This is a genomic window from Pelistega sp. MC2, from assembly GCF_900099475.1.
GTDB classification, from domain to species: Bacteria; Pseudomonadota; Gammaproteobacteria; order Burkholderiales; family Burkholderiaceae_B; genus Taylorella; species Taylorella indica.
In genome coordinates this window covers 961,748-1,008,080 of sequence record NZ_LT628275.1, presented here as the reverse complement: position 1 = coordinate 1,008,080, position 46,333 = coordinate 961,748, and the positions used below count along the sequence as shown (strand labels likewise).

The 46,333-nt window shown below is 38.8% G+C and carries 40 protein-coding genes and 1 pseudogene (1 of these 41 only partly in view); 20 read left to right on the top strand and 21 right to left on the bottom strand.

The window, feature by feature from the left end; all coding sequences use genetic code 11:
- Positions 1–721: 721 nt before the first annotated feature.
- Genes bioA through bioD form a run of 5 tightly spaced genes read left to right on the top strand, consistent with a single transcriptional unit; the run spans position 722 to position 5,270 of the window.
- Positions 722–2,017, top strand: coding sequence for an adenosylmethionine--8-amino-7-oxononanoate transaminase (gene bioA / locus BQ4443_RS10390; protein ID WP_023949106.1), 1,296 nt, complete (start codon positions 722–724; stop codon positions 2,015–2,017).
- Positions 2,014–3,168: an 8-amino-7-oxononanoate synthase gene (locus tag BQ4443_RS10385; RefSeq protein WP_071058922.1), complete on the top strand. Its 1,155-nt coding sequence runs from the start codon at positions 2,014–2,016 to the stop codon at positions 3,166–3,168. Before bioA ends, BQ4443_RS10385 begins: the two co-directional genes overlap by 4 nt.
- Entirely contained in the window at positions 3,165–3,824 is a 660-nt protein-coding gene (locus tag BQ4443_RS10380) for a pimeloyl-ACP methyl esterase BioG family protein (protein ID WP_023949104.1), read from the top strand. The genes BQ4443_RS10385 and BQ4443_RS10380 overlap by 4 nt, the downstream gene beginning before the upstream one ends.
- Entirely contained in the window at positions 3,817–4,569 is a 753-nt protein-coding gene (gene bioC, locus BQ4443_RS10375) for a malonyl-ACP O-methyltransferase BioC (RefSeq protein ID WP_071058920.1), read from the top strand. Before BQ4443_RS10380 ends, bioC begins: the two co-directional genes overlap by 8 nt.
- Complete coding sequence (gene bioD / locus BQ4443_RS10370; RefSeq protein ID WP_071058919.1) at positions 4,566–5,270, top strand: dethiobiotin synthase; 705 nt, start codon at positions 4,566–4,568, stop codon at positions 5,268–5,270. The genes bioC and bioD overlap by 4 nt, the downstream gene beginning before the upstream one ends.
- Here bioD and folE read toward each other — a convergent pair.
- Positions 5,200–5,892 carry a GTP cyclohydrolase I gene (folE, locus tag BQ4443_RS10365; RefSeq protein ID WP_023949100.1) on the bottom strand — a complete coding sequence of 231 codons (693 nt, stop codon included), beginning with the start codon at positions 5,890–5,892 and terminating at the stop codon, positions 5,200–5,202. The genes bioD and folE overlap by 71 nt on opposite strands.
- Before the next feature lie 148 nt (positions 5,893–6,040).
- Here folE and rng point away from each other — a divergent pair, with 148 nt between their 5' ends.
- Entirely contained in the window at positions 6,041–7,504 is a 1,464-nt protein-coding gene (rng, locus tag BQ4443_RS10360; RefSeq protein ID WP_071058917.1) for a ribonuclease G, read from the top strand.
- A 303-nt stretch (positions 7,505–7,807) separates the two neighbouring features.
- On the opposite strand, the gene BQ4443_RS10355 is transcribed toward rng, so the two are convergent.
- The gene (locus tag BQ4443_RS10355; protein ID WP_023949098.1) at positions 7,808–8,155 is read right to left on the bottom strand and encodes a hypothetical protein; all 348 of its coding nucleotides are present in this window, start codon (positions 8,153–8,155) and stop codon (positions 7,808–7,810) included.
- Positions 8,156–8,243: 88 nt separating this feature from the next.
- The gene (gene msbA / locus BQ4443_RS10350; protein WP_071058915.1) at positions 8,244–10,025 is read right to left on the bottom strand and encodes a lipid A export permease/ATP-binding protein MsbA; all 1,782 of its coding nucleotides are present in this window, start codon (positions 10,023–10,025) and stop codon (positions 8,244–8,246) included.
- A gap of 144 nt (positions 10,026–10,169) precedes the next feature.
- Between msbA and BQ4443_RS10345 the strand changes: the two genes are divergently transcribed.
- On the top strand, positions 10,170–11,126 hold the full coding sequence (locus BQ4443_RS10345) for a glycosyltransferase family 9 protein (RefSeq protein WP_023949094.1): 957 nt from the start codon (positions 10,170–10,172) through the stop codon (positions 11,124–11,126).
- Complete coding sequence (locus BQ4443_RS10340; protein ID WP_071058913.1) at positions 11,123–11,875, top strand: YdcF family protein; 753 nt, start codon at positions 11,123–11,125, stop codon at positions 11,873–11,875. The genes BQ4443_RS10345 and BQ4443_RS10340 overlap by 4 nt, the downstream gene beginning before the upstream one ends.
- Positions 11,876–11,880: 5 nt before the next feature.
- Here the strand turns inward: BQ4443_RS10340 and dnaE are convergent, their stop codons facing one another.
- Positions 11,881–15,375: a DNA polymerase III subunit alpha gene (gene dnaE / locus BQ4443_RS10335; protein ID WP_071058911.1), complete on the bottom strand. Its 3,495-nt coding sequence runs from the start codon at positions 15,373–15,375 to the stop codon at positions 11,881–11,883.
- A 153-nt stretch (positions 15,376–15,528) separates the two neighbouring features.
- The gene (gene hrpA, locus BQ4443_RS10330; RefSeq protein ID WP_071058910.1) at positions 15,529–19,368 is read right to left on the bottom strand and encodes an ATP-dependent RNA helicase HrpA; all 3,840 of its coding nucleotides are present in this window, start codon (positions 19,366–19,368) and stop codon (positions 15,529–15,531) included.
- 115 nt (positions 19,369–19,483) lie between these two features.
- Between hrpA and argA the strand changes: the two genes are divergently transcribed.
- Positions 19,484–20,845 (top strand): amino-acid N-acetyltransferase, encoded by a 1,362-nt coding sequence (gene argA, locus BQ4443_RS10325; RefSeq protein ID WP_023949088.1) that lies wholly within the window; start codon positions 19,484–19,486, stop codon positions 20,843–20,845.
- A 13-nt stretch (positions 20,846–20,858) separates the two neighbouring features.
- The gene (locus BQ4443_RS10320; protein WP_023949086.1) at positions 20,859–21,131 is read left to right on the top strand and encodes an oxidative damage protection protein; all 273 of its coding nucleotides are present in this window, start codon (positions 20,859–20,861) and stop codon (positions 21,129–21,131) included.
- Positions 21,132–21,275: 144 nt separating this feature from the next.
- Here the strand turns inward: BQ4443_RS10320 and phoU are convergent, their stop codons facing one another.
- The 11 genes from phoU to alr form a co-directional block, all read right to left on the bottom strand.
- The gene (phoU, locus tag BQ4443_RS10315) at positions 21,276–22,007 is read right to left on the bottom strand and encodes a phosphate signaling complex protein PhoU (protein ID WP_023949084.1); all 732 of its coding nucleotides are present in this window, start codon (positions 22,005–22,007) and stop codon (positions 21,276–21,278) included.
- A gap of 64 nt (positions 22,008–22,071) precedes the next feature.
- Positions 22,072–22,749 carry a ribose-5-phosphate isomerase RpiA gene (rpiA, locus tag BQ4443_RS10310; RefSeq protein WP_071058908.1) on the bottom strand — a complete coding sequence of 226 codons (678 nt, stop codon included), beginning with the start codon at positions 22,747–22,749 and terminating at the stop codon, positions 22,072–22,074.
- 146 nt (positions 22,750–22,895) lie between these two features.
- Complete coding sequence (locus tag BQ4443_RS10305) at positions 22,896–23,261, bottom strand: Spx/MgsR family RNA polymerase-binding regulatory protein (protein ID WP_023949079.1); 366 nt, start codon at positions 23,259–23,261, stop codon at positions 22,896–22,898.
- Positions 23,258–24,055, bottom strand: coding sequence for an ABC transporter permease subunit (locus BQ4443_RS10300; protein WP_023949077.1), 798 nt, complete (start codon positions 24,053–24,055; stop codon positions 23,258–23,260). Before BQ4443_RS10300 ends, BQ4443_RS10305 begins: the two co-directional genes overlap by 4 nt.
- Position 24,056: 1 nt before the next feature.
- Positions 24,057–24,968: an ABC transporter permease subunit gene (locus BQ4443_RS10295; protein WP_071058906.1), complete on the bottom strand. Its 912-nt coding sequence runs from the start codon at positions 24,966–24,968 to the stop codon at positions 24,057–24,059.
- Positions 24,965–26,089: an ABC transporter ATP-binding protein gene (locus BQ4443_RS10290; protein ID WP_023949076.1), complete on the bottom strand. Its 1,125-nt coding sequence runs from the start codon at positions 26,087–26,089 to the stop codon at positions 24,965–24,967. Before BQ4443_RS10290 ends, BQ4443_RS10295 begins: the two co-directional genes overlap by 4 nt.
- Positions 26,090–26,113: 24 nt before the next feature.
- Positions 26,114–27,220, bottom strand: coding sequence for a polyamine ABC transporter substrate-binding protein (locus BQ4443_RS10285; RefSeq protein WP_071058904.1), 1,107 nt, complete (start codon positions 27,218–27,220; stop codon positions 26,114–26,116).
- Positions 27,221–27,309: 89 nt separating this feature from the next.
- Positions 27,310–28,032, bottom strand: a complete 723-nt coding sequence (locus BQ4443_RS10280; RefSeq protein ID WP_071058902.1) for a 3-deoxy-D-manno-octulosonic acid kinase — start codon at positions 28,030–28,032, stop codon at positions 27,310–27,312.
- Positions 28,025–28,444: a group II truncated hemoglobin gene (locus BQ4443_RS10275; RefSeq protein ID WP_071058900.1), complete on the bottom strand. Its 420-nt coding sequence runs from the start codon at positions 28,442–28,444 to the stop codon at positions 28,025–28,027. The genes BQ4443_RS10280 and BQ4443_RS10275 overlap by 8 nt, the downstream gene beginning before the upstream one ends.
- Before the next feature lie 130 nt (positions 28,445–28,574).
- Positions 28,575–29,933, bottom strand: coding sequence for a DNA repair protein RadA (gene radA, locus BQ4443_RS10270; RefSeq protein WP_023949068.1), 1,359 nt, complete (start codon positions 29,931–29,933; stop codon positions 28,575–28,577).
- A 44-nt stretch (positions 29,934–29,977) separates the two neighbouring features.
- Positions 29,978–31,120 (bottom strand): alanine racemase, encoded by a 1,143-nt coding sequence (gene alr, locus BQ4443_RS10265; protein WP_071058898.1) that lies wholly within the window; start codon positions 31,118–31,120, stop codon positions 29,978–29,980.
- Positions 31,121–31,238: 118 nt separating this feature from the next.
- On the opposite strand from alr, the gene BQ4443_RS10260 reads away from it, so the two are divergent.
- Both BQ4443_RS10260 and BQ4443_RS10255 read left to right on the top strand, forming a co-directional pair.
- Complete coding sequence (locus BQ4443_RS10260; protein WP_071058896.1) at positions 31,239–31,931, top strand: cysteate racemase; 693 nt, start codon at positions 31,239–31,241, stop codon at positions 31,929–31,931.
- Between the two features lie 340 nt (positions 31,932–32,271).
- Entirely contained in the window at positions 32,272–32,691 is a 420-nt protein-coding gene (locus BQ4443_RS10255; RefSeq protein WP_071058894.1) for a DoxX family protein, read from the top strand.
- A gap of 435 nt (positions 32,692–33,126) precedes the next feature.
- Here BQ4443_RS10255 and BQ4443_RS10250 read toward each other — a convergent pair whose 3' ends face one another.
- Positions 33,127–34,413, bottom strand: coding sequence for a dicarboxylate/amino acid:cation symporter (locus BQ4443_RS10250; RefSeq protein ID WP_023949062.1), 1,287 nt, complete (start codon positions 34,411–34,413; stop codon positions 33,127–33,129).
- 256 nt (positions 34,414–34,669) lie between these two features.
- Here BQ4443_RS10250 and BQ4443_RS10245 point away from each other — a divergent pair, with 256 nt between their 5' ends.
- On the top strand, positions 34,670–35,548 hold the full coding sequence (locus tag BQ4443_RS10245) for a squalene/phytoene synthase family protein (protein ID WP_071058891.1): 879 nt from the start codon (positions 34,670–34,672) through the stop codon (positions 35,546–35,548).
- Between the two features lie 65 nt (positions 35,549–35,613).
- Here BQ4443_RS10245 and BQ4443_RS10240 read toward each other — a convergent pair whose 3' ends face one another.
- Positions 35,614–36,810, bottom strand: a complete 1,197-nt coding sequence (locus BQ4443_RS10240) for an NnrS family protein (RefSeq protein ID WP_023949058.1) — start codon at positions 36,808–36,810, stop codon at positions 35,614–35,616.
- 643 nt (positions 36,811–37,453) lie between these two features.
- Between BQ4443_RS10240 and BQ4443_RS12700 the strand changes: the two are divergent.
- Positions 37,454–37,912: pseudogene (locus BQ4443_RS12700) on the top strand (DUF2778 domain-containing protein).
- A 506-nt stretch (positions 37,913–38,418) separates the two neighbouring features.
- Here the strand turns inward: BQ4443_RS12700 and thrC are convergent.
- From thrC to alaC, 3 genes are read right to left on the bottom strand one after another with little or no spacing between them, the layout of a single operon-like run.
- A complete protein-coding gene (thrC, locus tag BQ4443_RS10230; protein WP_071058889.1) occupies positions 38,419–39,822 on the bottom strand; it encodes a threonine synthase in 1,404 nt (467 codons plus the stop codon).
- Entirely contained in the window at positions 39,819–41,132 is a 1,314-nt protein-coding gene (locus BQ4443_RS10225; protein ID WP_023949056.1) for a homoserine dehydrogenase, read from the bottom strand. Before BQ4443_RS10225 ends, thrC begins: the two co-directional genes overlap by 4 nt.
- A complete protein-coding gene (gene alaC / locus BQ4443_RS10220; RefSeq protein WP_071058887.1) occupies positions 41,129–42,316 on the bottom strand; it encodes an alanine transaminase in 1,188 nt (395 codons plus the stop codon). The genes BQ4443_RS10225 and alaC overlap by 4 nt, the downstream gene beginning before the upstream one ends.
- Positions 42,317–42,496: 180 nt before the next feature.
- On the opposite strand from alaC, the gene BQ4443_RS10215 reads away from it, so the two are divergent.
- From BQ4443_RS10215 to BQ4443_RS10190, 6 genes are all read left to right on the top strand, one after another.
- The gene (locus BQ4443_RS10215) at positions 42,497–42,931 is read left to right on the top strand and encodes an Mth938-like domain-containing protein (protein WP_071058886.1); all 435 of its coding nucleotides are present in this window, start codon (positions 42,497–42,499) and stop codon (positions 42,929–42,931) included.
- Between the two features lie 24 nt (positions 42,932–42,955).
- Positions 42,956–43,423, top strand: a complete 468-nt coding sequence (locus tag BQ4443_RS10210) for a peroxiredoxin (RefSeq protein ID WP_071058883.1) — start codon at positions 42,956–42,958, stop codon at positions 43,421–43,423.
- A gap of 32 nt (positions 43,424–43,455) precedes the next feature.
- Positions 43,456–45,135, top strand: coding sequence for a PhoH family protein (locus tag BQ4443_RS10205; RefSeq protein ID WP_023949054.1), 1,680 nt, complete (start codon positions 43,456–43,458; stop codon positions 45,133–45,135).
- Between the two features lie 89 nt (positions 45,136–45,224).
- Entirely contained in the window at positions 45,225–45,857 is a 633-nt protein-coding gene (gene gmk, locus BQ4443_RS10200) for a guanylate kinase (protein ID WP_071058881.1), read from the top strand.
- A 17-nt stretch (positions 45,858–45,874) separates the two neighbouring features.
- Entirely contained in the window at positions 45,875–46,081 is a 207-nt protein-coding gene (gene rpoZ / locus BQ4443_RS10195; protein WP_023949052.1) for a DNA-directed RNA polymerase subunit omega, read from the top strand.
- 15 nt (positions 46,082–46,096) lie between these two features.
- Positions 46,097–46,333, top strand: partial view of a RelA/SpoT family protein gene (locus BQ4443_RS10190; RefSeq protein ID WP_071058879.1) — the beginning only. It continues 2,031 nt past the right edge of the window; 237 of the gene's 2,268 nt are visible here — the first part of the coding sequence; it begins with the start codon at positions 46,097–46,099; its stop codon lies beyond the right edge, outside the window.

Genomic DNA, 46,333 nt, shown 5'->3' with positions numbered 1-46,333 from the left:
CAAAGAATGTAATTATGAACTACTTCACTACATCCTGTCAAGCACTTTTTAAAAATAATTTCTAATTTATTTTTAAACTGTTGTTAAATCCACTCACTATCGTCAACTTAACTCGCTTAACCTCCCCCGCCTCTTCAGCCAACCTTCAAGCAACTTATCGACTTGATTAATCGCTGCCTCAGCAGGAAAGAATGTAATTATGAAGAACTTCTAACTATCTGTCAAGCCTTTTAAAAACTTTTTATCTTAATAAAGCTAAAATTACTTCTCTTTAACATGCTTTACACCGCAATGAGTACATTAATGCTACCACCAAAACTCAACTCTTATTTATAGAAGCACATTATAAAAAATATAAAAACTTAACTTACAAATAAATCTTTAAGATGTTTGTTTATTTTGATATTTAATTTTTCCCAAAAAAACAACACTTACAAATTATGATAAGAACTGCTGTACAAAAACTACTTCGTTGAGGGACTTATAAAAATAGTTTGTATTATTTTAGCGTCTATAAGCTATTTATGTATGATTTAAACAACAATCCGCTCGTAACAAAACACCGATTTTTTTAAAGTTTATGTCGCAAACACAAACTTTTTCCTTTATTTTCCTCTAACTTCGTTTATTTTCACTATAAATCCCTATTATCCTATCTTCTTATTTAAATACTCATCTCATTTTCTTTTTCCTAGAATTCATTTATGCATTAGGAGGAAAAATGACAGAGCAAGAAATTCTCTCTATTGATAGAAATCATATTTGGCACCCATATGCCAGCATTGATAACGATATGCCGATATTCACTGTAGATCATGCGCACCAAGCCACAATTACATTAAAAAATGGGCATACACTAATAGATGGCATGTCTTCATGGTGGTCAGCTATTCATGGTTATAATCACCCCCGCTTAAATCAAGCTGCACATCAACAATTATCAAAAATGAGTCATGTGATGTTTGGTGGTCTCACTCATGAACCAGCAGCTCGCCTAGCAAAGCAGCTATTAACTTTACTCCATCCTGATCTAAATAAAATATTTTTTGCGGATAGCGGTTCAGTTGCAGTAGAAGTTGCCATGAAAATGGCAATGCAATATCAGCATGCGAAAGGTCTAACCAAAAAACAGAAGTTTGCCACTATTCGTTCTGGTTATCATGGAGACACGTGGCATGCAATGTCTGTCTGTGATCCAGATACGGGTATGCACAACCTTTTTACAAGGAACCTTCCACTACAATATTTCCTTCCTCAACCATCAACAGTTTTTGGAGCGTCATGGAAAGTAGAGGATATTCAGCCCTTAAAAAATCTTCTCGAACTGCATCACCAAGATATTGCTGCTTTAATTCTTGAACCTATTGTGCAAGGAGCGGGGGGTATGTACTTTTACTCTCCGGAATACTTACATCAGGCAAAAGCACTTTGCGACCAGTATCAAGTGTTAATTATTTTTGATGAGATTGCAACAGGTTTTGGGAGAACGGGTAAGCTTTTTGCCTATCAGCATGCAGCAGTCATTCCAGATATTATCTGCCTAGGTAAAGCATTAACAGGAGGCTATTTAACCCTATCAGCCACCATTACACAATCTCATATTGCTGAGACAATTTGTGCTGGTGATGCAAAGTGTTTTATGCATGGTCCAACCTTTATGGGGAATCCACTTGCATGTAGCATTGCCTACGAAAGCTTGCAATTACTTATCGAAAATGACTGGCAGAAGCAAGTCAATCATATTAATGAGCTTTTTCAAAAACTACTCTTACCTATATCATCTCGTCCCTATATCAAAGAGCTACGCATCCTCGGTGCAATTGCCGTTCTAGAGTTGCATACTCCTGTCAATATGAAAACCTTAACGCCACGCTTTGTAGAGCAAGGTGTCTGGATTCGGCCATTTGGAAAACTAGTTTATCTCATGCCTCCTTATATTATCAGTCCACAGGAGCTGACTCAACTCATTACCGGCATGATTAATGCACTAGACGATGAATATGGAGTAACTCCATGAATTTTCATCAACAAATCAAAAATTTGAAGAATCATCACCAGTTCCGTCAAATTCCTAATCTACTCCACCAAGGACGCTTCGTAGAAATTAATGGTCAATATTGTCTCAACCTATCTGGCAATGATTATTTAGGACTCAGCTATAAAAAAGAACTTCAGCAAGAGTTTCTAGAACAATACAGAGGTGATATACCCTTATTCTCTAGTACCTCTTCACGCTTACTGACTGGAAACTTTGTTCAGTATCAGCAATTAGAGATGTTAATGGCTGATCTATTTCAACAAGAAAGTTGTTTATTATTTAACAGTGGTTACCATGCCAATATTGGCATTCTACCTGCCATTACGGATAAAAATAGTCTAATCATTGCAGATAAACTTGTTCATGCTAGTCTCATTGATGGAATTCGTTTGGCAGGATGTGATTTTCTACGTTATCGGCATAATGATTACCAGCATTTAGCTACTCTTCTTACTGACAATGCCTCTCTTTATCAGCGTATCATTATCGTGACAGAAAGTATTTTCAGTATGGATGGTGATTTTACAGATCTCACAGCCCTCATTCAATTAAAAAAACAATATAACAATATTCTTCTGTATGTAGATGAAGCACATGCGTTTGGACTCTATGGAAAGAAAGGACTAGGTCTAGCGGAAGAGCTAAATTGTATTTCAGATATTGATTTTCTCGTCGGTACGTTTGGAAAAGCGGCAGCCTCAATAGGTGCCTATCTTATTTCATCACGCCTTATTCGTGATCTGCTCATTAATAAAATGCGTCCTCTTATTTTTTCTACTACTATCCCTCCCTTTAATATTGCATGGACGCACTTTATTATCCAGAAATTACCTCTTCTCTCCCAACAGCGCCAACATTTACAAACTATGAGCCATTTTTTACGGCAATCCCTCATTAAACGATTTAACGTCAACATGCCTAGTCAAAGCTGTATTGTTCCTTACATCACTCATGACAATCATATAGCACTTGAATTAGCTAAAAAACTACAGCAACATGGCTATTATTGCTTACCTATTCGTCCGCCTACAGTCCCTATAAATACAGCTCGCCTACGTTTTTCTTTGAATGCTGATATACAACAACATGAATTAGAGCAATTTTTAGATTGCTTACAGGAGCTCGTATGAAAACAGAATTTGTAAATCATCAAGGAGAACATCTTCTTGTTTATTTTGCAGGTTGGGGAACACCTCCTAGTATAGTCAAGCATTTAAAATTGCCTGATCATACAGATTTACTAATTTGTTACCAATACCATGATTTAATATGCAATTTTAATTTCACCGTCTATCAATCTATTCGCGTAGTAGCATGGTCAATGGGAGTCTGGGTCGCAGAAAGAGTGATGCATAACTACAAACTACTTTCTGCGACTGCTATCAATGGAACAGGAACACCCTGCCATGCTCAAACTGGCATTCCTCCTCATATTTTCCAACGCACATTAAATAAGCTATCTCCTCAAACACGTCATTATTTTGAACATCGTATGTGCTTGGACAAAACAACACTTTCAGATTATATCCAACGCCAAGACTATAGAGAATTTGAAGACATTCGCACAGAATTACATTTTCTCTCCAGCGCCATTACAAATGATACTCAAAAAGATTTGATCACTTGGCAAAACGCCATTATCAGTCGTAACGATAGCATTTTCCCCCCTGTAAATTTATATCGTTATTGGGAAAACCGCTGTAAAGTCATTGAATATCCCTATGCACATCTACTTTTCCACCATTTTACAGAATGGAAAAACTTTTGGGAGATGATGTATGATTGATAAAAATCTTGTTCGACTACGTTTTAGTCAAGCATGCTCTAGCTATGATCATAATGCATTCGCACAACAACGCATTAATCATACTCTTATAACACTACTCAAACAGTATGCTGGTGATCAATTTAATCAGGTCTTTGAAATTGGTTGTGGTACTGGACTTTTGACCCAGATGATGTACAAAAACCTCACAATCAATCATTGGATACTCAACGATCTATGTTCAATGCAAGCATATATCAAAACAAAGCTACCCTCTATAGATTTTACATTTATAGAGGGAGATATTGAGCATATTCCCTTTCCACCACACAATCAATTAATTGCTAGTGCCTCTACAGTACAGTGGTTAAACCAACCACAACATTTCCTAAAAAAATGTGCTCAACATTTACAAACCAATGGTTATCTACTCATAGGAACTTTTACACAAAATAATCTAAAAGAAATTAAAACACTCACCCATATTGGTCTAAACTATCCCGATATCAGCGATTGGCGTACTTGGTTAGAGGAAGATTTTCAGCTACTTCTCTGCCAGCATGAAGATTGGATATTACCCTTTGAATCTCCTCTACATATTTTGCAACACCTCAAATTTACTGGTGTCAGTGGTATACAAAAGAACCTATGGACTGGAACCAAACTCCGTCAATTTATAGCTGATTACCAATACCACTTCAGACTCAGTTCTGGTGAAGTCTCTCTAAGCTATAGCCCCCTCTTCTTACTCGCGAGAAAAAAATGAAACAAGTAATCTTTATATCTGGAATTGATACAGATGTTGGTAAAACCATTGCTACTGCTTGGTATGCAAAAAAATTAATGCTCCAAGGAAAAAAAGTCATCACACAGAAATTTGTACAAACAGGTTGTAAAACCTATTCTGATGACATTATGAAACATCGTCAACTCCAAGGTATCACCGTAACTGAGGAAGATTTGGCAGGGATTACCTGTCCTTATGTTTTTGAGTTTCCCTGTTCCCCTCATCTAGCAGCCAAACTCGAAAATAAAGAAATCAATGAAAATCTTATCACTCAAAGCACCCAGAGATTACTAGAGACCTATGATATCGTCCTATTAGAAGGAGCAGGAGGTCTTTATGTACCTTATAATGACCAAGATACCATTATTGACTATATACAAAAACAACAATATCCTCTAATTTTAGTCACCTCGGGTAAATTAGGGAGCATTAATCATACGCTATTAAGCTTACAAGCATGTGCCCAAAGGCAAATTCCCTTGCATAGTGTTATTTACAATCGTTTTCCCGAAGGTGACTCGATCATCAGCCAAGATACACTATCCTTTTTAAGAAATTATCTACAGACTTATTTTCCAGAGACACAATTTACTACCATGGAGAAAATGACTATTTCTGATCAATCAATGCCAAAAATTCTTTTCTCAAATCAGAATTACGTAAAAAAGAACCTCGCATAACACTATTAATCATTTTAGAATCTATATCTTTAACGCCACGCCATTGCATACAAAAGTGATCTGCTTTCATCACTACTGCCAATCCGTCAGGATTCATTTTCTCAATAAGTAGATCAGATAATTGAACAACCGCCTCTTCCTGAATTTGTGGGCGTTGCATAACCCAGTGCGCCAATCGTGCATATTTAGATAAACCTATCAGATTAGACTGTTCATTTGGCATAATGCCAATCCAACATTTCCCCATGATAGGGCAAAGATGATGTGAACACGCACTTCTCACTGTAATTGGCCCAACAATGATTAGCTCATTAAGTTTTTCGATATTAGGAAACTCTGTTAGTTCTGGCATTGGGACATAACGACCAGCAAATACCTCTTGAATATACATTTTGGCAACACGCTTAGCTGTTTCCTGAGTATTGTGATCATTTTCGGTATCAATAACTAAACTATTCAATACATCAACAAGCTTGGATTGCACTTCTGCCTGAAGCTGTTCAAGCTCACCCGGTTTAATAAATTCAGCAATATTATCATTAGCAAAAAAACGCTTGCCTGATTGTTGAACACGCTGACGAATGACGGTTGAAATATAGTTATTTTCGTTATTTTGTTCCACGTAACTATCCCTTTTATATCTCTTTATCTCAACGCTAACAAAAAGAAAGCCGTTGAATTAACTAAGTAATCGCCTATTTTACCCCAAACCCTTTTATAATAAACAATCTATTAAGTGAATTTACCGAATCTCTCGCCAACGATTAAAAATGAATGAACAAATACTCGTCAATATTACCCCCTTTGAAACACGTGTTGCACTAATGGAGCAAGGTACGCTACAAGAGCTGCACATCGAAAGGTCTAGCCAACGTGGCAAAGTGGGTAATGTCTATTTAGGTAAAGTTCTTCGTGTATTGCCTGGTATGCAGAGTGCTTTTATTGATATTGGTTTAGAAAAAGCGGCTTTTATCCATATTGCTGATTTACGTGAGAATCGCATTGCTCGAAACAATGGCTTGCCTCAGATGCAAATTGAAAAGATTTTGTTTGAGGGGCAAACCATTATGGTACAAGTGATTAAAGATGCTATTAATACTAAAGGGGCTCGTTTATCCAATCAAATTAGTATTGCTGGGCGTATTTTGGTCTATATGCCTTTTGATAATCATATTGGTGTTTCTCAAAAAATTGAATCGGAGATAGAAAGAGAACGGCTAAAAAATCAAGTGGCTAGCCTTATGTCACCTCATGAAAAAGGTGGCTATATTATTCGTACTCAAGCAGAATTAGCCAGTGAAGAAGAGATTAAACGTGATATGGAGTATTTAAATCTACGCTGGAAAAAACTACAGGAGTCCATTCAAAAACAAGCGGCGCCATCGTTGATTTATCAAGATTTAGATTTACTCGAACGTGTCATGCGTGATTTAGTCGTGCCTGATACGGTCTCAGTAGAAATTGATTCGCGTCATTCTTGCCAATATCTACGAGAGTGGGCAAGCATTTATACGCCAGAAATTACAGATAAGATTAAACACCATAGTGGCAGTAAACCACTTTTTGATACGGCAAATATCGAAGAAGAAATTAATATCGCCTTATCACGACGTGTTAATTTAAAGTCTGGTGGCTATTTGATGATAGACCAAACAGAGGCATTAACCAGTATTGATGTCAATACTGGTGCATTTGTCGGTTACCGAAATTTTAACGATACTATTTTTAAAACTAATTTAGAAGCATCGGTTGAGATTGCTAGACAGCTACGTCTACGTAATATTGGTGGGATTATTATCATTGACTTCATTGATATGGATAATCTTGCTCATCAGGAGGCTGTATTAGTTGAGCTACAAAAAGCACTCAACAAAGATCGTACACGAACCTCTGTCAGTGGCTTTTCTTCATTAGGTTTAGTGGAAATGACGCGTAAAAGAACTCGTGACTCTTTAACCGCCTTACTCACTGAACCATGCCATACTTGCGAGGGTAAGGGCTATATCCGTACCGCAAAAACAATAGCCTACACTATTATGCGTGAGATATTACGTGAGGCAAAACAGTTTAATCCTAAAGAGTTTAGATTAATTGTTTCACCAGAAGTGATAGATCTTTTTCTAGATGAAGAAAGTAATTACTTAGCCATGTTAGATGACTTCATTGGTAAGCCGATTAGCCTAGAAGTCGATAATTCGTTTACCCAAGAAATGTATGATATTGTGTTGCTGTAAGCTAGACTGTAAGAGACAATGGCTGAGTGGGCAAAATAGGAAAAAAGCCTTTACTCTATAAACCCATCTCTACAAATTAACTAGCGTTCTTTATTTAATAATCGATGAGAGCAGTACCTTTTTGCAGAAATAGCCGTTTATCAGATTCTTACCATAAAACACCACTCTTTAGGACTGGGATAACGTCAACAAATTGACAAGCAACTATTCCTGACTGATGTTTTGCGTAAAGAGGCTTAAAGGAATCGCCTCTAAAACAAAACACTAAATGAGATCACCAGAGCCAAAAACCAGCGATAATAACTAACTATGCCCTGCTTGCGTACGATTTTGCATAGCAATAATTTTTTCTTCTAATGCTTCTGATGTTTGTAAAGCAATCAACAAGCCTTCTCCACTATCCGTGCGATCCACTCTAAGCTTGATGCTTTGCCCTTCAAAAATATCAGGTGCGGCTTTTAACTCAACATATTTTTGCAATAACGCATCAATAGAAGATTGAGCCACATTTAAGTATTGCTCAATATTTTCAGGATCAGCCTCTTTAAAAGCGATTTCAATTGTTTTAGATAAATCCCATGTAAAAAACATTAAGGCATTTGGTCCAACAACTTCGGGATGTTCATAACCCCAATTTTCTGGTTTATTCATTCGTTATCCTTTTAAATCACAGATATACTATTACCTAATTGTTTAATAAAGTTAATAAGATATCCGTCTCTATCAGCGACAGTAACTATTATTCTGTTTTTTGTGCAATCGCATTAAGTGAGGCATATAGCCCCCCTGATTTCAGTAAAGACTCATGTGTCCCTTCTTCAATAATTTTACCGTCATCTAAGACTAAAATGCGATCAGCATTTTGAATAGTCGATAATCGGTGGGCAATCATAAAAGTCGTTCTGCCTTCCATCAATTGATTTAACGCCTCTTGCACTAACTTTTCAGATTCATTATCTAAAGCTGAGGTCGCTTCGTCTAAAATCAAGATAGGTGCATTTTTTAATAAGGCTCTGGCGATAGCGATACGTTGTCTTTGACCACCTGATAACCAAGCGCCATTCTCTCCAATCGGAGTTGCCAAGCCTTGAGGTAGTGATTCAACAAAAGACTTTAGGTTAGCCGCTTCAAGCACTTGCATAATTTGCTCATTAGTAACATTTTTATTGACACCATAAGCAATATTATCCGCTAAGCTTCCATCAAATAAGAATACATGCTGTCCTACTAAGGCAATATGCTGACGCAAGCTCCCTATGTCAAATTCATCTAATGGTGTCCCATCTAATAAAATCTGTCCGCCTGTTGGATCCACAAAGCGAGGCAACATATTCACTAACGTTGTTTTACCACTACCTGAACGCCCCACAAAAGCAACTGCCTGTCCTGCTTTTACAGTGAAATTTAAGCCTTTAATCGTATCATTCTCAACACCAGGAAATCTAAAGATCACATGATCAAATACAATTTCACTATCAGGTGTCACGATAGCAGTCTTATTATCTTTTGAGGTTTCCTTGGGCGTATCAATGAGTTTAAATACACTTTCTGTCGCCATCATCATACGTTGAGCTTTAGCAGCAATATTTGTTAAGCGTTTAACTGGATCAAAAATCTGCCCTAATGCTGTAATAAAGGCAATAAATCCGCCAACAGTCAATACACCCTTACTGCCTTGATAGAGTGCCATTGCAATCACAGCCGCTAGAGAAAACGAAATAATCCATTGTGTTAATGGCGACATTGCTGCCTCAGCTGTCGCAATCTTCATCGCATGCTGACGCAAAGAAGCATTGACATTATCAAACCGCACTTGCTCTGTTGCCATACCGTCATGCATTTTAATAACACGTTGCCCTTCAATGCCTTCTTTAATGATTTTAGTTAAGTCTGCATTAACATCAATATTCTGGCGATTGATTTTACGCAAGCGTTTTGCAAAAAAACGTCCTACAAATACGGCTGGGGGGAATACGATTAAAATAATCAAGGTCAGTTGCCAAGACAAAAACAGCAACATCCCAAATATACCGACAATAATCGTTACTTCTTTCGCAATAGTCGTTACTACCTCTGTCGCATTGGCGGTAACTTGGTTAGCATCTACGGTAAAACGGTTTAATAAGCGACCCGTATCTCCTTTTTGAAACTCCTGATCAGGCAAACCCATTAGACTATGGAACATATCCTTGCGCAAAGAATACAAGACTTTATTGGCTACCCATGCCATCAAGTAAGCACCACTAAAATTGGCTGCCCCTCTCACCATCATCAATAAAATTAAGGTAATAGGAATCATCCAAATAAAGCTTTTTTGTGCACCTAAAAATCCTTCGTCCAATAAAGGCTTCATCAGATAAGCCATCAATGGTTGTGTGCTTGATCCCAATAAGATACACAGAAAACCACCCAACCAATACACCCAGTATTGACCTACTCGTTGATATAACCGAATCCATAGGGTTCTATCTACTGACTGTGTACCGTCTTGTACTTCTTTTTTTCTGCTGAATAAATTCAAAACCTTTCTCTATCAATAAAATTTAAGATTTTTTTGTTATTTTAAAGAGTATATATAAATTTTCATGTAAAGTTGATGCAATTACGCTATATTCAATATCTTTCTTAGTATTTTTTTATCATTATTCATTAGTAGTTTTACATTATGGCTGTATCACCTATTGGTCGTATTTATATTCGTTTACCTAACTGGATAGGTGATGTCTGCATGAGCCTCCCTTCATTACATGCTGTCATTGCAACTGGATGTGAAGTCATTGTATGTGCAAAACCATGGGCGCAAGACTTATTAAAAGGCTTTACTAATATAGGCTTTATTCCTCTGACAGGCAAATGGTCCGAAGATAGAAAACGCATCAAGCAACATAGACAACAATACAACACTGACAAACAAAGTGTTGGGCTACTCTTACCCGACTCCTTAACAAGTGCACTGACCTTTAGGTTAGCTGGTTTAGCGTGTGCGGGTTACAAAGATGATGGCAGGCAACTCCTTCTCAAGTGGGCATTTGATAAGCCTAAAGAATCCTTACATGCTGTCGAGTCTTGGTATCGATTAACTTACTTAGCCTTGAGCGCTTGGGGGTTTTCACCAGAAAAACAGCCTAATCAAGCACTTAGTCTCCCTCTCACCATAGACCATTATCAGCAAGCACACGCGGTGGTAACAGAGGCGTTAGCTAATAAACCTTTTATTCTCATCGCCCCAACAGCAACGGGAAAACACCATGGACGAGAAAAAGTATGGCCGTTTTTTGATACACTAACAAAAAAACTTCAGTCTGAAGGCTTTACTGTTGCTATGTGCCCTCCTCCTAATGAAAAAGAGATGGCATTACAAAATGCACCTACCGCACAGCTATTACCACCGGTGAGCTTAGGGGCTTTTGTGGCATTACTTGAAAAAGCATCTGTTGTGATTTGCAATGACTCTGGCGTTTCTCATTTAGCCAGCATCAGCGCCAAACATCAAATTACCTTAATCGGTGTGACTGAAGCAGAAAGAACGGGCCCATGGTCGTCAAAAGCCATTATTTTGGGTAAAATGAACCACTGGCCTTCTGTTGAAGACGTTAATGAGTCTATTAAGAAAGTAGTATGAAAAGTTATATTATCTCTCTGATAATTCCGCTTAATCTATGTATTTTCCTCGTTGTTGTTGGTTTATTATTTGCCATACTGCAACGTAAAAAGCTTGCCTTTTTCACCATGAGTGCAGGGGTGATTTGGGTGCTTATCTGGTCTCTTCCTATTACGTCTTACAAAACAGGGGGCTATTTAGAAAGCTTATATCCCTATACCCCTCCCGTCTCATTACCCACGGCACAAGCTATTGTGGTATTTGGTGGAAACACAGCTAATAACCGCTCTAATTGGTTTGCCCCTTATTCCAAAGAATCTAGACACGCTCGTATTGATACCGCCGATGATTTATATTTTATGAATAAAGCACCTATTATCATTGTGTCTGGTGCTGCGTTAGACGGTTCAGTGAGCGAGGCAAAAGGCATGGCAATACAGCTCCAAAATAGAGGCATCCCTAAAACCGCGATTACCCTTGAAAGTCAAAGTACGACAACGCGTGAGAATGGTTTTTATGTGGATAAACTCCTGAAAGAAAAAGGGCTAGAGAAAATCTTATTAGTCACCTCTGCCCTGCATATGCCTCGCTCTATGGCAGTAATGAAAAAATTAGGATATGACCCTATTGCTGCTGCCAATCCCCCACAAATTACACTGACTGATGCTATTAATCCTTATATTCCTAATGCACGCGCCCTTGAAGCTAGTCGCTCTATTATCAAGGAATATATTGGTATCGTGACCTATTGGGTTCGAGGTTGGATATAAGTTTGTTAAAAATACTCTACCTCATAAGGAATTTGTTTATCCGTCAATTGTTTAAATAAATCTGGGGACATTCTCACACGCCAATCTTCACCTAGGCGCATTTCACAGCTAAATTTATCTTTAATCGACAAGCTCACCCTTACCCATACGCCCGGTACGCCATTTTCAGGCTCTGCACGGAAGGGGTTAAGGGTGAACCGTAGCACTTGTGGGCTATTCTTTTCACATAGCGTGAGCATTAAATGACGTGCTTTTAATTCTCGTGCAGATTGTAAATCGTGTAGCACTTCTGCGGTGATACGCAGCGTTCCATTAAAACGATTTACCTTGACTTTGGCTTGAGCAATTACTAGATGATCAGCTTGTAGCAAATGACGGCTTTGTTGATACACCTCTTCGGTACACATGACTTCAATCTGTGCTGTTCCATCATCTAGCATCAAGAAATAGAGACGTTTACCCGCATCAGCCCCATCACCTTTGGTGACAAAGCTACGCACCCCTACAAATACCCCCGCTATCCAAACCAAGTCTTTAGACTCACTTAAATTCTTGAGTGTGGTAGGGATAAAGCGTCTAATTTCATCACGCCAGACATCAAATAAATGGTGGCTAAAATAAAATCCTAAGGCTTGTTTTTCCTCCAATAAGGAGGTGTATAAGTCCCACGGTGCCACTTTAGCCATTTCGGCATCAACTAAACTACTGGAGTCATCTTCAAATAAAGAAAACTGGTCGGCATTGGATTGTACTTGGTCTGCCGCCTCTAAGGCTTGATTTAAGCTCGCCAATAATGCCGCTCTATTCGTATTCAAGCAGTCAAAAGCCCCTGCTCTAATCAATGCCTCTATAGAGCGTCTATTTACCGTATGGCGATCAATGCGGCTACAAAAATCGTATAAGTCTTTAAAGGCACCACCCTGCTCACGGACAGACACAATATTTTCAACAGCAGATTGCCCCGTCCCTTTAACCGCTCCTAGTCCATAGCGAATCGTTTTAGGCGGTAAGCCTTTTTTGCTACTCTCGTCCAAGACAGGCTCAAAGCGATACACCGATAGATTAATATCTGGCGGTAACACAGTAATTCCATTGTCCAAGGAATCTTTCCAGAATACCTGAACTTTGTCCGTATCATCCATATCAGAGGAAATAGTCGCCGCGATAAATTCGGCAGGATGGTAAGCCTTTAACCATGCGGTTTGATAAGCAATTAGCGCATAAGCTGCCGAGTGACTCTTATTAAAGCCATAGCCAGCAAACTTTTCCATCAAGTCAAATAAGCGTACAGCCAAAGCACCGTCATAGCCCTTTTCAACCGCCCCTTTTTCAAAAATCTCACGGTGCTTTGCCATCTCTTCTGGCTTTTTCTTACCCATCGCACGACGTAATAAGTCGGCACCACCTAATGAGTAACCACCAATGATTTGAGAAATCAGCATCACCTGTTCTTGGTAAACAATCACCCCATAGGTACTTGATAAGGTCTGGGTTAAATCAGGGTGAAAATAATCCACCTCTGCACGCCCATGCTTACGATTAACGAAGTCATCAACCATACCAGATTCCAATGGACCCGGACGGTAGAGAGCAAGCACTGCGATAATATCCTCAAAGGTACTAGGCAATAATTTGCGAAGCAATTCTTTCATACCACGTGACTCTAGCTGGAAAACAGCGGTGGTATTACCTGAGCATAATAATTCAAAGGCATTCTTATCATCGAGCGGTAGGCTCATTAAGTCAAATTCTTTTTGCGCCTCATTAAAGCGTCTCACATAACGGACAGCCCAATCCAGAATCGTTAAGTTCCGTAAGCCTAAGAAGTCAAACTTCACTAAACCCACATCCTCAATATCCCCTTTATCATATTGAGAAACTACTGACGTACTACCGGGTTGGCAATAGAGTGGGCAAAAATCAGTCAATTTACCGGGGGCAATTAATACCCCTCCAGCATGCATACCAATATTACGCGTTAGCCCCTCTAAGGGTTTGGCAAGATCTACAATGGTTTTGACCTTATCATCGCTGTTATAGAGCTGCTGAAATTCTGGTTCTTCGGCAAGTGTTCTCTCAAGTGACCATGGGTCAGCTGGACTAAAGGGGATAAGCTTGGATAAATTATCACATAAGCGATAAGGCATCTCTAAAACACGTCCCACGTCTCTAACAACCGCTTTTGCGCCTAGCGTACCGAAAGTGGCAATCTGACTTACAGCTCCTCGACCGTACTTATCCTTAACATAGTCAATCACTTTTTCACGATTATCTTGGCAAAAATCAATATCAAAGTCAGGCATAGAAACCCGCTCTGGGTTTAAGAATCGCTCAAACAGTAAATCGTAACGCAGCGGATCTAAGTCCGTAATCCCTAGTGCATAAGCCACGAGCGAGCCTGCCCCTGAACCACGTCCGGGCCCCACAGGTACACCATTATTTTTACCCCAGTTAATAAAGTCTTGAACGATTAAGAAATAACCCGGGAATCCCATAGAAATAATCGTTTTACACTCAAGATCCAAACGTGCTTTATAGGTAGAATATTGTTTTGCTCTCTCTTGCTCGTCAGGATAGAGATGCTTCATCCGTTTGGCTAGACCTTGCTCCGCTAAATACACCAAATATTCATCTAAAGGAATATTATCTGGTGTTGGGAATAAGGGTAATTGAGGTCGTCCTAATTCAATCTCAACATTGCAACGCTTGGCTATCTCAACGGTATTTATTAGGGCAGAGGGAATATCCGCAAATAAGGCCGTCATTTCCTCTGTACTCTTCATATACTGGCTAGGTTTAAAACGCTTAGGACGATTGGCATCCCCTAGTAATTCTCCCTCAGCAATACAAACTCGTGCCTCATGTTCTTCAAAATCATCTGCTTTCAAAAACTGAATGGGATGTGTGGCAACTACGGGGATTTGTAGCTGTTGGGCAAGTTTAATGGCTTCATGGATATAATTTTCTTCACCCTCAAAGCCTGCCCGTTGTAACTCAAGATAAAAAGCATTAGGAAATTTAGCTTGCCACTCCTTACACAAGGCTGTGGCTTGAGCAATATTACCCACCGCTATGGCATGTCCTATATCACCTTGTAAACCACCTGATAAGGCGATTAAGCCGTCCGTATTTTCTAACCACTCTTTGCGAATTTCTGCGTGGGTATACTGTGTGTTTTCCAGCCATGCTTGTGAAATTAATTCACATAAACGCAAGTAGCCTTGGTGATTTTTCGCAATTAATAAACATCTAAACGGCTTATTAGCATCGTCTGGATTGCTTAGCCATAAATCACACGCAATAATCGGCTTAATACCGGCTTTACGGGCTTGCTTATAAAATTTAATTTGTCCAAAAAAATTCGACAAATCAGATAAACCCAGTGCAGGCTGCTTGAATTGCTTGGCTGTTTTCACTAAATCGCCAACACCAATAATGCCATCCACGACAGAAAATTCTGAATGACTACGTAAATGAACAAAACTAGGAGTGGATGTCATAATATCAAGCCAATAAAAAACAATAACGCACAATAGCGTATTATACCAAGTTGTGCCTCATCAGCACCTTAAACCAAGTCAACACCTAAACACTAAGCGAATAAACATTAGAAAACTAAGTGACTAAAAGTCTAAGCGACTAAGCCATGAAAACTACACCGCCAACATCAACCATGCTTTTTGTAATCGCTTAACCGATACAGGCATAGGCGTTCTTAATTCTTGTGCAAATAAGGCAACTCGTAATTCTTGCAATAGCCACCTAAAATCCTCTAACCCCTTGTCTTCCCTTCCTTTTCGCTGAGCAATTGCTCGTTGATAATTACTTAACAATGGCAACATTTCACTCATTAGTCGTTCATCTCGACTAGGATCAGCGATTAATTTCTCAGTCCGTATATAATCCGCTTTTAAATACCGTGGAAACTGTTGGATATGTTGGAACTCATACTGAGTCAAAAAATTCTTCCGCATTAACTGCGCTTGATTAGCACTCATATCTTGATACGCATTTTTAAAGGCTTTAATGGCCACCATTTTTTTCTGTGTCTGCTGCCACTGCTCCAATATTTGCAAGGTAGTCCTAGCCACTTCATTGACTAACAAGCCTAACTTTTCTTTTGCAGCTACTTTTCGCTCTTCAAACATAGATTGATTAACAGGAAATGGTGGTTGTAACGCAATTTGTGCTAAGGCACAGTCAATTATTTGGGAAAGCAACTCTTCTTGAGTTCCTAGTGGTAAATAAAGCATCCCCATTTTGGTCAAGTTAGTAATATTTTTTTGCCAATACTTAATCTGATCCTTTAAGGCTATTTTCACTAAGCGCAATAAACCATTTCTGTGATGCGCTTGTGCTTCCTCAACTTCATCAAACACATCAATGGCACAGTGAGTACCCTTGTCAATCAAGGCAGGATAACCTATCACGGATTGATTTTTACGCTTAATTTCTAAGATCTCAGGTAGCTCGCCAAAATTCCATTCCACAATATTGTCAATGGTCAATAACTCAGCTACTTCTTTATCACGTTCAGCGACTTTTTGGAAAGACGCTTGTGTATGTGAGGCATGTTCTGCTTTTAATAGACTGAGATTACGACTTGCCGATAGCATTCGTCCATGTTCATCCACCACTTTAAAAATCATCTGCATATGCGGTGGCAAAGTCTCTTGTTTAAAGTCTTCTTCCTTGACACGTACCTGTTTCTGCTCCCATATATCGTCAATCAATGCTTGCAATAAAGGGATATTGGGCTTATCCAATTTACTCTCATGGCGTAAATAAAACTCTCTGGCATAATCAGGAATAGGAACACAATGACGACGTATTTTTTGCGGTAGTGACTTAATGAGCAACTGCACTTTTTCTTTTAACATTCCCGGCACTAACCATTGTGCCGCTACAGCATCAATTTGTCGTAAGGCATAAACAGGCACTGTCATTGTCACCCCATCTTTAGGGGATCCTGGTTCAAAATGGTAATTCAGTGGTAAATCCAAGCCATCCCACACAAATTTTTTAGGAAAAACTTGTGTGGTAATACCTGCTGCCTCATGCCGCATTAAATCGTCTTTGGATAAAACCAGAGCTTGTTGTTCTTGTGGCGAAAGTGTTTTATACCAAGCTTCTAAGCTCGCTGTTTGGTGTACCTCTGAAGCAATTAATTTATCATAAAAAGCAAAAATCAACTCATCATCAACTAAGATATCTGGTCGTCTCGCTCTATGCTCTAAGCGCTCAATTTCTTCAATTAAACGATTGTTTTTAAGAATAAAAGGGAGCTGGCTATTAATCTCACCAGTGACTAACGCTTCTCGGATAAATACTTCTCTAGCCGCCTTTGCATCAATTCTGCCGTAATGTACTTTACGTCCTTGATAAATCGGCACACCATATAATGACGCTCTCTCATTAATTTGCACCAAACCTTGTTGCTTATTCCAATGAGGATCTGACCATTGTTTTTTCAATAAATGCCCTGCCAATGATTCAATCCACTGAGGGTCAATTCTGGCAATAATTCTCGCAAATAAGCGTGAGGTTTCAACTAGTTCACCCGCCATTATCCATTTACCAGCTTTTTTATTCAGACTGGATCCTGGGTGAATCACAAAACGAATATCTCTCGCTCCTTGATACGTCTGATTATCTTGTTCACTTTTTAAACCAATATTCCCTAATAAACCGCTGAGTAATGCTTTATGAATTTGTTCATAGGTTGCCTCCGATTGATTAATCCGCCAGCCTTTTTCGGCAACCAGACTTAATAATTGCGTATGAATGTCATGCCACTCTCTTAATCTTATTGGCGACAAATATTCTTTACGTAATCCTTCAATTAATTTACGTTGTGAGGCTTTATGGGTCACTTTATCGTGATACCAATCCCAAAGTTTTAAATACGATATAAATTCCGATTTCTCATCTTTAAATTTGGCGTGTGCTTGTTCACTCTGCTGTTTCGCATCAAACGGTCTTTCTCTCGGATCTTGTACTGACAAAGCCGCCGTGATAATTAATACTTCTTTTAAACTTTGTTGCTCTCTCGCCGTTAAAATCATACGAGCAATCTTGGGGTCTAAGGGCAACTCTGCTAATAATTTACCTGTCGGTGTAATACGATTATGCTCATTAATCGCCCCTAGCTCATGCAAGATATGATAGCCATCAGCAATGGCTTTGCCTGTCGGTGCATCCACAAAGGGAAAGCGCTCAATATCATTAAGCCTTAACGCTTTCATTCTGAGTATCACGGAGGCTAACGATGAACGTAAAATCTCAGGGTCGCTAAAGGCTGGACGTAGTTTAAAATCATCCTCATCATATAAGCGAATACATACACCTGCACCAATACGACCGCAACGACCTGCTCGTTGATTGGCTGAAGCTTGGCTAATTTTTTCAATCTGTAATTGCTCTACTTTGTTACGCCACGAATAGCGCTTAACTCTAGCCAAGCCACTATCAATCACAAAGCGAATTCCCGGTACAGTTAAAGAGGTTTCTGCCACATTGGTCGCTAAAATCACTCGTCTAAGATTGCTTGACGGTTGAAAAATCTTCTCTTGATCGGCTTGCGACATTCTGGCAAACAAGGGTAATATGTGCATTGTGCCTAATTTATGTTTGCGTAATGCTTCCGCTGTTTCCCTAATTTCTCGTTCACCCGGTAGGAAAATAAGAATATCGCCACTACCCACTAAAGAACATTCATCCACGGCATCAACAATGGCATTAACGAGTTCTTTTTCCTCATCCCTATCCATGCGTGTGGATTTGTTCGTATTATCAGCAGACTCTTCCTCATCTACATTTCTTATTGGACGATAACGCACTTCCACAGGATAAAGCCGTCCTGACACCTCAATAACTGGTGCAGGATTACCTTTGCGATCGGCAAAATGTTGAGCAAATTTTTCCGCATCAATTGTCGCTGACGTAATGATCAATTTTAAATCAGGTCTTTTGTGAAGAATATTTTTTAATAAACCTAATAAGAAATCAATATTTAAGCTTCTCTCGTGCGCCTCATCAATGATCAAGGTATCATATTTTTTTAACAAAGGATCCTGCTGGGTTTCAGCAAGCAAAATCCCGTCTGTCATTAGTTTGATAGCCGCATTAGGCCCCGTTTTATCATTAAAGCGGATTTGATAGCCAACCCAGTCACCTATCTCTGTTTTTAACTCTTGAGCAATACGCTTTGCCACCGATACTGCCGCAATCCTCCGTGGCTGAGTATGACCAATCAACCCCTGCTGCCCTCTCCCTAGTTCTAAACAAATTTTGGGTAACTGCGTTGTTTTACCCGACCCTGTTTCACCACACACAATCACTACTTGGTTTTTTTGGATAGTGTCTGCAATAAGTTCTTTTTTAGCACTTACTGGCAGCTCGCTATCATACTCAATAGATGGCAATTCTCGAACAAGACGAGCTGTCGGTGATGGATTTACGACGATTTGAGGTTTTTTTTGATTTTTTTTCATAGAGGATAGTAAATTTAATGCTATCCAACATTATAATTTTGGAATTAACTTTAGATGGGCTTTTATAGCCATTTCATCAGATTTTTACTTATTTTTAGAGAATCAATTTTCCCAAATGACAAACACTATTGAAACTTTTTCTGCTCTTGATGCACCAGAATATGCACCAGCACAATTTGTTCGCTGGTTCCGTGAAGTAGCGCCGTATGTGCATACCATGCGAGGGAAAACGTTTGTCGTGGGCTTCGGTGGTGACTTAGTCCAAGAAGGTAAGCTAAATGCCTTAGTACAAGACCTTTCATTACTCACTGCACTCGGAGTTAAGCTCGTATTAGTATTTGGTTCACGCCCACAAGTCAATGAGCAATTACGTCTAAAAGGCTTTGATTTTCAATTTGGCTTAACGGTTGAACCTACATCTGCGGTGGCACTTGAATGTTGTAAAGAGGCAGCAGGAGAAATTCGTCTAGACATTGAAGCGGCATTTAGCCAAGGGCTACCAAATACCCCAATGTCAAATTCTCATATCCATGTGATTTCAGGCAATTTTGTCACGGCTCAACCAGCAGGCATTATTGATGGCGTGGATTACAAACATACGGGGAAAGTTCGTAAATTTGATATTGAGTCCATTCAAAAAGCACTCTCATTAGGCTCTGTTGTCTTGTTTGGTCCCATAGGTTTTTCACCAACCGGAGAAGCTTTCAATATTGCGATGGAGGAGCTAGCCACCAATATTGCGATCAGTCTAAAAGCTGAAAAACTTATTTTTATGAACAAATCCAATCTTCTACGTAATGAAAATGGCGAAGTTATCACTGAAATTGCTCGCGCTGATGTGGATAAACTTTTACAAACTTCAGAGCAATTAGAATTGGATATTGAGTTTGCTAATTATTTAAAACAATCTTCTAGAGCAGTACGCCGTGGCGTAAAACGTGCTCATATCATTCCTCATGACTTAGATGGTAGTATTTTATTAGAGTACTTCACCCATGACGGTGTCGGTACAATGGTGGTAGAGGATACATTAGATGATTTACGTCCTGCTACGATTGATGATGTCGGAGCAATTGTCAGCCTCATTGAGCCTCTTGAAGCGGATGGCACCTTAGTCCCTCGCGGACGCCATATTATCGAACGTGATGTGGAAAAATTCACCATACTAGAACATGACGGCATTATTTATGGTTGTGTCTCTCTTATGCCCTATCCTAATGAAAAAATGGGTGAAATGGCATGCTTAATCGTTCACCCTGATTGGCAGAGCTCTGGTGAAGGAGAGCTACTACTGCGCCACACAGAAACCAAAGCACGTGCTTTAGGCTTAAAACATTTATTCGTCCTAACTACTCGCACTTCACATTGGTTTATCAAACGTGGATTTACGCAAGGTAAGGTAGAAGACTTGCCCGCAGAAAAACAAATGAATTACAATCGAGCTAGAAACAGTCTTATTTTTATTAAGAAACTTTAAAGGATTAAATATTATGGTACGAATGGTTCAATGTGTTAAGTTAAAAAAAGAAGCACCTGGTCTTGACTATCCACCATATCCTGGTGAAATCGGTGTACAAATTTATAAGAACATTTCTCGTGAAGCTTGGCAAAACTGGACAAGTATTCAGACGCGTATCGTCAATGAAAATCGTTTAAATTTAGCCGATGCTCGTGCACGTAAATATGTTAAACAACAAATGGAAAGCTATTTATTTGAGGATCGTGATGTAGAAGCACAAGGTTATGTACCTCCTAGCGCCTAGTACATAGAAAAAACATCTATACTGATTAGGAAAAGATTAAAGCCACTGTTAGATCTCGCTAGACAGTGGCTTTTTTGTGGCTTATGCATGTGGGCTAGTAGCTAATATGGAAACTCCTAGTCCCTCTCTAATAAAGCTCAACAACTATGATTGTTCAGCCTCATCTGTAGTTGTCTCTATACCACGAGCAACACGCTCTGCATTTTTAACGCCTGTATGACGAACATCTTCACCTTGAACAAGGTAGATAATTCGTTCTGCCATATTTTTGACATGATCCCCAATGCGCTCTAATGAGCGTGCAATAAAGATTAAATCAATTGTTTCTGTTGTATTACGTGGATCCTCAATTAGGTAACTACTTAAAGTACGTAATAAGGTCTTCCACTCTTTATCAACTTGTTTGTCCCCACGAACAACTTCAGCGGCAACTACAGCATCATTACGTGCAAAAGCATCTAATAATTTGTGCAACATGCTAATAACTAATTGACCAATGTGACGTAATTCAACAAGTGGCTCATAGTTCTTATGATTTTCATATAAGCGACGTGCCATTTTAGCCACTTTCTCTGCTTCGTCCCCTGATCTTTCCATATCAGTTAACATTTTTAACGCAGAAATCAATAAGCGTAAATCAATCGCCGTAGGTTGATTTTTAGCGATAATTTCAGCAATATGTTTATCAAGGGCAACTTCTAAGTCATTTACTTGTTTTTCATTATCTAACACACGACTGATAAGTTCAAAATCACCTGTATCAAGCGCATTAATAGCATCCTGAATCATGGACTCAACAATGCCACCCATGCGTAATAATTCAGAACGCATTGACTCTAAATCATTATCGTAACGTTTATTGCTATGTTCAATCATATTGCACCTATTAAAAAGAATACAGTGAGTTTATCCTGCAATTATGACTAGTTTATTACAATTGTCATTTTGTTAGGATTTTAATGCCTTCTTGGGTAGATACTAACGCAACTGTTGCTGGTGACAAAGCAAAAAAACCACAGCAGACGACACCGGGGATATCATTAATCTTACCTTCAAGTTCACGAGCATCAGCAAGAGAAAAACCAGCGACATCAATAATTGGGTTTCCATTATCAGTAATGAATCCTTCCCTTTGTTTTGCGACACCTCCCAATGCAACCATTTTGCGAGATACACTTTGTAATGCCATTGGGAGCACTTCAATAGGTAAGGTAAACGCACCTAACTGATCCACCAATTTACTTTCATCTACGATACAGACAAATTGCTCTGCCACTGAAGCGACGATTTTTTCTCGTGTTAAAGCGCCACCTCCCCCTTTGATCATTTGTAATAAAGGGTTAATCTCATCTGCACCATCCACATACACTACCATGCTTTGGACATCATTTAAGTTCAATACGCTAATACCATGTTGAGCTAAGCGTTGAGTACTTCTTTCAGAGCTCGCCACAGTCGCCTTAAATTTGTCTTTGTGCTTAGCTAATTCATCAATAAATAAATCAGCTGTTGATCCTGTCCCCACACCCACAATAGACTCAGGTGTTAATAATGGCAATATATAATCAACTGCGGCTTTAGCCACTTGCTCTTTTAACTGTTGTTGAGAAAAAGACATAAGAATTCCTTAGACACAATCATTAATCGTATTATATAAACTTATATAACTGTTGTTGAGAAAAAGTCTTGCGCTATAAATCTACCTAATTCCAATATAAATAACTTATATATTCATAGATAACTATAATACTAAACTAACCCTCATTAGCTAGTGAGTGAGCTTAATAGCGACTGGTAGCTCTCTTCTGAAAAACCTAATAACATCATGTTATTCTGCGTGTTTTCCAACAAAGGGCGTTTTAATAATGACGGATAAGCTTGCACTAGTTGACTTAAATCATTAGGTGCTGTTAGCGCCTTTTGTACATCTGTTAATTGACGCCATGTTTGCGATTTTTTATTGATTAACGCATCCCAGCCTACATTATCCGCCCAACGTGCAAGCTCATCAAAAGACGGTACTTGTTGACGTAAATCATGAAACTCAAACGCCACACCTTGTGCAGAAAGCCACTTTTGGGCTTTCACACAAGTGCTGCAGTTTTTTAATCCGTAGATATGTAAACTCATTTGTTTTTGTCCTGAAAACGATTAGCGACAATAACAATAGTACCCACCACCACGATAAAAATAGTGGCCAACGCATTTACTTCTGGTTTTATACCTAAACGAACACGTGAGAATACTTCAATCGGTAAAGTAGTAAAGCCTGGACCGTTAAGGAAAGACGCAATTACCACATCATCTAATGATAACGTAAATGCTAACAACCAAGCCGATACCAAGGCTGGTGCAATCAAGGGTAGCGTGATAGAAAAGAATACTCTTCTTGGCGTAGCGCCCAAATCCAATGCCGCCTCTTCTAACGATCTATCCAACTCTCTAACACGAGTAGAAACTACAACGGATACATATGCCACACACAAAGTGACATGACCTAGCCAAATAGTAAATACACCATTACTCTCAGGGAATCCAGTAATATTTCTTAACTCAATAATCATCAGTAATAAAGAAATCCCTAGGATGACATCAGGAATCACTAATGGTGCATTCAACATCCCAATGTAGAGTGAGAAACCTTTAAATGGACCTTTGCGAGCTAGGACATAACCCGCCCAAGTTCCTACGATAACCGCCATTGTTGCTGACATCACCGCAATCTTAAACGATAACCACGCTGCGTTTAGCAGTGCTTGGTCTTCCATTAAGCTTTTATACCATTTAAAAGAAAATCCCGACCAAGATGACGACAAGGCTGAGTCATTAAATGAAAAGACTACTAAGCTAATAATTGGAATATATAAGAAGGCAAAACCAAGACCTAACGCTAGCCATTTAAACCAAGAACCATGAGCTTTCATCTTAGTCCTCCTTCATTAATTGCGACTGGCTATGTTGATAAATCACCAGAGGAACTAATAACAATAGAATCATTATTACAGCCACAGCAGCAGCCACAGGCCAGTTAGCATCTGTAAAATATTGATCCCACATCACTCGACCAATCATATAGGTATCTGTACCTCCTAAGAGCTCAGGTATGACGTACTCACCAACAGTAGGAATAAATACTAGCATTGCCCCAGAAATAACACCCGGCATAGAAAGAGGCAAGGTAATATTTAAAAAAGTGCTAAATGGTTTTGCCCCTAAATCAGAAGCAGCATCTAATAGACGTTGGTCTAATTTTAATAAATTGGTATATAACGGTAAGATAAAAAATGGCAAATAGGTATACACTAAACCAATATACACAGCAATATCTGTACGATAAATCTCAATCGGTGTATCAATCACTCCTAACCATATCAAGAAATTATTTAATAAGCCTTCATTACGTAAAATACCCACCCAAGCATAGACACGCAATAACAATGATGTCCAGAAAGGCAAAATCACTAACAGTAATAATAAATTACGTGTTTTTGGCTCTGATCGAGCAATGTAATACGCCATAGGGTAACCAATTAAAGTTACTAATATGGTCGTTATCGCTGCCATTTTCAGTGAATTGATATAGGCATGAACAAAAAGGCTATCAGTAAATAATAAGATGTACCCTTCTAAATGTAGCGCTAATCGAATCACTCCCTCTTTAAATTCAATTAAAGAAGAATATGGTGGAATACCAAATGTGGATTCTGCAAAACTAATCTTTAAAACGATAAAGAAAGGCACCAATAAAAAAATAACCAACCACGCAAACGGAGGCACAATCGCCACGTTATCTTGGCTAGGGGTAATCTTTTTAAGAAGAGCTGAGAAATTAATCATGACGGTAATACTGTTCCACTATCAGGACCCCATGTGATGTAAACCTCATCATCAATACCTGGGGGTTCATCTTGACCAATACGACTATTTGGTACACTCGCTTCAATGATTTTACCCGCATCTAAACGAATTTGATAACGCAGATAAGAGCCCATCCATGCCACGTGAGTGACCATGCCATGTCCTACATTGGTTTCATCTTCAGGTTGGTCACGTAAAACACGGATTTGTTCAGGGCGGATAGAAATATACACTTCCATACCTAACGGCTCTGATACACCATGGTTAACATACATGGGACGCATTAATTCGTCACTCTCAATAACAACATGGTCAGGTTCATCCACAACAATTGTGCCCGTAAAAATATTTGTTGACCCAATAAAACTCGCGACAAATTGTGAATTTGGGAAGGTATATACTTCATGTGGCGTACCTGATTGAATAATACGACCATCCGTCATGACGGCTAAACGATGTGCCATTGTCATTGCTTCTTCTTGGTCGTGCGTCACCATAATACACGTTACCCCAACCGAATCAAGAATCTTCACTAATTCGATTTGAGTTTTTTCACGAATTTGCTTATCAAGTGCAGACATAGGCTCATCAAGCAATAATAATTTTGGACGTTTGACAAGACTACGTGCCAACGCAACACGCTGTTGCTGACCACCAGAAAGCTGTGAAGGTTTACGGCGAGCATAGCCCGCCATCTGTACTAAATCTAACGCCTCAAACACGCGATCATGGATTTCTTGCTTATCCACGCCCTCTTGTTTAAGACCAAAGGCAACATTTGCCTCTACCGTCATATGAGGAAATAAGGCATAGGATTGGAACATCATGTTCACTGGTCGCTTGTATGGAGGTACCAATGAAATATCGACACCATCCAGTAAAATTTGACCCGATGTTGGTTGTTCAAAACCTGCCAACATACGTAATAGTGTTGATTTACCAGATCCTGAACTTCCTAACAAAGCAAAAATTTCATTACGGCGCACAGATAAATTCACTGATTTAACAGCTACTGTTTCACCGAAAATTTTAACCACATCAATTAATTTTACAAACTCATCGGGATCACCCATTTGAGTCGTAAAGCGACTTTCTTCCATAATGCCTTACTTTCCCTTTTTAGTTTATTTACCTGATTTTAACTCAGCCCACAAACGTGTTTGTAAGCGAGAAATTTGTAATGACTGAGGCTTAATAACAAATAATGTTTTTGCTACATCTTCGTCAGGATATAACATTTTATTATTAGCAATCTCAGGTTTTACATGAGCACGAGCTGCCTTGTTAGCATTCGGATAGAACATTTCGTTAGTAATCGCTGCGTGAACTTCAGGTGTTTCAATATAGTTAATAAAGGCATGTGCTGCGTCTACGTTTTTGGCATCTTTAGGAATTGCCATCGTATCAAACCAAACTGGTGCACCACCTTTTGGAATAAAGTAATCCACGGTAAATGGTTTCTTCGCTTCTTTCGCACGATCAGCCGCAATTAGCACATCACCATTAAAGCCATAAACCATACATAAATCACCAGAAGCTAACTCATCAATATAGCCTGATGAGCTAAATTGACGGATATATGGACGGAGTTGTTTTAATAATGCCAATGCCTCGCGATAATCCTCAGGTTTATCAGAGTTAGGATCTTTACCTAAGTAGTGCAATACAGCAGGAAACACTTGTGCCGCTTCATCTAGTACAGAGATACCGCATTGTTTTAATTTTTCAGCATTTTCAGGTTTAAACAACATATCCCAGTTAGCCAAATCAACGTTATCACCGAAGATTTCTTTCACTTTAGTCACGTTATAGCCTAAACCATTGGTACCGAAACCCCACGGAATCAAATATTGGTTACCTGGGTCAACTTGAGCCACCACATCCATGATGCTTTGATCTAGATTTGCCCAGTTAGGAATTTTACTTTTATCTAATTTTTGTAATAACCCTGCTTCAATTTGGCGAGCAGCGTAGTGAGTAGATGGCACTACAACATCATAACCAGAATTACCCGTTAATAATTTTGCCTGCAAAATATCATTAGTATCGTAGGTATCATAACGAACTTTAATACCTGTCGCTTTTTCAAAACCTGGAAGCGTATCATCCGCTGTATATTCAGCCCAGTTATAGACATTAACAACTTTATTATCTTGTGCTAATGAAGTAGAAAAAGTTGCACCTACAATGGCTGCCGCAACAGAAAGTTTACCCAAAAAATTAAGTTTCATTGAATGACCCTCTATGTACAAAGGTTAAAAAAGTAGAAAGTTAATAATAAGGCTTTTTTCACTATTTGCACGATTTTTTACTATCTTTTTTAATATTTTTTGTGAATATGAGACATAAATGCCAAACCTTGCTCTCCCAACACTTTTTTTAGATGTCTTTCTAAGCGTTGGAGGTTATGTTGGCACCATATCCCCTGCTGTGTTTCCACCTTAGCCTTATCAAAATCAATTAAATAAATTTCACCCTGTGGATTAATCAATATATTGAATGCATTAAGATCAGCATGATTAACATTTAATGCATGCATTTTTTTAATTGCGGTGACCACTTGCTGAGCAAGCTGTGCATAGTCATCAGGAGAGGTTTTTTGTAATACAGCAATTAATGTTTGAGCATTTTCCACTTGCTCTGTAATTAAGGCTGCTTCATAAGTTAAACCTTGACGATGATAGAATGCGGCTATGGGACGTGGTACTGGCGCATTTTGTGCATACAAATAAGCCATTACACGGTATTCTGACCAAGAGCGAGTCTTTTCCACACCCTGCCATAAATAGACCTTTTTGATTAGCTTACCAATTAATCCACCACGCCGATAATGACGCAACACCCCTTTAAATAAAGAGTGCGTAACAAACCAAGCGGCATTACGTCCACCTACACTCACAGGTACAATTGATGAGTAAGGTAAGGAATGAGTAGTATTTACACCCCCCAAGGCAAAATAACGCTCATCTATTTGTTTGGCAATTTCAGGCCAAGTACATAAAATTCTTGAATCTGTCGCCAAACTTAACGGAAAATCAATCATCTCGATTACGCATCCAATCAGCCACACCAAAAAAAACCGTTAACAGCCTGTCTTTAAGTTCTTCTTCAGTACCACAATCCTCAAGTGCCTGAGCCATACAAGCTAGCCATTGATCTCGTTCTATAATCCCAATGGAAAACGGTAAATGACGCGCCCGTAACCGTGGATGACCAAACTGTTCTACATACAAATCTGGTCCACCTAGCCAACCACTTAAAAATAAAAATAATTTTAATCGTGCAGAATCTAGCGAATCACCATGTGTTTGACGAAGTTCTTTAAATTGAGGCTCTAAATCCATCAAATCATAAAACCTTTCGACTAGTTCTCTTACGGCTTGCTCCCCCCCTAACCGCTCATAATAAGTAAACAATTCTTTACGGGTAGGCATTTGAATATCTTTTTTAACCATAAAATATTACCTGTGTATTACGTGCGATAGTTTTTGCATTTTTTATAGACTTCATGGAAAATTCTTGCTCTATTTTTTGGATACCATTGCTCACTGAGTATTACTCTACGTATTACCCCGTTAAGCATTATTATCGTAAATAATCTAACACTTCTTCTAAACGAGAAACAGGCCAGATTTTAAGTCCCTCAATTTTTTGCTTAGGTGCATTATGCTTAGGAATCATCGCTATTTTAAACCCTAACTTTGCCGCCTCTTTTAATCGTTCTTGACCTCGAGAAGCAGGACGAATTTCACCAGCCAAACCTACTTCCCCAAAAGCCAATAAACCTTTGGGTAATGGTTTATCTCGCATAGACGATAATATCGATAGCAATACAGGCAAATCTGCCGCTGTTTCAGTTATCCGAACGCCACCCACCACGTTTACAAACACATCTTGATCAAATGTCGCCACACCAACATGACGATTTAAGACGGCTAATAGCATAGCTAGTCGACTGCCATCTAAACCAATACTTAAACGCCGTGGATTAGGGACATGCGCCGTATCAACCAACGCTTGAATCTCCACCAATAAAGGGCGTGTTCCCTCTTGTGTAGCCATCACACAAGACCCCGAAACATCTTCATTATGTTGCGATAAGAAAATGGCGGAAGGATTATTAATTCCTTTTAAACCTTTATCTGTCATGACAAACACACCTAGTTCATTCACGGCACCAAAACGATTTTTAAATGCACGAATGAGACGGTGGGTTGAATCACTTTCTCCTTCAAAGTACAAGACTGTATCTACTATATGCTCTAGTACCCTTGGACCAGCTAAGGTGCCGTCTTTGGTAACATGACCAATCATAACAATCGCTATACCATTTTGTTTTGCCATCCGTGTTAGCTGTGCAGCACATTCTCTTACTTGAGAAACAGATCCTGGAGCCGCTGTTAATTCTCCTGAAAACAAAGTTTGAATGGAGTCGATAACCGCTATTTTAGGCTTTTCTTGTTGTAATGCTTGTTGGATAGACTCTAACTGAATTTCTGCTAATAGTTTAACCTTATCAGTATTTAATTCTAAACGATGTGCTCGTAGAGCGACTTGTTCAGCAGACTCCTCACCAGTAACGTAAAGTACATCATGGCGATCTGACAAATACGACAATGCTTGAATCAATAGCGTAGATTTACCAATTCCAGGATCACCACCAATTAATACCACCCCACCAGGTACTAAGCCACCACCTAATACTCGGTCAAGCTCACTTAATCCTGTTGTTATCCGTGGTATCTCTGCAGCCTGCACTTCGGATAAGATTTTGACAGGTGCAGATTCAGCTAGGTGTGCAAAACGATTAATGCCTGAGGGAGTACTTTTCTCAACAAACTCCACCATACTATTCCAACTGTGGCAATGAGGACACTTCCCTTGCCATTTGGTGCTAACACCACCACACTCTTGACAGACAAAGCTGGTTTTTGCTTTAGCCATAAATTTATTGTTCGCCTTTAATTTTAAATTTAAATCGTTTGTACTTAAACAACCTTAATAGGTACGCGTTTTGCTAAATTACACATTATCTCATAGCCAATACGACCAGTAGCCTTAGCAACCTCATCAATGGTTGGACCGCCATCACCCCAGAACACAACTCGCGAATTCACTTGTGCACTTGGAATATGGGTCACATCAACAGTTATCATATCCATTGAAACTCGACCAATAATACTAGCTGCAACACCATCCACCATTACTGGCGTATTTTGTGGAGCACTTCTAGGATAACCGTCAGCATAACCACACGCCACGACAGCCATTTTCATGGGCTGATCCGCTGTAAATAGTGAACCATAGCCTACTTTATCTCCTGCCTTCAATTGTTGAATCGCAATCACCTTCGCCTCAAGCGTCATCGTAGGTCTAAAATCGACTGAAGGATATTGAGAAAGCTCAGTATCAAAGGGAGATGACCCATACAAACAAATTCCAGGACGAACCCAATTCTCGTGATGTTGCAACGCTAAATAAGGATAGCGAATACTTGCCGCTGAGTTACATATACTTAGCTGTCCATCAAACTGAGGAGCTATAGCTAGGATTTTTTGTGCCGCATCATTCACATAAATACTCTCTAAATCTGCATTAGCAAAATGAGACATGGCACCGATACGTCCTACAATTCCTTTAGCTTTTAATTCATTGAGTTGAACTAATACGTCTTTGGCTTGATCTATGTGAAACCCTAAACGATTCATCCCTGTATTAAACTTAACTAATACATCAATTGGTTTGCCAACATTTTTTGCCTCATTGAGATAGGCAATTTGTGCCTGATGATGAATAGCTGTGGTCAATTGATAGTGCTGTAATATCTCAATGTCTTGAGAGTCGAAAAAACCTTCTAGCAATATGATTGGTTTTGTCCAGCCATTATCACGGCAAAGAATGCCATCCACCAAATCAATCATGCCGAGTGCGTCCGCTGCCTTAAAGCCTATCAACGCATTTAACGTACCATGTCCATAGGCATTAGCTTTAATCACCGCTACAATTTTAGAAAGACACTGTTGATTGATTGATGAATGGACTTTTCTAGCGAACTCAATTCTTGCTTTGACTTGCGACAAATTATGCGCCATCGCTGAAGTAGAAATAGTCGCCAATATAGGACGTGGCATAGGAATCTCTCCGTTACGGTTATTCTTTTCTTTCCATAGAGAAAGAGCTATTATAATGCATCTCATCAATACATCAGATGGATAGAAAAATCTTTATAGAAGTTACAAGGAAGTTTCCATGAAAAAAATTATCGGCATCTTGGGCGGAATGGGTCCCGCTGCCACAGCAGATATGTTCCAAAAATTTATTCAATTAACACCTGCGAGTTGTGACCAAGAACATATTCCGTTACTGATTTCCTCTATTCCTGATATTCCAGACCGTAGTACTGCCCTATTAAAAGGAGGGCCATCACCACTGCCTGCCATGCAAGATTATGTAAATCGTCTTATTTCTGCTGGTGCAAAATGTATTGTGATTGCTTGTAATACGGCACACTATTGGCATAAAGATTTACAAGCATCATCTTCTGTTCCTATTCTAAGCATGATTGAGACTACAGCAGATGCTGCTCTTCAGTCAGGTTTAAAAAAGATTGGTATATTAGCCACCAATGCAACTTTAACAACAGGTTTATATAAGCAAGAAATTGAAAAGCGTGGTTTAACGTATATCGAACCTAGTCCAGAAGATCAAGCACTCGTGATGGAAAGCATTTATACGCTTAAAGCAGGCAATTTTGACAAAGCTCACGAGATTATGAGTAAACAAAAAGATAATTTGTTCGCTCAAGGGGCAGAAGCCATTATTCTAGGCTGTACAGAAGTACCTATTATTTTATCAAAAGAAGCTACAGCAACACCTGAACGCTATTTGGATGCAACGCTCCTATTAGTAAAACGGGCAATTCATTGGTACAACGAAAAATAATGACCCTTTAATTAATCATTCATAAGTGATTAATTGTGAAAACTATAGTTCATCATCGAACAATCACAAGATATTGACAATCTGACGATGGATGGTACTTACTAATATGCCTAATGCTTAAAGTATTAACACATAAAGCATAACACGCCATACACAGCATATTAGTATTAAGTACCGTCCATTTTTTATGCTTTATTTAATTTTTTAGCAAATTAACTTCAATAACTCCATCTTTTCTTTTTAAGAAAAGAATCAATTCATATCATATCTTCATTTATTATTATAAAACCTTGATAATAGTCGTCATTGATTACTTTTAATCTATGCAAAGGAACATACAATGAATTCTTTTTTTGAAAAACTATCCAATCAACTAAGCCCATTTATCCTACTTATTACTCGTGTTCTAATCGGGTATATGTATCTATTACATGGTACATCTAAATTTTTTGAATACCCTCTATCAATGACTGGTAGTAACGGCTCTGTGGCATTATTTTCTATTTTTGGTTTGGCTGGTATTTTAGAAATTGGTGGCGGTATTTTATTAATACTAGGATTATTTACACGAGCGACAGCTTTTGTACTTGCTGGTCAAATGGCAGTTGCTTACTTTATGTTCCATGCAGCTCCTGCTGGTAATGTGTTAGTTCCATTACTGAACAAAGGAGAAGCCGCTGCTTTATATAGCTTAGCTTTCTTATTATTAATGTATACAGGTGCTGGTAAACTCTCATTAGACGCAAAACTAGCAAAGTAAGCTGATTTTTGGTCCTAGCTCGCCCACTTCGTGACTCGCAGGTCACTCAGATTCAACCGTCAAAAAAGAGTCCTCAATGGACTCTTTTTAGTCTGGTTTCGCCCACTTCGTGACTCATAGGTCACTCAGATTCAACCGTCAAAAAAGAGTCCTCAATGGACTCTTTTTAGTCTGGTTTCGCCCACTTCGTGACTTACAGGTCACTCAGATTCAACCGTCAAAAAAGAGTCCTCAATGGACTCTTTTTAGTCTGGTTTCGCCCACTTCGTGACTTACAGGTCACTCAGATTCAACCGTCAAAAAAGAGTCCTCAATGGACTCTTTTTAGTCTGGTTTCATCCACACGGACTATTTTTGGTCCTAGCTCGTCCACTTCGAGCCAGAGGCTCTCAGAATAGCTTGGCTAAAAATAGTCCGCAGGGACTATTTTTGGTCCTAGCTATTCCATCTATCTAAATCGAGTTGCTTTTCACTTTTAGCGACAGCAACAACACCTGCCATATCACCAACCACATTCATCGAAGTACGACCCATATCTAATAAAGCATCAATACCAAGAATCATGCCATAGGCAACCGCAACGGTACTGCCCGCCTCTACTTTTAAACCTACAGACTCTAATACCATTAACAACATAATAGCCCCAGCACCAGGCACACCAGCAGTACCGATAGACGCTAATACAGCTGTTAACACAATGGTTAATTGGCTAGAAAAATCAAGTGGTACACCAACAGCATTCGCAATAAAGATGGCGCAAACACCAAGATAAATCGTTGTTCCGTCCATGTTAATGGTAGCACCTACTGGTAAACCAAAGCCATAAATCGCTTTTGGCACACCCATTTTCTCTGCCGCATCAATTGATACTGGTAAGGTCGCACCAGATGAGCGTGTCACAAAGGCGGTAACCATTGGGTGACGCACTTTTGATAAGAAGCGAATAGGACTTAATCCCATCAATAAGCAAGTACCAAAGTAAACAATAACTACTTGTAGAACTAAACCAATATAAACACTAGCTGTTACATTAGCCAAAGGACCAAATGCTGTTGCACCGTTTTTAGAGAATACGATAAAAATTAACGCAAACACACCGAAAGGAGCATATTGCATCACCCAACCGACAATTTTAAACATCGCTTGGCTGACCCCTTCAATAAATAAATAAACTAAATCAGAGGCTTTTTTAACTGTTTCATCTTGGCTATCACGACCAAAAGCTAATGCCAAACCAAACATTAAACAAAAGAAAATAATAGGCAACACTTGTCCTTCTGCTATCGCATTAAAGGGATTTGTAGGAACAATATTTAATAAAATATCGACCACACTTGGAGATTGTGCTGTTTTTGCCTTGCCCTCAATAGCCGAAAGCGTTAAACCTGTACCTGGTTGAAGTACAGCACCTACGAATAGCCCAATGACAATCGCAAAGAAAGAAGTCATCATGTAGTAGAGAACTAATTTTCCCCCAATACGTCCAAGGTGAGCAGGAGCAATTGTACTAGCGCCAACAATCAAAGTGCATGCAATAACAGGCACCATAATCATTTTTAATAAACGAATAAATAAATCACCAAAAGGCGTTAAAAAGCTAATCATCTCAGGATTGTTTTGAAATAACAATCCCACAATAGCACCCAGCACTAGACCAACTAGAATTTTAACCAAAAGGTTAATCTTAAAGTAAGCCGAAAAAATGCCTTTAATTGCAGACATAGAAAAATCCTTAAAACAAGATACAACAAAATGTGAATATAACAATATGAGATTCAATCATGATAATCACTGCAATGATAAATCGATGACTTGATACATAACCCCCTATTGCCACAGTCCAAGCAACGATAACGTTCAGACCGAAAGATTATAATTCTTAACGAAATAATTGTGCATCTCCCATCAAAAATTAAGGAAATTCTTTCTTCATAATAAAGAACTTATATAATAGGAATTTTTGTAGCTGAATAAAACTATGTGCCCTCATTCCGCACCAGAACCCTCTATTCAAGATCAATACAGTGATGAAAAAACCTATAAATATGGATCAAGTGCCTACTACGCTTATTTATTTTTAGCTCAAGACACACAAAAAGACATAAAGTTATTACATGCTTTTTTCCATGAGATTTCAAACGTTCTATACATCAGCACAGAAAGCTCTGTGGCACGTTTGAAGCTTTCTTGGTGGAAAAATGAAATTGAGCAACTTTTTCATGGTAAACCTGAACACCCAATCTCACAAGCATTGGTCGCTACCATCAAAAAGTATGACCTTAAAAAACAATATTTTGATTATATTGTCGAATCTGTTGAAATGGATTTATCACATAATCGTTATCTAGACTGGACAAGCCTTAAGAATTTTTGCACGATGCAATCAGGTGCTTTTGCTTGTTTAATTACACAAGTCTTAGCGCCAACCAATGAACAAAATATCCGTTTTGCACAAAAGCTTGGGGTGGCTATTCATTTTACGCATTTGCTCAGAGGACTAGGTCAAGATGCTACTCAAGGACGCATCTATATTCCCATGGATTTTTTACGTGAACATCAAATAAAAGCAGCGGATATTCTAAATGCAAAATATTCTGATGAGTTCAGAGTGTTTATGCAAGCTCAAGGTAACTATGCCAGACAGCTTTTCAAAGAAGCACTTCCTTATTTAGCACCCGAAAGTCGTCAAGCATTACGTCCTTGCCTTATCAAGGCTAACTTATGTTTAAAACTACTAAAAGCCTTAGAAAAAGATCAGTGGCGAGTCTTGGATAAAGGAATAAGTCTCTCTCCTGTCTCAAAACTACTCACTGCTTCAAAAGTTTGGCTTAGCCAAGGTCGTTATTTTGGGATGTAATGGTATAAATTAATACCGACCTACTTCTGACTAAGCCTAATCTACTACTGTAACTCGCCTACCCTCTAACCAGGTCTACCATCAGCTCTAGGTTTAGTGAGGTATGGACCATATTGGTAAACATATGCGCCAAAAGCGATAATCCATAGCGTTGCTGCTATATGCAATAAAGGTGTAGCAAAAGGTACAAAAATAGCGACTAACCTGATTACTGTTGCCAAAATAACGCAGACATACGCTACCACCATCAATTTACTGGCTTTCAATGGACGGCCAGTATGACCTAATGCTGTTCTAGTCATCATACCGATAATCATGACCGAAAAGCCTCCCATGCCGACAAAATGTACGAACGTTGCGGGAGGAATACCTAATTGCAAAGGAAGGAAATATAAAGAAGAAATAATAAAACCAATACCTAAGAAAGCATAGGCAATATATAACACCCATAGTAATGGCACCTTGCAAACACCTAATGGTTTCCAAGTATATAATTGATACAAGGTAATAATACCCAATGCAATCAATGCAATCCCTGTCACTTCTTCTAAACCAACAATCAAACAAGCTACTGCAACAATAGCTATCCATAATTGGTATCGACCAGATTTTTCACTACGGGGAATATCTAAACCTGCACCTCGTTGGGCAAAAAACGGAATAACTCGACGACCAATTAACAAGGCAATATAACTCATCACTAACATACCAATAGCAAAACCAGTACGCAATAAATCAAATCGACCTATATACACAGTGATAAGGTAACTCGCATTCGCTAAGCCTAGGCCAATTAACGCAATAGCAAGAGGATAGTTTTGCTTACTTTTAGCTTTTAACAGCACTTTTGCCAATGCCCATGCTGCATATAAGAAGAATGCCACATCTGATACACCAGCAATAAAGAAAGGTATATTGCCGGGAATAAGATAAGCTATACGAGCGATTAGCCATAACCCACATAAACTTGCTAAAGGCCAAGATTTAAGTGGATTAGAGCCTGTCCATGTAGCACTGGCTGTTAGTAAAAAAGCAACGGCAATAGACGCTACAAACCCCCATAGCATCTCGTGAGCATGCCACCATACATTATTCATTTGTCCCATCAAATAAGAAGGTGCAAATATCCATATAGCGATCGAAATCACTGCCCAAATGGCACAGAGTAAATAAAGAGGTCTAAACCCCAATGCAAAAAATACCTCAAAGCGTGAAGATTGACGCTTTGACGGACTTGGTATCTCTATCTGTACTAATCCCATATCAATACCCCAATTAAAAATAAAAACGTATTAAAAACACTTCTTTAAAAATTCTTTATCTTCACCTAAAAACACGCAGTGATCGATAAGTTCTTTACCCGACTATTTTAATCGGAAATAGACTAAAAACAATTGATAAATGATAAGTTTTTCTTCATCGTAGATAAACTCATCATATAGTCTTTTAATACCAACACCTATTTAACAGGCCATGCTTTAATACGCACTTCCCCATAACTTCTCACAATACCCTTTCACGAAACAAAACTGTACTCACCATGAAAAATCCCCCATAAAGGGTTGTAACCACTCTATGGGGGGCTTCTGTTGCTACTCAATTCAAAAAACCAAGACTTTACATTTACAGGTTATTTAGCTCTATTTGGCTCATTATTTACAATATTATTATTTATTATGAAATATTTCCCAATATCTGATTAATTTAGAAACAATTTATTTAGTCATTATCTCGCAAAAAATAGACCCTAAGCATAATCAGTTTAATATATAACGCCTACACTATTACTAATTAGATTTAAAAATAAATTGCATAATTTTTTATATTGTCTTGAGCTCTTATTTAATCTACACTTAGCACAGTGAAGTAATTTTTAATGCGTTTTTATTTAAGCGAAGAGAAAATATGATAAATGCCAAATTCAAATTAAACTCAAAGGAGATGAGTAGCTTAGAGATTAATGGAAACAAATATGATGCCTTTTCAGGAATGGCAGATTATAGAAATAAATCTCAATATATTTGTTTAGCGAAAATTGGTCCAATTCCAATTGGGACATATTATATTGTCGATAGATAGTCAGGTGGGAGACTTAGTCAAATAAGAGAGCTTTTTTCTAATAAAAGAGAGTGGTTTGCCCTCTATAAAAAAGATGACCAAGTTGATGATTTTGTATTTTGTGATTCTATTAAAAGAGGTCAGTTTCGTTTACACCCTAAAGGACGGCTTGGAATTAGTGAAGGTTGCATAACTATTGATAATATGAATGATTACTCTCAAATTCGTAACTATATTCTTAACTCACCTAAATATCCCATTCCTAACTCAGCATATTTAACTTATGGTATTGTGGCAGTTTCATGAAAAAATACTTCTTTCTTCTGAAATTATTTCTGTATGTTATAGCTATTTTAACCCATATGTTTTTATGGATAAGATACGAGAGTTTTTTTCCTGTATATCCTGAATGGTTTATATTTTTTCTTTTTTCTGTCTGTAGACCTATTGAAAACTATTGTGGACAAGAAACCCTTACAGATTTATATTATCTTGTTGGTTCTACTATCAATGTGAGTATTATGGTATTGGTGATTTATGCAATTTATCATTTAATAACGTCAAAACGCAAATCATCATAAAAAAATAAGATTACAAAAATAATCAAGAAAATTCTTTACCCTAACATATTCAACCTTTCCTACCCCTAAAATACTAATTAATATTTACTAAACTCAGATAGCACAACTCTAGTATCTTATCTATCCGTCAGAGGCTAAATAAAAACTATACTCACCATGAAAAATCCCCCATAAAGGGTTGTAACCACTCTATGGGGGGATTTATAGTGAGAATAAAATTAAAAGATAGCCTTAAATTCTCTCTTGCATATATTTTCTCACCACTTCTACATCACAATCAACAACATCCACTCGTTGAGGAAGATTTTTCAATCCTTTGAGATGTTCAGGGATTGGTGCTGGCTGACCAATAGCCTCTTGTATCGTTTCAGTAAATTTAGCGGGTAATGCAGTTTCTAGGACCAACATTTTCACCCCCTCTTCTAGGTGTTCTCTCGCCACTTTTACACCATCCGCGGTATGTGGATCCATCAAGTAACCATGCTGTTCAAACTCGTGCTTAATCGTTGCTAGACGATCAGCATGAGTACTCATACCAGCCACAAAGCCATATTTTTCCTCAAATAATGGCTTCATCGTTGATAAATCAAACTCACCCTGTTGTGCTAAGCTATCCCAAAGAGCTTTAACCTTAGTACCGTCACTATCCAATAAATGATAAATAAATCGCTCAAAATTTGACGCTTTAGAAATATCCATTGAAGGACTAGATGTAGCATACGTATTGGCGGCTGAACGAGGACGATAAATCCCTGTACGGAAAAACTCTTCCAACACATTATTTTCGTTGGTAGCCACTACCAAATGCCGAATTGGCAATCCCATCATACGAGCAATATGGCCTGATAATATATTGCCAAAATTTCCTGACGGCACAGTAAATGAGACCTGTTCATCTGATTGGCTTGTCACACGCAACCACGCCCAGAAATAATAAACCACCTGAGCTGAAATACGCCCAAAATTAATAGAGTTCACCGCACCTAAATGATAGTGCTCTTTGAACGCTAAGTCATTCCCCAATGCCTTAACAATATCCTGACACTCATCGAAAACACCTTTAACAGATAAATTAAAAATATTTTCATCTTGTAAAGAGTACATTTGTGCACGTTGAAATTCGCTCATACGGCCAAAAGGTGACAACATAAATACCTTAATACCTTTTTTGCCACGCAATGCATATTCTGCCGCTGATCCTGTATCGCCAGATGTAGCCCCAAGAATATTCAAGGTTGCGCCACGCTTAGCTAGAACATATTCAAAAATATTGCCTAAAAACTGCATTGCCATATCTTTGAATGCTAATGTCGGTCCCTCTGATAATCCCACCAAACTAATTTGATCATCTAATTTCTTAATAGGCACAATCTCATCAGAACCAAACGCTTGTTTGTTATAACTCTTATGAGCTAATTGATGTAAATCATCTTTAGGAATATCCGTAATGAATAGGCTTAATACTTCTGTTGCCAAATCTGCATAGGATAATTGACGCCATTGCTCCAACATATCCGCACTCACTTGAGGCATGATTTCTGGCATAGCCAAGCCACCGTCTCTTGCTAATCCTTCTAACAAGATATCGGAAAAATTAACAGCTTGACCACCTCCTCGGGTAGATACATATTTCATGATAAATTCTCCATGCGCAGATGTGTAATCGCAGAGCGAACAAAATCTAAGCCCTCAATTTGTTTAATTGCTGCCAGCACATCACCTTCTTTAGCATTGTGTGTCAAGAAAATAATTGACGCCTGATTCTCGCCTTTATTGTCCTGTATCATAGAGCTAATGGAAATTTGATGACTTGCTAATACTTTAGCAATATCCGCCATCACGCCAGGTCTATCCTCTACACCTAGTCGTAAATAATAAGAGGAAATAACTTCTTCTATCGGTAAAATCGGATAATCAGCTAAAGCATCTGCTTGGAATGCCAAATGCGGGACACGATTTTCTGGGTCAGCCGTATGTAAACGTGTCACATCAACCAAATCTGCTACCACCGCTGAGGCTGTTGGTTCTGAGCCAGCTCCGGCACCATAGTAAAGCGTCTCGCCAATAGCATCCCCTTTAACCACTACCGCATTCATTGCCCCTTCAACATTAGCAATAAGCTTATTTTTAGGTACTAAACAAGGATGAACTCTTAACTCAATACCCTTTTCACGTCGAATAGCTAAACCTAGTAATTTGATACGGTAACCGAGACGATCTGCTGCCACTACATCTTCTTGTGCTAAATGACTGATACCCTCAACATAGACTTTGTCAAACTGCACAGGAATACCAAAAGCAATCGAAGCCAAAATGGCTAATTTATGAGCGGCATCAACACCTTCAATATCAAATGTAGGATCTGCTTCTGCATAGCCTAACTCTTGAGCTTTTTTAAGTACATCCGCAAATGGCAACCCCTTCTCTCGCATTTCTGTCAGAATAAAGTTTGTCGTACCATTAATAATACCAGCCAACCATTGGATACGATTAGCTGTTAATCCTTCACGAACAGACTTAATAATCGGAATACCCCCAGCAACCGCTGCCTCAAAGGCAACAATCACTTTTTTATTGCTAGCGGCGGCAAAAATCTCATTCCCATGCATTGCCAATAATGCTTTATTGGCTGTGACCACATGTTTACCATTTTCAATCGCTTTAAGCACAAGCTCTTTTGCTAGAGTCGTGCCACCGATTAATTCAACCACGATATCAATATCAGGATCATTAACAACAGTCATTAAATCATTATCAACTGGCACTGCGGCACCAACAACATTGATAGCTTTAGCAGGCGTTCTTGTAGCAATTCTAACAATTTCAATATGACGCCCTGCACGACGTGCAATTTCTTCAGCATTACGAGTCAATACATTCCAAGTACCACTCCCCACAACACCAAAACCTAATAAACCAACCTTAAGGGGATTTAACTGACTCATTTCAGATAGCCATCCTTTTTAAACATTTCCTTGATACCACGTAATGCTTGCTTAGTACGCTGCTCGTTTTCAATCAAAGCAAAACGAACATAATCATCACCTAATTCACCAAAACCAATGCCCGGTGAAACAGCCACTTTTGCTTGGGCTAATAATTTTTTAGAGAATTCCAATGACTTCATATGTGCATATTGTTCTGGGATTTTTGCCCAGATATACATAGAAGCTTTAGGGATACCAACCATCCAACCTATTTCATGCAAACCTTTGACAAGCACATCACGACGTTTTTGATACTCTTGAGTAACTTCATGTACACAATCTTGTGGACCTTCTAATGCCGCTATTGATGCTACTTGGATAGGCGTAAACGTACCATAATCATGGTAAGACTTAATACGAGCTAAGGCATTAACAATTTCTGCGTTACCTACCATAAAACCAACACGCCAACCCGCCATATTATAGCTTTTACTCATCGTAAAAAACTCAACAGCCACATCCTTGGCACCGGGCACCTGCATAATAGAAGGTGCTACATAACCATCAAAAGTAATATCTGCATAAGCAAGGTCATGCACAACAATAATATTTTCTTCCCTAGCGAGCTTAACAATACGCTCAAAAAACTCTAACTCAACACATTGTGCTGTTGGATTGCTTGGGAAGCCAATAATCAACATTTTAGGTTTAGGGAATGTATTGTGAATAGCTGATTCAATTTCGGCAAAGAAATCAATATTTGGTCCCATAGGGATTGAACGCACATTAGCTCCCGCAATAACGGCGCCATAAATATGAATTGGATAACTTGGATTTGGCACTAGCACAGTATCCCCTTCATCCAATGTAGCTAGCATTAAGTGTGCTAAGCCCTCTTTTGAACCAATTGTTACAATCGCTTCTGAGTCGGGATCAAAGGCAACATCATAACGACGCAAGTACCAATCAGTAATCGCTTTACGTAAACGAGGAATACCTTTAGAAACGGAATAACCGTGAGTATCTGGTCGTAATGTGGCTTCAACCATTTTTTTAACGATATGTTCTGGTGTAGAGCCATCTGGATTACCCATAGACATATCGATAATATCTTCCCCACGTCGTCGCGCGGCCATTTTCAACTCACCAGTAATATTAAATACATAGGGTGGTAAACGCTGAATGCGAGGGAAATTTCTCATGATCATACCTTAAGAAAATTAAAATTATAAACTTATAAAAATAGCTTATTTTAGGCTTGAAATGCAAGGTATTTTGAATTTCCGCAGAATTTATTTTGCTTTATTTTTTTTCTTATAATATTAAACTATAACAAACCTGTCATATTAGGATACTAAGATAATAAAAACATTGGAGTTTATGTGCAATTACATCGAGAACCGCGAACAGCCCTAAATACCGTTACTGGTTATGGTGAAGATTATATCGAAGTCAATGATACACGCTATCACCATCCTATCTATTTTAAGCCCCACGGAGAAATATCAGAGTGGTCTGTGAATCACTTTACAGAGATTACTCTTGAACATATCGAAACAGCGGCTGGCCTAGTCAAAGCTAGCACATCTGCTTTAGACTTTCTCAACGATACTCCCCAAGTCAATTATATTGATGCACCAGAGATTATTATTATTGGTACTGGTAAGCGTCAGGCATTTATTTCACCTAGTATTCTTGCCCCTCTTATGCACGCACGTATAGGTATTGAGACTATGGACTCAAAAGCCGCTGCTCGAACATATAATGTACTTATGTCAGAAGGCAGAAAAGTGGCTATTGCCTTATTAATTGACTAATTATTTTAAGAAAAGGATATTCATATGAGTCAAATTGAAATTGGAAAAAAAGTACCCGACTGGAATGCTGAAAGTAACCAAGGAACCTTATCACTCAAAGATTTCGCAGGAAAAAAACTAGTATTGTATTTTTACCCTAAAGATAGCACGCCTGGTTGCACGACAGAAGCACAAAACTTTAGAGATAGCATTGAAGAATTTTCTCAACTCAATACAGCTGTGGTTGGTGTTTCCCGCGACTCTCTTAAATCACATGACAACTTTAGTACTAAACAAGACTTGCCTTTCGCCTTGATTTCAGACCCAGATGAAACATTATGTGAATTATTTGGTGTGATGAAGCTTAAAAATATGTACGGTAAACAAGTGCGAGGTATAGAGCGCTCAACGTTTGTGATTGATGAAAATGGTATTCTGCAACAAGAATGGCGTGGCGTTAAAGTGCCACAGCATGTTGAGACTGTTTTAGCCTTTATCCGTGGCCTTAACTAATCCCCCTTAAATCTAACCCTCAGGAAATTGATATGCCTTTACCAAAAATGCCCACTACTCTAGCGAGTAAAGTTGATGTATCCAAAGAACCTAAAGCAGAGTTAACACCATCGACGACTGGACAAACTCCTTTACGCACTAAGGCAAACCTGACTGAGGGGGTGAAACCCACAACAGTAGCAAACAATACAACCGTAAGTACAGCAACAGCGCCTAATAAACCCTCTGTTGCATCAACGGCCTCTACTACTACCACTAAAGCATCTGAGAAAAAAGCGACAAAACCGGCTAATCGTCACCATAAAAAAGCTAGCTCACAAGGCACTGGAGCCACTAAACTCTTTGTATTAGATACCAATGTGCTATTGCATGACCCAACCTCATTATTCCGCTTTGAGGAACATGATATTTACTTACCCATGATGGCACTAGAAGAGTTAGACCATAATAAAAAGGGTATGACAGAAGTCGCACGTAATGCACGCCAAGTCAGCCGTACACTAGATGATCTATGTACAGAGTCAACAAACCTCTCCGAAGGGCTAGCTTTAAATAGTTTAGGCAATAAAGAAGCTACTGGTCGCCTCTGGTTTCAAACTGAAAAACTTGATGATCCTTTAAGCATTGCCCTGCCCTCTGGAAAAGCAGACAATATGATCCTCACCGTGGTACAAAGCTTGCAAAATCAATTTCCACAACGCCAAGTAACGCTTGTGTCTAAAGACATCAATATGCGTCTTAAAGCACGTGCTCTTGGCTTAAGTGCTGAAGACTATTTAAATGACCACACGGTTGAAGACTCTGATTTAATCTATGAGGGCAATATTCTTTTACCCGATAATTTTTGGGTAAAACATAGCAAAGATATGGAGTCGTGGACACAAGCTGGTACGACTTTTTATCGCATTAAAGGCCCTCATGTAGCGGATTTTAGTGTGAATGAGTTTGTGTATTTTGAAGGCGATAGCCCTCTTTACACTCAAGTAAAAGAAGTCAGTGGCAAAACCGCTGTACTAGCAACAATCCGTGATTATACGCATCCTAAAAATAATGTTTGGGGCGTTAGTGCACGTAATCGTGAGCAAAATTTTGCCCTCAATTTACTGATGAATCCTGATATTGATTTTGTTACTTTATTAGGTCAAGCCGGTACAGGTAAAACATTATTGGCCTTAGCGGCTGGGCTTACCCAAGTATTAGAAACCAAGCGTTACACAGAAATTATTATGACCCGTGCTACCGTATCGGTCGGTGAAGATATTGGTTTCTTACCGGGAACAGAAGAAGAAAAAATGCAACCATGGATGGGCGCCTTAGAGGATAACTTAGAGTTTTTAAATACACGTGCACGCCAAGATAGCTCCATTCAATGGGAACGCAGTCTTAGTAAGGAAATTATCCAATCGCATATCAAAGTAAAATCAATGAACTTTATGCGTGGACGAACTTTTTTAAATAAATTTGTGATTATTGATGAAGCACAAAACTTAACACCTAAACAAATGAAAACCCTTATCACTCGTGCAGGTCCGGGGACAAAAATCGTTTGTATGGGTAATATTGCACAAATTGATACCCCTTATTTAACCGAGGGCAGTTCTGGTATTACCTACGTTGTGGATCGTTTTAAAGGCTGGCCACATTCAGGACATATTACATTGCAAAAAGGCGAACGTTCTCGCTTAGCTGACTATGCGAGTGATGCACTCTAGGCTAGCATAGCAAAAAGACTAATTTTTATCACGGTTGAATACTTTTTTGCTATGATAAGAGTCTCTTTTTGCTGTAAGAAAGGCTAACTATGAAATATCCTGGTAATGTATTTATGATATCTGCTCCTAGTGGTGCGGGAAAATCCAGTTTGGTCAATGCATTATTAAAAAAATATCCTGACATCCATTTATCCATATCATGTACGACTAGACCAGCTCGTCCTGGTGAAGAGCATGGTCGTGAATATCATTTTGTTTCAGTGGAAGAATTTTCTAAATGGCGTGAGCATAATAACCTCTTAGAATGGGCGGAAGTACATGGTAATTTTTATGGTACACCTCGTCCATTCGTAGAGGAAAAAATCAGAAATGGTGAAAATATTTTGCTAGAAATTGATTGGCAAGGTGCACGTCAAGTACGTAAACAATTTCCGGATATTATTGATATTTTTATCCTCCCCCCCTCTATTGAAGAACTTGAAAATCGCCTGAAAAATCGTGGTCAAGATTCAGACACCGTCATTTCTCGCCGATTATTAGCTGCAAGTAGTGAAATTGCCCACGCAGATGAGTTCGAATATGTTATTATTAATGACTCATTTGATACTGCTTTAACACAATTAGAACAAATTGTTTCAACAGCTGGATTACGTTATCCAAGTCAAGCGGTAAAGCATCACAAACTTTTTGCTGAATTGGGAATTTCTTATACCCCAAAATAATATTTTAGGTTTTTATCATGGCTCGTATTACTGTAGAAGATAGTTTAGAAAAAATCCCTAATCGTTTTGATTTAACATTAGTCGCCACTTACCGTGCTCGTGAATTAGCACAAGGCCATCAACCTCGCGTAGAAGTCAATAATGACAAACCTACTGTAATTGCTTTACGCGAAATTGCCGAAGGCAAAACTGGCTTAGAAATGTTAAGCAAAGTACCTACTTAATAGGGAGATGTGCTGATGGGTCTCAAAGGTGTGTCATCATCATTTCTTAATGCCTTACGTCAGAAGTCACCTTTTAAACGTAAGCAGAAAAAACCTGCAGCACAATCGTTAACTAATCCAACCCCTACCCCATCTCCAAAAGGTGATTTATTTGATGGGGTATTGTCGCAAATAAAAACTTACCTCCCCTCTACGGATGTTGCACAAATTCGTGAGGCTTTTTTATTTGCTGAAAAAGCACACACTGGGCAA

Bases quoted from the DNA above. Each gene is read 5' to 3' on its own strand.
- bioA (WP_023949106.1), top strand. From the start codon at position 722: ATGACAGAGCAAGAAATTCTCTCTATTGATAGAAATCATATTTGGCAC.
- BQ4443_RS10385 (WP_071058922.1), top strand. From the start codon at position 2,014: ATGAATTTTCATCAACAAATCAAAAATTTGAAGAATCATCACCAGTTC.
- BQ4443_RS10380 (WP_023949104.1), top strand. From the start codon at position 3,165: ATGAAAACAGAATTTGTAAATCATCAAGGAGAACATCTTCTTGTTTAT.
- bioC (WP_071058920.1), top strand. From the start codon at position 3,817: ATGATTGATAAAAATCTTGTTCGACTACGTTTTAGTCAAGCATGCTCT.
- bioD (WP_071058919.1), top strand. From the start codon at position 4,566: ATGAAACAAGTAATCTTTATATCTGGAATTGATACAGATGTTGGTAAA.
- rng (WP_071058917.1), top strand. From the start codon at position 6,041: ATGAATGAACAAATACTCGTCAATATTACCCCCTTTGAAACACGTGTT.
- BQ4443_RS10355 (WP_023949098.1), bottom strand. From the start codon at position 8,155: ATGAATAAACCAGAAAATTGGGGTTATGAACATCCCGAAGTTGTTGGA.
- BQ4443_RS10345 (WP_023949094.1), top strand. From the start codon at position 10,170: ATGGCTGTATCACCTATTGGTCGTATTTATATTCGTTTACCTAACTGG.
- BQ4443_RS10340 (WP_071058913.1), top strand. From the start codon at position 11,123: ATGAAAAGTTATATTATCTCTCTGATAATTCCGCTTAATCTATGTATT.
- dnaE (WP_071058911.1), bottom strand. From the start codon at position 15,375: ATGACATCCACTCCTAGTTTTGTTCATTTACGTAGTCATTCAGAATTT.
- hrpA (WP_071058910.1), bottom strand. From the start codon at position 19,368: ATGAAAAAAAATCAAAAAAAACCTCAAATCGTCGTAAATCCATCACCG.
- argA (WP_023949088.1), top strand. From the start codon at position 19,484: ATGACAAACACTATTGAAACTTTTTCTGCTCTTGATGCACCAGAATAT.
- BQ4443_RS10320 (WP_023949086.1), top strand. From the start codon at position 20,859: ATGGTACGAATGGTTCAATGTGTTAAGTTAAAAAAAGAAGCACCTGGT.
- phoU (WP_023949084.1), bottom strand. From the start codon at position 22,007: ATGATTGAACATAGCAATAAACGTTACGATAATGATTTAGAGTCAATG.
- rpiA (WP_071058908.1), bottom strand. From the start codon at position 22,749: ATGTCTTTTTCTCAACAACAGTTAAAAGAGCAAGTGGCTAAAGCCGCA.
- BQ4443_RS10305 (WP_023949079.1), bottom strand. From the start codon at position 23,261: ATGAGTTTACATATCTACGGATTAAAAAACTGCAGCACTTGTGTGAAA.
- BQ4443_RS10300 (WP_023949077.1), bottom strand. From the start codon at position 24,055: ATGAAAGCTCATGGTTCTTGGTTTAAATGGCTAGCGTTAGGTCTTGGT.
- BQ4443_RS10295 (WP_071058906.1), bottom strand. From the start codon at position 24,968: ATGATTAATTTCTCAGCTCTTCTTAAAAAGATTACCCCTAGCCAAGAT.
- BQ4443_RS10290 (WP_023949076.1), bottom strand. From the start codon at position 26,089: ATGGAAGAAAGTCGCTTTACGACTCAAATGGGTGATCCCGATGAGTTT.
- BQ4443_RS10285 (WP_071058904.1), bottom strand. From the start codon at position 27,220: ATGAAACTTAATTTTTTGGGTAAACTTTCTGTTGCGGCAGCCATTGTA.
- BQ4443_RS10280 (WP_071058902.1), bottom strand. From the start codon at position 28,032: ATGATTGATTTTCCGTTAAGTTTGGCGACAGATTCAAGAATTTTATGT.
- BQ4443_RS10275 (WP_071058900.1), bottom strand. From the start codon at position 28,444: ATGGTTAAAAAAGATATTCAAATGCCTACCCGTAAAGAATTGTTTACT.
- radA (WP_023949068.1), bottom strand. From the start codon at position 29,933: ATGGCTAAAGCAAAAACCAGCTTTGTCTGTCAAGAGTGTGGTGGTGTT.
- alr (WP_071058898.1), bottom strand. From the start codon at position 31,120: ATGCCACGTCCTATATTGGCGACTATTTCTACTTCAGCGATGGCGCAT.
- BQ4443_RS10260 (WP_071058896.1), top strand. From the start codon at position 31,239: ATGAAAAAAATTATCGGCATCTTGGGCGGAATGGGTCCCGCTGCCACA.
- BQ4443_RS10255 (WP_071058894.1), top strand. From the start codon at position 32,272: ATGAATTCTTTTTTTGAAAAACTATCCAATCAACTAAGCCCATTTATC.
- BQ4443_RS10250 (WP_023949062.1), bottom strand. From the start codon at position 34,413: ATGTCTGCAATTAAAGGCATTTTTTCGGCTTACTTTAAGATTAACCTT.
- BQ4443_RS10245 (WP_071058891.1), top strand. From the start codon at position 34,670: ATGTGCCCTCATTCCGCACCAGAACCCTCTATTCAAGATCAATACAGT.
- BQ4443_RS10240 (WP_023949058.1), bottom strand. From the start codon at position 36,810: ATGGGATTAGTACAGATAGAGATACCAAGTCCGTCAAAGCGTCAATCT.
- thrC (WP_071058889.1), bottom strand. From the start codon at position 39,822: ATGAAATATGTATCTACCCGAGGAGGTGGTCAAGCTGTTAATTTTTCC.
- BQ4443_RS10225 (WP_023949056.1), bottom strand. From the start codon at position 41,132: ATGAGTCAGTTAAATCCCCTTAAGGTTGGTTTATTAGGTTTTGGTGTT.
- alaC (WP_071058887.1), bottom strand. From the start codon at position 42,316: ATGAGAAATTTCCCTCGCATTCAGCGTTTACCACCCTATGTATTTAAT.
- BQ4443_RS10210 (WP_071058883.1), top strand. From the start codon at position 42,956: ATGAGTCAAATTGAAATTGGAAAAAAAGTACCCGACTGGAATGCTGAA.
- BQ4443_RS10205 (WP_023949054.1), top strand. From the start codon at position 43,456: ATGCCTTTACCAAAAATGCCCACTACTCTAGCGAGTAAAGTTGATGTA.
- gmk (WP_071058881.1), top strand. From the start codon at position 45,225: ATGAAATATCCTGGTAATGTATTTATGATATCTGCTCCTAGTGGTGCG.
- rpoZ (WP_023949052.1), top strand. From the start codon at position 45,875: ATGGCTCGTATTACTGTAGAAGATAGTTTAGAAAAAATCCCTAATCGT.